This is a genomic window from Okeania hirsuta (assembly GCF_003838195.1).
In the GTDB taxonomy this organism is placed as follows: Bacteria; Cyanobacteriota; Cyanobacteriia; order Cyanobacteriales; family Microcoleaceae; genus Okeania; species Okeania hirsuta.
Genome location: NZ_RCBY01000049.1, coordinates 1 through 40,908 on the forward strand (window position 1 = coordinate 1; position 40,908 = coordinate 40,908).

At 35.3% G+C, this 40,908-nt stretch carries 30 protein-coding genes, 2 tRNA genes and 5 pseudogenes; 22 read left to right on the forward strand and 15 right to left on the reverse strand.

The annotated features are described in order from the left end of the window. Nucleotides 1-885 precede the first annotated feature (885 nt). Complete coding sequence (locus D5R40_RS10805) at nucleotides 886-1,647, reverse strand: Crp/Fnr family transcriptional regulator (protein WP_192901275.1); 762 nt, start codon at nucleotides 1,645-1,647, stop codon at nucleotides 886-888. A gap of 44 nt (nucleotides 1,648-1,691) precedes the next feature. Here D5R40_RS10805 and D5R40_RS10810 point away from each other — a divergent pair, with 44 nt between their 5' ends. The 7 genes and pseudogenes from D5R40_RS10810 to rnc (D5R40_RS10840) all read left to right on the forward strand — a co-directional run bounded on the left by D5R40_RS10810 (nucleotide 1,692) and on the right by rnc (D5R40_RS10840) (nucleotide 8,546). Further along, nucleotides 1,692-2,819, forward strand: coding sequence for a DALR anticodon-binding domain-containing protein (locus D5R40_RS10810; RefSeq protein WP_153183466.1), 1,128 nt, complete (start codon nucleotides 1,692-1,694; stop codon nucleotides 2,817-2,819). Between the two features lie 293 nt (nucleotides 2,820-3,112). Next, nucleotides 3,113-3,520, forward strand: a complete 408-nt coding sequence (locus tag D5R40_RS10815) for a thiol-disulfide oxidoreductase DCC family protein (RefSeq protein ID WP_124154636.1) — start codon at nucleotides 3,113-3,115, stop codon at nucleotides 3,518-3,520. Between the two features lie 641 nt (nucleotides 3,521-4,161). After that, entirely contained in the window at nucleotides 4,162-4,617 is a 456-nt protein-coding gene (locus D5R40_RS10820; RefSeq protein WP_124144819.1) for a Swt1 family HEPN domain-containing protein, read from the forward strand. Between the two features lie 578 nt (nucleotides 4,618-5,195). Continuing rightward, nucleotides 5,196-5,564, forward strand: a pseudogene (locus D5R40_RS42555) (NYN domain-containing protein); the annotation flags it as partial. A gap of 335 nt (nucleotides 5,565-5,899) precedes the next feature. Continuing rightward, nucleotides 5,900-7,102: a ribonuclease III gene (gene rnc, locus D5R40_RS10830; RefSeq protein ID WP_124144820.1), complete on the forward strand. Its 1,203-nt coding sequence runs from the start codon at nucleotides 5,900-5,902 to the stop codon at nucleotides 7,100-7,102. Between the two features lie 29 nt (nucleotides 7,103-7,131). Further along, on the forward strand, nucleotides 7,132-7,818 hold the full coding sequence (gene rnc / locus D5R40_RS10835) for a ribonuclease III (protein ID WP_124144821.1): 687 nt from the start codon (nucleotides 7,132-7,134) through the stop codon (nucleotides 7,816-7,818). Nucleotides 7,819-7,847: 29 nt separating this feature from the next. Beyond that, on the forward strand, nucleotides 7,848-8,546 hold the full coding sequence (gene rnc, locus D5R40_RS10840) for a ribonuclease III (RefSeq protein ID WP_124144822.1): 699 nt from the start codon (nucleotides 7,848-7,850) through the stop codon (nucleotides 8,544-8,546). A gap of 822 nt (nucleotides 8,547-9,368) precedes the next feature. Here the strand turns inward: rnc (D5R40_RS10840) and D5R40_RS10845 are convergent. The 3 genes from D5R40_RS10845 to crtH all read right to left on the reverse strand — a co-directional run bounded on the left by D5R40_RS10845 (nucleotide 9,369) and on the right by crtH (nucleotide 15,403). Then, the gene (locus D5R40_RS10845; RefSeq protein WP_124144823.1) at nucleotides 9,369-11,258 is read right to left on the reverse strand and encodes an SBBP repeat-containing protein; all 1,890 of its coding nucleotides are present in this window, start codon (nucleotides 11,256-11,258) and stop codon (nucleotides 9,369-9,371) included. 1,085 nt (nucleotides 11,259-12,343) lie between these two features. Further along, nucleotides 12,344-13,408, reverse strand: a complete 1,065-nt coding sequence (locus tag D5R40_RS10850; protein WP_205127349.1) for a sulfurtransferase — start codon at nucleotides 13,406-13,408, stop codon at nucleotides 12,344-12,346. 444 nt (nucleotides 13,409-13,852) lie between these two features. Next, complete coding sequence (crtH, locus tag D5R40_RS10855) at nucleotides 13,853-15,403, reverse strand: carotenoid isomerase (RefSeq protein ID WP_124144824.1); 1,551 nt, start codon at nucleotides 15,401-15,403, stop codon at nucleotides 13,853-13,855. Nucleotides 15,404-15,628: 225 nt separating this feature from the next. Between crtH and upp the strand changes: the two genes are divergently transcribed. The 3 genes from upp (at nucleotide 15,629) to D5R40_RS10870 (ending at nucleotide 17,618) form a co-directional block, all read left to right on the forward strand. Beyond that, complete coding sequence (gene upp / locus D5R40_RS10860) at nucleotides 15,629-16,279, forward strand: uracil phosphoribosyltransferase (protein WP_124144825.1); 651 nt, start codon at nucleotides 15,629-15,631, stop codon at nucleotides 16,277-16,279. Between the two features lie 602 nt (nucleotides 16,280-16,881). Next, complete coding sequence (locus tag D5R40_RS10865) at nucleotides 16,882-17,205, forward strand: ssl2009 family thylakoid membrane protein (RefSeq protein ID WP_124144826.1); 324 nt, start codon at nucleotides 16,882-16,884, stop codon at nucleotides 17,203-17,205. A gap of 131 nt (nucleotides 17,206-17,336) precedes the next feature. Further along, a complete protein-coding gene (locus tag D5R40_RS10870) occupies nucleotides 17,337-17,618 on the forward strand; it encodes a YggT family protein (RefSeq protein ID WP_124144827.1) in 282 nt (93 codons plus the stop codon). A 90-nt stretch (nucleotides 17,619-17,708) separates the two neighbouring features. On the opposite strand, the gene D5R40_RS10875 is transcribed toward D5R40_RS10870, so the two are convergent. The 3 genes from D5R40_RS10875 to sppA form a co-directional block, all read right to left on the reverse strand. Further along, nucleotides 17,709-18,167, reverse strand: a complete 459-nt coding sequence (locus tag D5R40_RS10875) for a hypothetical protein (protein ID WP_124144828.1) — start codon at nucleotides 18,165-18,167, stop codon at nucleotides 17,709-17,711. Between the two features lie 318 nt (nucleotides 18,168-18,485). Next, entirely contained in the window at nucleotides 18,486-18,863 is a 378-nt protein-coding gene (gene aroH / locus D5R40_RS10880) for a chorismate mutase (RefSeq protein WP_124144829.1), read from the reverse strand. A gap of 37 nt (nucleotides 18,864-18,900) precedes the next feature. After that, entirely contained in the window at nucleotides 18,901-19,719 is an 819-nt protein-coding gene (gene sppA, locus D5R40_RS10885) for a signal peptide peptidase SppA (RefSeq protein ID WP_124154637.1), read from the reverse strand. A 220-nt stretch (nucleotides 19,720-19,939) separates the two neighbouring features. Here sppA and D5R40_RS10890 point away from each other — a divergent pair, with 220 nt between their 5' ends. From D5R40_RS10890 to D5R40_RS10905, 4 genes are all read left to right on the forward strand, one after another. Beyond that, nucleotides 19,940-21,013 carry a DMT family transporter gene (locus D5R40_RS10890; RefSeq protein WP_124154638.1) on the forward strand — a complete coding sequence of 358 codons (1,074 nt, stop codon included), beginning with the start codon at nucleotides 19,940-19,942 and terminating at the stop codon, nucleotides 21,011-21,013. A 1,043-nt stretch (nucleotides 21,014-22,056) separates the two neighbouring features. Beyond that, the gene (locus D5R40_RS10895) at nucleotides 22,057-23,028 is read left to right on the forward strand and encodes a hypothetical protein (protein WP_124154639.1); all 972 of its coding nucleotides are present in this window, start codon (nucleotides 22,057-22,059) and stop codon (nucleotides 23,026-23,028) included. Continuing rightward, the gene (locus D5R40_RS10900; RefSeq protein ID WP_161564976.1) at nucleotides 23,018-24,364 is read left to right on the forward strand and encodes a zinc-dependent metalloprotease family protein; all 1,347 of its coding nucleotides are present in this window, start codon (nucleotides 23,018-23,020) and stop codon (nucleotides 24,362-24,364) included. The genes D5R40_RS10895 and D5R40_RS10900 overlap by 11 nt, the downstream gene beginning before the upstream one ends. Nucleotides 24,365-24,425: 61 nt before the next feature. Next, nucleotides 24,426-25,031, forward strand: a complete 606-nt coding sequence (locus tag D5R40_RS10905) for a hypothetical protein (protein ID WP_124154641.1) — start codon at nucleotides 24,426-24,428, stop codon at nucleotides 25,029-25,031. A gap of 98 nt (nucleotides 25,032-25,129) precedes the next feature. On the opposite strand, the gene D5R40_RS10910 is transcribed toward D5R40_RS10905, so the two are convergent. Next, complete coding sequence (locus D5R40_RS10910) at nucleotides 25,130-26,656, reverse strand: GMC family oxidoreductase N-terminal domain-containing protein (protein WP_240041577.1); 1,527 nt, start codon at nucleotides 26,654-26,656, stop codon at nucleotides 25,130-25,132. 295 nt (nucleotides 26,657-26,951) lie between these two features. Here D5R40_RS10910 and D5R40_RS40935 point away from each other — a divergent pair, with 295 nt between their 5' ends. After that, complete coding sequence (locus D5R40_RS40935; RefSeq protein WP_275670365.1) at nucleotides 26,952-27,074, forward strand: hypothetical protein; 123 nt, start codon at nucleotides 26,952-26,954, stop codon at nucleotides 27,072-27,074. Nucleotides 27,075-27,534: 460 nt separating this feature from the next. Here D5R40_RS40935 and D5R40_RS10915 read toward each other — a convergent pair whose 3' ends face one another. Then, entirely contained in the window at nucleotides 27,535-28,326 is a 792-nt protein-coding gene (locus D5R40_RS10915) for an aspartyl/asparaginyl beta-hydroxylase domain-containing protein (RefSeq protein ID WP_124144832.1), read from the reverse strand. Nucleotides 28,327-29,110: 784 nt separating this feature from the next. Between D5R40_RS10915 and D5R40_RS10920 the strand changes: the two genes are divergently transcribed. The 3 genes and pseudogenes from D5R40_RS10920 to D5R40_RS10930 all read left to right on the forward strand — a co-directional run bounded on the left by D5R40_RS10920 (nucleotide 29,111) and on the right by D5R40_RS10930 (nucleotide 31,751). Then, on the forward strand, nucleotides 29,111-30,313 hold the full coding sequence (locus D5R40_RS10920) for an NAD(P)/FAD-dependent oxidoreductase (protein WP_124144833.1): 1,203 nt from the start codon (nucleotides 29,111-29,113) through the stop codon (nucleotides 30,311-30,313). A gap of 126 nt (nucleotides 30,314-30,439) precedes the next feature. After that, nucleotides 30,440-31,519, forward strand: a pseudogene (locus D5R40_RS10925) (RNA-guided endonuclease InsQ/TnpB family protein). Next, entirely contained in the window at nucleotides 31,488-31,751 is a 264-nt protein-coding gene (locus tag D5R40_RS10930; protein ID WP_124144834.1) for a hypothetical protein, read from the forward strand. Before D5R40_RS10925 ends, D5R40_RS10930 begins: the two are co-directional and overlap by 32 nt. A gap of 213 nt (nucleotides 31,752-31,964) precedes the next feature. On the opposite strand, the gene arsJ is transcribed toward D5R40_RS10930, so the two are convergent. The 5 genes and pseudogenes from arsJ to D5R40_RS10960 form a co-directional block, all read right to left on the reverse strand. Then, nucleotides 31,965-33,221, reverse strand: coding sequence for an organoarsenical effux MFS transporter ArsJ (arsJ, locus tag D5R40_RS10935; RefSeq protein ID WP_124154642.1), 1,257 nt, complete (start codon nucleotides 33,219-33,221; stop codon nucleotides 31,965-31,967). Nucleotides 33,222-34,099: 878 nt separating this feature from the next. Beyond that, nucleotides 34,100-35,113, reverse strand: coding sequence for an ArsJ-associated glyceraldehyde-3-phosphate dehydrogenase (locus D5R40_RS10945; RefSeq protein WP_124144836.1), 1,014 nt, complete (start codon nucleotides 35,111-35,113; stop codon nucleotides 34,100-34,102). Between the two features lie 246 nt (nucleotides 35,114-35,359). Beyond that, nucleotides 35,360-35,809: a phosphatase domain-containing putative toxin gene (locus D5R40_RS10950; RefSeq protein WP_124144837.1), complete on the reverse strand. Its 450-nt coding sequence runs from the start codon at nucleotides 35,807-35,809 to the stop codon at nucleotides 35,360-35,362. A 2-nt stretch (nucleotides 35,810-35,811) separates the two neighbouring features. Further along, a pseudogene (locus D5R40_RS10955) lies at nucleotides 35,812-36,000 on the reverse strand (arsenical resistance protein ArsH); the annotation flags it as partial. Nucleotides 36,001-36,156: 156 nt separating this feature from the next. Beyond that, nucleotides 36,157-36,486 (reverse strand): annotated as a pseudogene (locus D5R40_RS10960) (arsenic resistance protein); the annotation flags it as partial. A 333-nt stretch (nucleotides 36,487-36,819) separates the two neighbouring features. Here D5R40_RS10960 and D5R40_RS10965 point away from each other — a divergent pair. Both D5R40_RS10965 and D5R40_RS10970 read left to right on the forward strand, forming a co-directional pair. Then, nucleotides 36,820-36,893, forward strand: a tRNA-Val gene (locus tag D5R40_RS10965). A 634-nt stretch (nucleotides 36,894-37,527) separates the two neighbouring features. Then, a tRNA-Ala gene (locus D5R40_RS10970) sits at nucleotides 37,528-37,600 on the forward strand. Nucleotides 37,601-38,193: 593 nt separating this feature from the next. On the opposite strand, the gene D5R40_RS10975 is transcribed toward D5R40_RS10970, so the two are convergent. After that, nucleotides 38,194-38,862: a DUF8738 domain-containing protein gene (locus D5R40_RS10975; RefSeq protein WP_124144838.1), complete on the reverse strand. Its 669-nt coding sequence runs from the start codon at nucleotides 38,860-38,862 to the stop codon at nucleotides 38,194-38,196. 672 nt (nucleotides 38,863-39,534) lie between these two features. On the opposite strand from D5R40_RS10975, the gene D5R40_RS10980 reads away from it, so the two are divergent. Beyond that, a complete protein-coding gene (locus D5R40_RS10980; RefSeq protein WP_124144842.1) occupies nucleotides 39,535-40,167 on the forward strand; it encodes a vWA domain-containing protein in 633 nt (210 codons plus the stop codon). A 399-nt stretch (nucleotides 40,168-40,566) separates the two neighbouring features. Beyond that, a pseudogene (locus D5R40_RS10985) lies at nucleotides 40,567-40,908 on the forward strand (RNA-guided endonuclease TnpB family protein); the annotation flags it as partial.

Below are 40,908 nucleotides of genomic sequence, written 5' to 3' on the forward strand. Positions count from 1 at the left end.
AATTTTGAACACCGTGTAGACGGTGGGGTATTAAACCCACAAAGAAAATGATAAATTGTTGCTTTTGAGTTTTATATAGCAGAGGGAAGAAGGAAGAACCGAAGTTGGAAAAATCTTGCTTTGTCTGAGTTTTAAGCTTTTGATATATCAAATACAGTAATAACGACTGCTATATGTATAGCAGTAAGTTTTTTGGTGGTTGACAATAAATTGTGGTTGTAAGAGAGTTGGGAGTTGGGAGTAGAGAAATTTCCTAACCTATTTATGTAGTGCTATAGCAGAGAAAAGGCAACAGCAGTTCGACTCCGCGGAGTACGACAAACGTACCTTCCATAGCATTAATTATTCTATTCTTGCGAGGACAATTAAGAGGAGTTTTTATGATGCTTAATTAAAAGGACTTAATATTTCTAATTTTGGTTTGTAGAAGTACCAAAAGTAAAATTCCATCTTCTTGAACGCGATCAATATATTGATTGGAGCTAATAATTATACTACGATAATGTGCTTAACTTTGGTGTAGTAAAGTCTTTACCCATAATGTTCAACTATTTACTTTACTTTTGCAGTTCTTAATATTTACTATCTCTATATCCACACTGTGAATACATAAATTTGGCTAAAGGCGAGCATCAAAATACTTAATTGCCGGAAGATAACGGAAGATAATAAATCAAATAAAAATTCCTTCGTTTAACATAAATTAGCATCAGAAGGATAGAGTAGTAAGCAATGACAATCAAATCATTTGATATGATAAATATAGATAAAATTATCTATTTAACGCATAATATTTTAATATGCAAAATAACAATTTATGGTTGGATATGTATTAATATCCAAGTTTGATAATCGCCCAGAACTAACTACCCAAAAATTATTTAACTATTGTGACTGTTCAGACTGTGTTGGTAAGCAAATCAGATGATCATTCTGGATAAATATTAAGCCTTGCTGACGTAATTTACCCATTAGACGAGTCACAGTTACGCGGGTTGAACCAATAGCACTGCCAATTTGAGCATGGGTCAAAGGCCAAGGCAAATAATAACCACTTATTGCTTCTGGTTTGTCTTGGGCGATCCATGGTTCTCCATATTCTTCAATTAATAGCGTCAGAAATCCGAATAATCTGTCAATGGTGCGACGTTGGCCTAGGGTACTTAGCCACAGAAGCTTCCGTTGATGTTGGTATCTAAAGGCATCTAGGACTTCTCTGCGAAAGTAAGGCCAATTATCTAGGTCATGCCAATACATCCAAAGCACAGTTGTTTGATCTGCATGAGCATAAGCTTGAAGTGTAAATGGTGACTGAGCTATTAGTTCAAATGGTTGACCAGCACCGACAAATCCGAGGAAAGCTTCGTCTGAAATATTACTTATTTTTGACTTGCTAGACTTATTGTGACTGGCACTAATGTGGGCATTACCTACTAAACGAATTGACCCTTTTTGTACTAGATACAGCAAACCTGGACGGGCAGGAATACGTTCATCTTTGCTAAAAGCTCTGCTACGGTAGTGTTCTTCTGCCCAATCTATGATTAGTTGCCAAGTCAGAAATGGTCTGCTGGTAGGTGCAGAGGTGCTGGTAGGTTGTATATTCAGTGACATTTCTGGTAGTTCTGGATGTGATGATAGTTGCATTGGTACTCTCTTGTAGTAATAGTTGGCCTTGAGTTCAAATCATTTTGGTAAAAGGAATAGAAGCAGATTTTTATCTGTCTACTTATACCAGTTTGATCCTTAGTTTAAGTGTAGCAAAAAACACATCTAATTCGGAAGATTCAAGATCAAATTTATTTGAGGTAGTAATAATATTGACAAAAGCATCATTTAAGTGTAATTTGATACAAATTTTACAAAAAGCTATAAATTTATACCAGGAGCAATTGGAATTATCTTGCAGGTATGAAAATACATTAGAAGTTTGGCAAAAGAAGGAAGAAATTCCAATTAATCAAACTATAAATAATGGAGCAATTGTATACAAGTCAGCGATCGCTATGAAGTTAGCCTCGGTTTGCCAACAACCAGCTATATATATTGCGACTGAGTTAGTTAAATATTGTAAGGAAATAGTCAATACTGATACTAAGAAAGATACAGAAATTTTTGAGTTTGAGGTAATTTCATCTGGGATAATTTACTTTTATTTAACTGATTTGAGTGTCGCTAATTGGTTAGATTATCTAACTTCTTTTCCCCTAAATTTTGAGCAACAAGAATTACAGGTTGGTGTTGACTTTAACGAAGTCAGAAGTTGTTTTTGTAACGGGGATGTGAGCAAGTATCCAAAAACATTTCGCCAATCAAGGCGGGGTTTTAGACCCAATTACTTTGATAAATCTTTAGAAACTACAAATTTGTTTCCAATTCAGTATAGTCATGCTCGTTGTTGTTCGTTATTGCGGATGGGTATACGCGATCGCTTAATTAATGTTACTCTTACAGGCCCGGATGGTAGCGGTCAATTTTGGCAGTTGCAAAGTTCTCAACCTATATCCTGGCAACAACCTAATGGGCAATTACAATTTTTACATGATACTGAATACCACTTAATTGCTCAATTTGCTTCTACTCTAGATCGTATTTATTGTGTTTCTAGCAGCAAAAAACCTATAAATTGGCAAAAAGTAGCTGATGCTATGAGTGTAGCTTTTCAAGATTTTTACAGTCATTGTCGTATTTGGGGTGAGGTGAAGGTGAAAAAACCGCAGTTAGCGCAAGCTAGATTAGGTTTGGTTTTGGTGAGTCAGTCTATACTTAGATTTTTATTAGAAGAAAGGTTAGGTGGGGAAGCACCTGTAGAGCTTTAATTTAGTCAGGACTTATATCATGTCCGGTTGAACAGTTATAAATAAATAACGACGGAGTCCTCAGGAGTCAGGAGTCAGGAGTCAGGAGGGAAGAAAGAAGAAGGAAGAAGAACAGGAGCAGAAGGAGAAGGTTTTTTGATCACTAATTATCCGGACATGATATTACGCATAACCGCCATATCTAGTAGGGGCGAATGGCATTCGCCCCCTGCTGATAGCGTATTGTCTAAGAATTTGCGTAAGTCCTGTTGATGTTACAATGTTTGATTGTATTTAAAATAAAACTAAGACGTATGAGTTATATCGTAATTTATGATGGCAACTGCAATTTATGTGTAACGTTGGTGCAGGTATTGGAAAGTATAGATAAAGGTGAGCTATTTGAGTATATTCCTATGCAAGATTTAGAAAAACTCAATCAATTTGGTATTACTGCTAAAGATTGTGAAATGGGTATGATTTTGATTGATGGTAATGCACCGGAACGTCGATGGCAAGGTAGTGATGCAGCGGAAGAAATAGGGCGACTTTTGCCTGTGGGGGATGTGTTTGTGGCAGCATATCGAGGTTTACCAGGAGCAAAATGGATGGGCGATCGCTTTTATGAGCAGATTCGGGATAATCGTTACACAATATTTGGTAAGCGTTCTACTACTTATAACTCACCTTATCCATTTGGTTGTAAAGCTTCTTTACTCTGAGTAGAAAAGAAGTGAGTTTGCTAGATGGAGTCCCTGAGTTAAAACATAAAAGTAGAACGGGAGGTTTTTTCATGCTATGAAGGTTAGTCCAAAAAATAAATCTGACAACTATTGACAAAAATTTTATTTCTTTGCTATACTCTTTTTCAAGATAGCATACAATATTAGTATCTATTGTCTGTTGTTGGCTGCTGTCTCATCGGTGGTAGATATATATACTGATTCGTATATCTTGATTTGTAATTAATCTTTAGTATAGATAGCTGTTTGTAAGTAGGTAGTTTAGGGGACTAAATGCTTACAAGCATCTAGGTTTACTAAAGATTAGCGACAAATCGAGATACACGAGTCAGTATACATATCTACCATTGATGAGACATTAGCTGAAGCTAATACCACTTAATATAGTGTTTATTTAGTTGAAGTAATACTCATTTTATGAAATTCCCTGTAGAAAAATATCCCAATGTTATATGTGAGTCAAAAGTGACATTAGTTGTCACTATTAACTCCTATTTTTTGGGAAGTTTCTATCAAGATAGGGGAGTTTTTTTGAGTAACTCACTATTTCACTATTAGTGATAGATATCTGATGTTCCGATGCTGTTGTTCGCAAACAACCCAAAGGAAATATCAGTAAAATGATTACAAAAAAGCAGCCTTCCATAGATGATTATGGTGATTTAATCTATAAATCTTTAAAGCTTTTAGCTCAAGCTTTATATCCATATATTGAAGAAAGAATGCGAGAATACTACTCGGATAATTGGTTGAAAGAAGCAAAAAATATCTTAAAAAATCAGCAAGGATTAAACAAACGCAACTTAGATGAAGCTTTGCGTAAAGATGTATCTCTGCACCTAAAGCTAATCTATAAACTGTGGGATAATATCTTTCAATATGATTTAAGTCAAGAAACAGAAAAGAGTAAATCAAAAGTAAAAAAACTTCTAGATATTCGTAATAATTTTGCCCATTTTTTGCCATTTCCCAAGAAAAAAGCAGATATAGCACTTGACAGTATTATTCAACTACTTAAAACCATCAATGCAGCAGAAGTAGAAAATGTAGAAAAAATGAAAAATAGGAAGTATTAGAACTCCTGTCATAAGCAGACAAGAGCGTGTCAAAAAAATACTATTAGACATCTCCGTAAATTAAAAAAAATCAATTATTATCCATAAATTGTCAATTATTTATCTCTGTTTCCTGTTCCCTGTTCCCTCTTTTATGGAGATTTCTATTTGTTGAGATTCACTTACTATCATGCTATTTTTTTAAATGTAAGTGTAAGTTGTAGCCTTATCTACCGTAATTTAATTATTTCGGTACAACATAATAAGATTTCAGCTTACACCTAAAATTAGTTTAGTTCGATTATTAGTCTAATTACATTGGGATTATCAAAATGTTTGTATTAATTTCAATTCTTATCTTGTGCGATATTTTCAAACTTTTGCCAATTTACCGAATAATTAAGATTTAAAGCCTCTCTTTTAAAGGAGAAAAAAGCGGTCGTTTGCGGAGCATTCCGTAGGATGGGATGGATGGGTTTCCTAACCATATCCAATCGACCAAGAGAAGAAAAAAAATTCCTTAAGAGTAAATCCTCTTCTTTTCAAGAAGAGGGAATTATTAATTATTAATTATTAATTGTTGAAATGGTAGCTTATCTAGCCAAAGAGTATATAGTTATTGGCGAGAGGAAAATCAAAGTAATGAACAACATTTATACGAACTAGGTTTTGACTGTATTGACATTCCTACAACAGAAAAACAGAGTGTCGATCGAAAATTAATAGCTGACTGTGAAAGAGAACTTAATTCTATTCCATCTACTGACATCTTAATTTTAATTACTGGAGATGGAGACTATAAAAATATTGTTCGTCAATGGCAAGCTAAAGGTAAAAAAGTCATCATTTTTGCCAATTCAAAGAATGCCAATCAAAAATTACTTAGTCTTGCTGATGAATATTATTTTGTAGACAAAAAACTACCAGAATTATTGGAAGTAAAAACTAGGCTTATACAAATGGCATGATTAGGATTTTCCATTTAATTTGGCGAAATTTGTAAATCAACTTCAGAGAGGTTATGATTCCATAAAATATAGGATTTAGTTGTTTGAAGTGCAACAATAATCTTTATCTCCCCCGTTGATAAAAGAGGAAATGTTGTTAGATAAAGTCTAAAGATAGAAACCTAGTTTGTCTCGTAATTTTACAGAGTGAAACAAACTAGGATTCAGAGAAAATTTTGCTAATTATTATTTTTTTGTATTAAGTTTATCAAAAAATATCAAGTAATACTTAGTAGCAGTATTTAATCAAAATTAGTTAATATAATACTAAACAACTATTTGACATCAAATATAATATGACTATCCGTAATAACCAAGAGATAATTTGTAAAAGTTTGAACTCTCTGAGCCAGGGTTTATACCCTTATATTGTCAAAGAAATGGAAGAAAATTATCCAAATGACTGGGTGAAAGTTGCAAGACCAATTCTAAATATTGCCAAAAAAAGTGATTTAGAAAAAACATTATCTGAAGATGTATCTTTACAACTAAAGTTAATTGTGAAAAAGTGGGATGATGTATTCAAAAAAAATAAAAATTTGAGTAAAGCAATAGTAGAAGAGCTTATAGAAGTGCGCAATAAGTGGGCACATATCACTCCATTTTCTATAGACGACACTTATCGCGCCCTTGATAGTATTGCCAGACTTATTAAAACTATTGAAGCAGAAGTAGAAGAAGTAGAAAAAGAAAAGCAAGAAGTATTACGAATTCTATCTCAACAACAATTTCGTTATGAAAATATCCATACTCCTTCTGTTTCCCCGGAAGAAGAAAAAAGAATTAAAAAAAGATTGAATGAAATATTAGAAAAAATTTCCTTTGAAAATCCTTCTATTTTAGAAATTGCTTTAACCCACCGAACTTATCTTTATGAAAACCCTACAGAAGTAAGCGAAGATAATAATCGTTTAGAATTTCTTGGCGATGCTTTACTCAACTTTCTTAGTGGAGAATATTTATATCGTAAATACCCAAAAATGAAAGAAGGTGAAATGACTCAAAAACGTTCCAGTTTAGTGGATAATCAACAATTAGCGAAGTTTGCAATATATTTAAACCTCGGACAGTTTATTCTGCTAAGTAAGGGGGAAGAATCACAGGGAGGACGTGAAAATAATTCATTATTAAGTGATGCTTTTGAAGCAGTTATTGGTGCTTATTATATTGATTCTGGTATTGAAGCAGTGCGCAATTTTTTAGAACCAATTTTTGCTGAAACTCTAAAAAATTCTCCTGATTATGTTGAGGAAACAGAATCTATTAATACTGATAACCCTATAGGTTTTCTTCAAGAGATGGCACAAAAAAAGTTTAAAATTGAACCTAAATATGAAGTTGAAAGAAATGGTGGTTCTGACAATCAACCAGAATATATAGCTATGGTTTTGATCGATGGTGAAGACTATGGGGAAGGTCTAGGTAGTAGTAAAAAAGAAGCAAAAAAACAAGCTGCGAAAAATGCCCTAGCTAAATTGAAACAAGAAGGATTAATATAGACGAATCTCAAGAAATTTAAGATTGGAAAATGACAAAGAAACTACCTGAATTTAAAAATCCTGAACTTCTAAAACAAGCTCTCACCCACCGCTCTTTTTTAAACGAAAATTCTGGAGAAGAAGATAACGAAAGTCTCGAATTTTTGGGGGATGCTGTGTTAGGTTTCCTAGTGGGAGAACTACTCTATAGACGTTATAAAGAAGAATATGATTTAAAACCTAAAGAACTTACTCGTCTCCGTTCACTTTTAGTAGATGAAAAACAATTGGCAAAATTTGCAACTCAACTAGAAATAGGTGAATTAATGCGCCTTGGTAGAGGAGCAGAAAAAGATGGAGGTCGTCAAAACCCGGCCTTACTTAGTGACACTTTTGAAGCAATAATTGGAGCCTTTTTTCTAGACTCAACTTTGACAAAAGTTCGTCCTTTTGTGAAAAAACTTTTTCAACCCGTTGCAGGTGAAAAAATTTTCCCAGACAATGATTTAGTAGATACTAAAGCTAAATTTCAACAGTGGGCATTAGAAGAAATTAAAAAAATTCCTAGATATGAATCTAATAAATGTGGTGGTTCAGATGATAAACCTATTTTTTTGTCTCAAGTATTGGTGGATAATATAAAGTATGCTCAAGGTGAAGGTCGTAGTAAAAAAGATGCAGAAAAACAAGCTGCGAAAAATGCCCTAGCTAAATTGAAACAACAAGGATTAATATAGACGAATCTCAAGAAATTTAAGATTGTAATATGACAAAGAAACTACCTGAATTTAAAAATCCTGAACTTCTAAAACAAGCTCTCACCCACCGCTCTTTTTTAAACGAAAATTCTGGAGAAGAAGATAACGAAAGTCTCGAATTTTTGGGGGATGCTGTGTTAGGTTTCCTAGTGGGAGAACTACTCTATAGACGTTATAAAGAAGAATATGATTTAAAACCTAAAGAACTTACTCGTCTCCGTTCACTTTTAGTAGATGAAAAACAATTGGCAAAATTTGCAACTCAACTAGAAATAGGTGAATTAATGCGCCTTGGTAGAGGAGCAGAAAAAGATGGAGGTCGTCAAAACCCGGCCTTACTTAGTGACACTTTTGAAGCAATAATTGGAGCCTTTTTTCTAGACTCAACTTTGACAAAAGTTCGTCCTTTTGTGAAAAAACTTTTTCAACCTGTTGCAGATGAAATAATTTTTCCAGATTCAGAAAGTGATGTACAAACAAATGATTTAGTAGATACTAAAGGTAAATTTCAACAGTGGGCATTAGCAAAATTTGGAGAAAATCCTAAATATGAATCTAATAATGGGGAAGGTCCGGATCATGCCAAAATATTCACTGCTGAAGTTAGAGTTAAGGGAAAGTTATATGGTGTTGGAAAAGGTCATCGTAAACAAGAAGCTGAAAAACGGGCGGCAGAAAAAGCTCTGAGAAAAGTAGGATTAATTTGAAGAAAAAAGTGGGGTAAACAAACAAAATTTCTGGTGGTGCATTGTAATAGACATATGGCGAAAAAAATAGACTTTTTACATAAGTAGGCAACAGGGAACAGGCAACAGGCAACAGGGAAGAAAATTTCTGAAAAAAGACACAAAAAATGATCTATATGTGTAATTTCCACTCCTATTTATAATGGTCGTCTATTAAACATCTGGTGAAAAGAATAGACTTTTTGTAGAAGTAGGAAAAAGGGAAGAAAATTTCTGAAAAAAGACACAAAAAATGATCTATGTGTGTAATTTCCACTCCTATGTCTAATGGTGGTCTATTAAATATCTGGTGAAAAAAATAGATTTTTTGTAGAAGTAGGAAAAAGGGAAGAAAATTTCTGAAAAAAGACACAAAAAATGATCTATGTGTGTAATTTCCACTCCTATGTCTAATGGTGGTCTATTAAATATCTGGTGAAAAAAATAGATTTTTTGTAGAAGTAGGAAAAAGGGAAGAAAATTTCTGAAAAAAGACACAAAAAATGATCTATGTGTGTAATTTCCACTCCTATGTCTATTGTAATTATTTTCTCAAGGGAAATGGCAGTGGGAGTATCTTGCTACCTTGCACTTACGTTATTCTTCCCCATCTACCATTACTATGCACGACTATCAAAAAATTTACCCCTATCTATAATTAGATATCTCCAGAAAAGAGGGAACAGAGAACACCGGAACACCGGAACAGGGAACCCACCCATAACCCCTCCCAGGAGGGGAATAATTAATAATTTATGGATAAGAATTGATTTTATTTTTGATTTTCACTCCTATGTCAACAAATTAAGCAACTGCTTGACGCCCTTCAGTTTGACCAAACCGAATATAATGTTCTAACCCATTGATAAATAAACCATTTGCCACTGCATCAGCAATTACTGGGTAAGTGGCCAGATAAAATTCTTCATCAAAAGCAAACTGAGGCGATCGCCCTTCTAAAAAACCAAATTCTAACCAATGTTCAAACCCGTTATTAAATAAACCATTTGTCACAGCATCTGCTACACCGGAATTTTCTAGCAAGTAAAGATTTTCGTTGAAACTGCTAGGAATATTGGGAAAGGGAATATTTGGAGGTTGACTACTAGAGTTTAGTTTCGCAACAAAAATATCGTTCGCTGTACTACTACCACCTGGAATAAATTCAGGAAAAGCAGTGGAGTTGCTGGAACCAACAATATAAGCATTACCAACTTCATCTACTGCAATGTCATTGCCAAATATACCCAAATTATTGTTGGTCTCAAAGGAAATTGAATATTCTACAGTTCCACCATCGTTAGATATTTTTCTGACAAAAGCATCGGCAAAATTATCGTTACCAATAATATAAGTATTACCGACCCCATCAATATCAAGACCCTCAATAGACTCAAAATTTGCTCCACCTAAATAAGTCGCATATCCAACAGAGCGATCGCTATTAATTTTCATTAAAATTCCATCACTTTCACCCCCAGCAAAATTATCTTGCAAAGCATTAACAGTGGGAAATTCTCCAACTGGGGGTACTACTGCATCACCTCCGATAATTTGACTACCGGAAGATCCTCCTACATAAATGTTGCCCACTTCATCTACGGCAATGCTATTACCAGTATCTCCATCTACCGCACCATAGTAAGTGGAAAAAATTAGGTCGCTACCGTCACTATTAAGTTGGGTAATGAATATATCTCGGTCCCCACCTAAAGAATTTTGTACTGCATTTTCAGTGGGAAAGTCAACGGAGCGAGTATCACCAGTTATATAAGTATTGCCACTACTATCTATAGTAATATCGTTACTTACCTCCGTATCATTTCCACCAAATAAAGTTGAGTAGATTAATTCACTACCGTCGGTAGATATTTTACTGACAAAAGCATCACGATTAAATTCACTGATTAAAGTATTTTGTAGGGCATTTTCTGTAGTAGGAAAGTCGCCAATACCAGTAAGAGGGACGATGGGAAAACGGAGTAAAGCACCCGTATCTCCGGTTATATAAACATTGCCATTATCATCTAAAGCAATACCACTACTAAAATCGTTATCTTGCCCACCTAAATAAGTAGAATACTCAATATTAGTACCATCATCAGATAGTTTAACCACAAAAGCATCCCCTGAAAATTCACCCCCACCATAGGTATTTTGTAAAGCATTTACTGTCGGGAAGTCAACAGAATTAGTATTACCTGTGACGTAGATATCTCCACTTTCATCTACTTCAATATCTGTACCAAAATCATCACCACTTCCACCTATATATGTAGAATAAATCAGAGTTCCATCAGGAGAATATTTAGCAACAAAAGCATCGCCAGAACCAAATTCATTACCTCCAGCAAAACTATTTTGTACAGCATTTGCAGTTACTGTAAAATCTATAGAGTTGGTACTACCTGTAATGTAAATATTGCCTTCTTCGTCCGTAGTTATGCCTCGTCCATCTTCAAAATTACTGCCTCCTAAAAGGTCAGAATATTCTATATTTACGTTATTATTTGAAGGAATTTGGGAACCGAAATTTAACCCTGGGTTACTAATCAAAACTATATCATTAGTTTCTGGGAAATTTTCCACTGGAGTAATTACATCTGGAGAAACTTCTATTGGTGGTGGCGGTGGAAAATCTGGAGGTGTTAATGTTATCTGTGACTGTTCAATTAGAGAGTTTAATTCATCCATAATTAGTACTAAATTAAATTCAAAATTTACTGAGAAATTATTTTGGTTATTATACAATAATTATTTCTTAATACATGGCTAATTAGTCAGTATTATTACCGATTATTTTATCTAAATATTAGATATAGCAATTCCCATATTGTTGAGGTACAAAATTCCTTTGTTGCGCGGGAGTAGGAAATAACAAAGAAGAAAAACAACTATACCTCATACCAATTTGAAAAAAGAATGTTACTAATAATAAGTGCAATAAAAAGATTTTGTAGAAAATGTCCCTTTGACAAAAAAGAGAATTTCCAACCTAAAAACTGGTACTAAATATATTCATTCTGACTCCTGAATTCTGAATTCTGTTTGCGGAGCATTCCGTAGGAAATTCTCAGAAATACCCTAGCTATTTGTAGGAAACATTTATAAAATTGGTATCAGTAACTTGAAAAACATTATATTATTCAATTTCATCTCTAAAAACTTAACCATTAATCATTGATTTTTTTTATTTTGAACCTATCCCACTATTTTTACAGCATATTTCGGGCAAATGAGGTATAGGGTAAATGATGAAAAAATTGTAGTGCGGGCATCTTGCCCACTCCGGGGTGTACCTCATAACAACGGCAAGCGCTTTAACAAGTTTATTTGTTTAAGTAATACCAATTTGAAAAAAGAATGTTACTAATAATAAGTGCAATAAAAAGATTTTGTAGGAAATGTCCCTTTGACAAAAAAGAGAATTTCCGACCTAAAAATTGGTATTAAATCTATTCCCATACGGCTTCTGAATTCTGTTTGCGGAGCATGACAAACGGAAATTCTAAAAAATACCCTAGCTATTTGTAGCAAACATTTATCAAATTGGTATAAAATGTGTTTGAAAAGCTTAATTTTTCGTTTTTAACTCTCAAAATATTTAGGGTTTTTAGCAAAAATTTTATTACTGAAATAGTTTTTTTTGATTTTGAATTTAATACAAATTCTCAAAAGTAATACTATACTTATGTGACACTTCAGTTATTAAATAATTAATACAGAAAAAGTCCCTTTTTGTTAATTAGCAGCTCAGTTAATGTTAATTATTCTTCTGTTTATTTCTCCCTCTCCGCGTCTCCGTGTCTCCCCTTCTCCCTGTCCTCAATAACCCCTACTCCCTCTTTTCTGGATTTTTCCAAAGGATAAATATCTGCACTACTCGCCGACCATTCCCACATAGAACCAGAGTAATTTTTCACCTTAAATCCCAAATCTTTCAATACAGAAGTAGACCAAGCAGAACGTACACCACCCGTACAATAAGTAACAATAATTTTATCTTTTGTAATTCCCTTTTCTGCCAACATTTCTAAAATTTTATCCCGCGATAATAACATCCCATTATTATCTAACCAATACTTAAAATAGATATGAATTGCCCCTGGAATATGACCCCCACGTTGTTCTCCATAAGGTGTTTTTCCAGCATATTCTTGTGGCTCCCTAGTGTCAATAATTACCAGATTATCTTTTCCTAAACTTGTTTTTAATTCATTCTGACTAATATGCCAATTTTCATTCTGATTAACCACAAAATCTCCTCTAGGTGGAGAATTATTTTTCGTAAACTTAACTGTAGGAAAACCCCCTTTAACTAAAGCAGTAAAACCTCCATCTACTAAAAAGGATTTTTGATGACCTAAAGTGCGTAACATCCAAACTATTCTGCCATCCTCTCCCCAACCATTTATGGTATTACCAAACACTATTACTGGTTTGTGATTAAAAATGCCTATAGCTTGTAATTTTTCTGTCAAAACTTTGTCATCTGTAAGTAATTTTCCTTTAAATGGAGATTGAGACTGAGAAAATTCTTGCCAACTTATACAAGTTGCGTTTAACAAACTTTGAGGATTCAATATTTTACAAGAACGAGCATCTAAAATTGTTGCTCCTTGTGCAACTAATTCCTGAGCTTGAGCAGAGCTAATTATCCATTGATTTTTGATTATTTGTTGGGGAAATTTATTAATGACAAACTGAGAATCAATAGATTGATTTTTGATTATATTGGTAGTTTGAATAAAACTGGATATCGCCAATGTAGAAATTAATCCCAATATCATTAATCCTATCAGTGCAATAATTTTAACTGTATTTAAATTGAGGGGATTAAACATACAGCAATTTCCTCATTAATAAATTATGTAGTGGCGTAACACGCCTAAAATATTGCAATACTAGGGGGGGTTCTGCGCTATTCTTAATTGCTCAACATTAAATTTAGATGAACGCACCCCACACCTTTTAATCTTTTGTATACAAACAATCTCTTAAAAAATTATGTATATCATATTTTATGAGAAAGGAAGAAAGAAAAAACATTAAAGTAAAAAACTTTATTTTCAATCTTCCCTTTATCTTTAATTACTGAATTATGAAGATTTAAAGCCTCTATTTTTAAGGATGAAAAAGAAAAAAATTATTTTAGTAAACTCTCTTCTTTTAAGGAGAATTAATTATCTTTTCTGTAGTGGGTTTAATACCCAACCGTCTACAAAGTGCTTAAAATTGTTTGGGGTTTAATCCATAAGCAATTTTTCCTTCTGCCTTCTGCCTTAAAATCATCTTTTTTTTAATCCTAAATCAACAGCAACTTTATGAGCGCAGGCAAAACCAGAAAATGCCACAGCATTTAAACCTTGACCAGGAAATGTACTATCTCCAACACAATATAAACCAGGTATTGCAGTACCATTAAATGGCATTGCTAATAGACCTTGTAATTTACGACTAGGAATAGGTCCATAAGTACCATCTTCACGATTTAAAAATCTTTGATGGGAACGAGCTGTTCCTACTTCCATATAATCTAAACCAGCATCTAAACCAGGAAAAATATTTTCTAATCTATCAATAACTCGCCCCCCAGCTTCTTCTTTTTTTGCTTCATATTCTTTGATTGTTAATCCTTGCCAATCTTCTATATAACAAGGTGTAAAACTATGAACAATATGATAACCTTTTGGCGCTAAATCTCGGTCTAAAAGTGTAGGAATAGAGACAAAAATAGTACCTTCTGCATCCTCCATTTTCTCCCAATTTTCTAAGAGAATATGATGACATTCTGTACCTTCTGGAAATACGGAAGCTTCTACTCCTAAATGTAAACTTAAAAAACTTGGTGACTTTTGATAATTACTGCGCCATTTTTTCTCACTTGACGGTATCTTTTCTGTTGGAATTAACTTGCCAAAAGTATCCCATCTCGTCGCATTAGAAATAACTCGCTTACCTCGATAAACCTTTCCATTAGTTAACTTAACTCCTACAGCTTTTCCCTTTTCAATAATAATTTCTTGAACGCGAGATTTATATCTAATTTCTCCCCCTGTTTTCTCCAAACCTTCTACCAATTTTTGAGAAATTTTACCCACACCGCCTTTAGGATAATTAATACCACCATAATGGCGATCGGAAAACACCATTCCAGCATTAATCATTGGTGTTAAATATGCTGGCACTACTGACCAACAATAACATTCCATATCAATAAATTTTAATAATTGTTTATCGCTAATATATCGACGTGCAACATCACCTACATTTTGAGGTAAATACTTCAATAAACCCAGACAAGAACCAGGATTTTGAAAAAATGATTTGGAGAGATATTTTAACTCTTCTAGAGATAATAACTCCATAGAATTGAGATAATTAAATACTTTCCAACATTCATCATAAAATTGACGAATTCCTTTTTTTTCATGGGGAAATATTTCAGTTAATTCTTGGATAAACTTTTCATATTTTTGGTGAACTTTTAACTCTAAATTATCTGGTAAATGATAATGTATTTGTACGGGGTCGGGGATTGTTTCTATGCTAACATTTACCGCATCTAAAGCACGAGTCAGTAAATTTGTTGTACCTTTTTTACCAAAACCAAATATCATTGATGCACCAACATCAAATGTGTATCCCTCCCTCTCAAAATAACCAGAGCTACCACCAGGAATAGTATAACTTTCTAATACTATAACCTTGCCTCCTTTAGCTGCAAGTTGAGTAGCTGTAACTAAACCACCAATACCAGAACCGATAACTATTGCATCATATTCAAGTATTGGAGGAAATTTATCAGTTAATGACTGAGATGCAGGAGAAATTGCCATAGTAACACCTTTGAAAATTTGCTAGATTTCAGTGTAGCGCTTATGATGTTAATAGTGTTTGACTTGAGTCAATCAAAGTTTAGTAGTGGCGTGACAAAGCGGTCGAGGGATGGCGAGGAAACCTGCGCCATATCCAATCAACCAAGAGAAATAAAGTTCAATATTTCAAACCTCTGACTTTAACTAGAGGTACTGATAACTGATAACTGATAGCTGATAACTGAAATGACTATGCAACTTCGTGTTTATGTCCCACCTCATCCTTTAGTAAAACATTGGTTAGGCGTAGCTCGTGACATAAATACACCCTCTGCTCTATTTCGTTCTGCAATGACAGAATTAGGCCGATGGTTAACCTATGAAGCAATTCGAGATTGGTTACCAATAATAGAAACAACAGTACAAACTCCTTTAGCTGAATGTCCTGCTACTTTTGTTAATCCTCAAGTCCCTGTCGTAGTAATACCAATTCTCCGAGCTGGTCTAGGATTATTAGAAGGGGCGCAAACTGTTTTACCTTTGGCATCCATCTATCATCTGGGAATAGTTAGAAATGAAGAAACTCTCGAACCTAGCTGTTATTTGAATAAACTGCCTCCCCAGTTGGCCCCTAATGCTCGGGTTTTGATTTGCGACCCAATGTTAGCTACTGGTGGAACAATTATGCAGGCCATGACTGAATTAACTGAGCGTGGGGTTGATGTTGCTTCAATCAGAATTATTTCTGTAGTAGCTGCTCCTCCTGCTCTACAAAAGTTGAGTGTTAGTTATCCTGACTTGGTTGTTTACACAGCAACTATTGATGAGGTTGTTAATGATGTTGGCTATATTATACCAGGTCTTGGCGATGCTGGCGATCGAACTTTTGGTACTTAAGTTATATCAAATCCGGTGGGGTTGCACATAGAATCTGGTTATAATATATATATCCAATATTAACGAAGTCAGAAATCAGAAGTCAAAAGTTATTTTTGTCACGGGGATTTGAGCAACTCTCCAAAAAGATTTTCCCTTAAAAGGCGGGGTTTTAAACCCAATTATTTTGATAAAAAATCAGATCAATTATCGCACTATTATTTATCAATTCTTTCCCTCTACTCCCTACTCCCTTTTTTGGAGGATATGTTTAATATCTGTTGATAATTCTATAATTACTTCAATATTTCATCTTCCCTACTCCCCCACTCCCCCAAGGCTAATTCTTTGTCGTCAGAGAATATTTACAACCCTATATTTTTTTGAGATCCTGTGCTTCCCACAGTCCCCGCACTCCCCACCCCCCTCCTTTTTTCTCTGGTGACAATAAATTGACCCTGCCCCACTCCCCTACTCCCAACTATATAATAAGTATTCAACGGGATTTTATATTACTGGCCACTTGAAGCAAATCAAAATTAATTTATTTTTGACATTCTATTAAGAATATGCTAGATTGTAATGATTAAAGATTAACATAAACGATTAGCTATTTGCTAAATATGAGTAATAGAGATGGTTTTGCAAGTGGTTTGATTGCAGGAGCAGCAGTAGGCGGCTTAGTTGGTGGGTTATTGGGAATTTTAGTAGGAGCAAGGGTATCTAATGATGCAGATGAGGCAGAAAATTTATTAGAGACTCAAGATACTGAAAAACAAAAAGCCATAAAAGAATCAGAAATTATAGAAGAGACTCGTCAAACCTTGGAAGGTAAAATAGCCCAATTGAATCAAGCAATTGATGAAGTGCGCCAACAAATAAATGGTGTTAATGGAAGCTTGACAAATTCTGGGCGATCGCTCTCTGAAGAATCCTCAAATTATTAAGAATAAATCTAGATTTTATGAAATAGATTTTATATATAGCCCAGAATGAAAGATGAATAAGGCAAAGCTGTGTTAAAATAGACTTTAATATCTATGAATGAATTGTTTGTAGTTTCAGAATAATAACACTTATGAATGCCTCCATAGGACTACTAGCACAAACTTTAGGAACATTTGTACAAATATATTTAATTTTAATGTTCATTAGGATCTTATTAAGTTGGTTCCCTAATATTAACTGGTACGATCCACCATTTTCTGTATTGAGTCAATTGACTGATCCTTATCTAAATATATTTCGTTCTATTATTCCACCCTTGGGAGGTATAGACTTTTCTCCTATAATTGCTATATTTGCTCTCCAGTTTGTTGCTCAAGTTTTGACTGGGTTACTAAATGGCTTGGCTTATTAGTATCTATCAATATAGTTTTCTTTTAAAAAAAAACTTTGAGGCAGATTGAAAAAAGATATTAATTCTTAGAACTCAACCTGCCTTCAAGAATTAAAAGCCATCAAATTCTTCTATAGTTTGCCACCGAACTTTATGAGAAAAGCCAGATGATTTAAACTGTTTAAGTCTCAATGGAGTAGGTAGGTTTGCTGGTACGGAAACTCTAATTTCAAAATCAGTTACACCTGGGGGGACTTTTTCAATTGACCCAAGTCTTGTACGATTTTGCATAACATTATTATTATCAGCGTCATAGATACGCCCATATACATCAGCATCATACAAAGTTTTATCAGTAGAATTTTTAGCTTTACCACCGATAATAAAACAGTTAGCTGCCATACTAGAACCACTGGAAATCATTCCTTTTTCTAAACTAGAGGGACATTCTTTGTATTCTAGGTCGTATAGTTGAACTGGAATTGCAGCCAAGGCAGTGCTAGTCCAGAGCCAAGTGACTATGGCAACAAGGGTAGATATCACAATATTGGAAAAAAATGGCGCTCTCATGTAATAAAAATTTAGAGTGAGAATTATAAGTAACTCTAGCTTATTTTCTGAAAAGGTTATCAAAAAAAAATGAGTATAGTGAAACTAAGCAGCTAAAATAACCCTTGAATATATTGGTTATAGTCTGTCTTAATAGTTTGCATTAACGTAACGTTGGGTAGAAAAAAATCCGTAGCAGACTATTGCTATTTCTTTTCTTTTGCAGGTTTAATACCCCACAGTCACTTGCAATACTTAAAATTGCTTGGTGTTATCAGATACGGAGTGGCTGATCGTTGACTATCCATAAGCAACTCTGACTTCTGCCTTATGCCTTATTCAAGCTTTTTGCCAGTCAGGCCTCAAATTTTTTGCCCCTCGCAAATAGGTATGAACAATTTTTTTGGCCTGAGTTTCTGGCATATTCACATGAATCAAAAATCTAATACAACGTTCTAAACTACCTTCAACGTGCATCTGCTGCACATCTAATAAAGGTACATTATTCCAGTTGGGACGTTGGCGGGCGATCGCAGCAGGAAAAATAGCATCTAAGTCACGAGTCACAGAGAAAGTCGTACTAATAATTTGGCCTGGTTCGATTTGATTATGGTTCTCTAGCTCATCTAGTAGTTCCGTTACTGCCTCTTGAATAGCTTCTTTTGAGTTTTCTGAGACAGTAGTTGCCCCACGAATTGCTTGAACTCGCCACACCACACCAAAATCCTCCCAATCAACAACTTTTTATTTTAACTTAAGGTCGATACAGCCACAAAGGTAAACCATTGGTAGAAACTTCAAATTCTACCCAACTTTGAGCTGCCGACAGTTTTGATGATACCTGATTATTACCCAAAACTCGATTTACTAGAGATTTTGGTTTTTCGAGAGTACAACTCTCCGTCTTCTCTGGGTCTAATTTTATCAGTTCACAAAGCCATTTACGGGCATCTTCTTCAGTACCTAAACGGTCAACCACACCTAATTCTAATGCCTGTTCTCCTGTAAAAATTCGGCCATCTGCAAAACTTCTGACAGTTTCTACAGCTAAATTTCGCGCCTCAGCCACTATTTTGACAAACTGTTGATAACTATTATCAATCAAGTCTTGGAGAATTTGCTTTTCTGTATCTGTCATTTCTCGGTCGAAAGCTAATATATCTTTGTATGGGCCAGATTTTACTACTTTAAAAGAAACCCCTACTCTTTCCAAAAGACGTTCTATATTGTTGCCCCGCAAAATCACCCCAATACTACCTGTAATTGTCCCAGGGTTAGACACAATATGTTGAGAACCCATGCCGATATACACGCCCCCAGAGGCTGAAATATTGCCGAAGCTAGATACAATTTTGACTTTATCTTGCAAATTTTTCAGGGCATTGTAAATTTCGTGAGAGTCAGCAACAGTACCTCCGGGACTATCAATTCTCAGTAACAGACCTGGAAACTTTCTTTCTTCTACCGTTTTCAGTGCTTCTAAAACTCGTTTTCTGGTGTCGCTCGCGATGACACCATTAATTTCAATTCGGGCAATTTGTTTACGATACCGAGGCTTAAATGGCCAAATCATACTTTGTATTCAGTCAAAAGTCAAATTTAATCATAGCACAAATTATTTAAGTTAATTTAATAACATATTTAACTTAAATTGTCAATTAAGATGATATTTAATGAATATTTTGAAATTTTGCTTTATTATTAGTTAAACAAATTTCATGATACATAATATTTATGAAAAATTGTAACAATTTGTAAATAAGATTTTAATATTAATACTTAAAATAGTAGCTATGCAGCTAAAACTGACTAACTCAAAATTTCCCTTTACTCCACTGTTACTAATTGCTCCCTTTTTCTTCTGGGGAACAGCAATGGTAGCAATGAAAGGTGTTATTCCTCAGACAACACCATTTTTTATGGCAGCAATGCGTATATTGCCAGCAGGTATATTACTGTTACTGGTAGGAATGATTCAGGGAAGACCTCAACCACAAGGAAAAATAGCTTGGTTGTGGATTTTATTATTTGCCTTAGTAGATGGTGCTTTGTTTCAGGGGTTTTTGGCTCAAGGGTTAGTCAGAACAGGTGCTGGTTTGGGTTCGGTGATGATTGACTCCCAACCTTTGGCAGTAGCTATTTTATCATTATGGCTATTTCAAGAGAGAATTAGATTTTGGGGTTGGTTAGGGTTAGGTATTGGTGTTTTTGGTATTAGTTTAATTGGTTTACCTGATGAATGGATCGGGAGTTTGCTGCATCCAGAAACAATAGAAGCATCTCTGGGAATAGATGCACTGTTTCAAAGTGGAGAATGGTTGATGTTATTAGCATCTCTATCTATGGCAGTAGGAACAGTATTAGTGCGTTGGGTTTGTAAATATAATGACCCAGTTATGGCAACTGGTTGGCATTTAATTTTAGGTGGTGTTCCATTACTTGCTCTTTCCGCAGGGTTTGAGTCTGGACAGTGGGTAAATATTGATGGGTATGCTTGGATAGCTATGGGTTATGCAACTATTTTCGGCAGCGCGATCGCCTATGGTTTATTCTTTTATTTTGCTTCTTCTGGAAATCTTACAAGTTTAAGTGCTTTAACTTTTCTAACTCCAATTTTTGCTTTATTGTTTGGCAATTTGTTTTTAGGAGAAGTTTTGAGTTCGTTACAGTCAGTGGGAGTGGGTTTGACTTTAGTTAGTATTTATTTGATTAATCAACGGGATGTATTAGCTGAGAAGTTGAAATTGAAGAGTTCAAAACAAGAAGATATTTCAAGTACTAATTCTGGCAAATTATTGAAACAGTCTCAACAGCAACCAGTTGAAGTGAATGTACAAGTTGGTGTTGAAATATCAGAGAAAATTTAACCAAAGGAAAATTAGGCGTTGGTGATGCGTGGCTATGATTGTGCTTTAATGGCTATTGCTTAACTATTAACTGAAAAGCATTTTATATTTTGCCAAATTTAGGTTTCATAGCTTGATTCACCAACGCCGAAAATTAAATTGAGAAGTTATATCAAGTCCGGTTGAATGCTTATAATAAAAAATGGATGCTTTGTAGGTTGGGTAGAACGAAGTGAAACCCAACAACAAGCTTGTGTCTATTGGGTTCTGGTGGTGAGGGTATTTCTCTGCTTACTTACTGGATAGAGATTTCTAGGAGTTTTTTCTTCTCTAGTAGCGATCGCCTCTCCTCAACTCTATCGCTTAAGATTTCTCCAGCTTGAACAGTTTGCCCCGACTTTATCTTCAAGTTATAGGGGTTGCTGAGAGTAAGGTTAATTTTCAAGCTCCTAGGAATGTCACTGCTTTTTTTCTCTACAGGTTGATTCTCTGCTCTTAGTATTGGTACAGCAGAAGGAACTGGGGCTGGAATTGGTTTGCAGGGTGGACATCTAATGTTTGTGAGCCAAAATTAGCATCATTAGTATTAATATCGGCCTATTTTTTAATTAGTGCTTAAGTTTTGTGAAGACACGCCTTCGTGTCTCTGGAAACCTACTATAAATTTTACTTATGAGTGCAACATTTCTCCCTTGTTATACGGGTTTTACTTATTAAACACTTCATAAATTTCAACATTATCTTGTAAATAAATTTGCAGCCATTGACAATCTAAATATTATTTTTAATATAATTTTATAAATATTTACTACAAATATTGTTCCCAAAAACGACTGTTTTGTAGTCTTTCAAATCCAATTAGTATTGTTTAGTTAAGTTATGGAAACTTTTATGGTTTTATCTATAATTTAGAAGTATTTTAAAAACTAATATATTTACAGATTTTTACTTGATAAAGATTTGTTTAAAGATGCTAGTTTGCTATTGCTTTATTTTTGTTGTTAGCAATATTATTAGGGAGTCAATAAATTTGGCAGAGTAACTCCAAAATTATTTATAGGTATATGATTAAACATAATTATAAACTTACTAAGTTCTTGGCCTCTGGTACAGCAGCACTTAGTGTCCTTGCTGGTTTTGATATTTTCACTTCTCCAGTGCTAGCTGCTACTTTTTTTCATCTGAATGCTGATTATGCCAATATATCCGATGTTACTGCACAAGGTTTCGAGGTAGTCCTCCTTAATGAATCAGCTACGATAAGCATTGATGAAAGTACAATACGAACTGTGCCTGGGTTAAATAGACCTGATGCATTTCCGCCTGGTATTTCACAACCTTCACTTAATTTGTCTAATTCAACTCCCCGTAATAACAATACAAATCGAGTAATTCTTGATTATGAAGGTACAACAGGGGAGACAGTTGCTCCGAATCAATATATACACATTTTGGCAGACGGTTGTTATGAAAGTGGTAGAGTAAAGGTTGAAAGAACAAACTTTACTCTCGGTACAAGTACTCCAATCTCTCCTGAATTAGCAATGCCAGGTTGGTTTTATTTTGGTGAGACTCCAGGAGTGAGTTGTAGTTCCGAGGACACTACATTTTTAGTAGCTCAGGATACCGCACCTTTAGCAACTGAGGATACACCTGACCTTTTTAGCATTTTTAGATTAAATCTTCTTGATGATAGCGACCAAGTATTTTCACACATTTTTCTCGAATTTGAAGGCACTGGTGAAGTAGCTTTTTTCAATGACTTGCAACAAGAAGATTTAAGGTTTACTGTTCAATCACAATTAGTAAGTGAGTTTATTCCCACCGAAGAGTTAACTGTTGAACTCGATGGTTTTAGCCTTCCATCTTCTCTGATTGAATTAAATCCGGGTGAAGAAATACGGGTGGATGCTAATGAAAAAGTTCCTGAAAATTCTTTTCTTTTTGGACTATTATTGCTGGGATCATTAGGTTCAATTTCAATTTTGAAGCAAAAACTAAATTTTCCAAATCAAGTAAATGTTAATGAACACTAAAGAAATAATAAATGTGGGAATCTCCAAGTGGTGGAGAACTCCTACAGTTACTCTATCCTATATAGTCTGGGCTACAATCAGCAGCACAACCGCCCAAGCTCAGGTAATAGATCGGTACTTTACGATTCAGCCGATCCAAGTATGCAATAATGCAGGTGTTAACTGTGCCCCTACACCGCTTTTTGAAGCAGAAGTGGAGAAGATTTATAGGCAGGCTGGTATAGCTCCTCTATTTTTGCCAACGACTCAACTAGACAATACCGCTCTTCTCCAGACGCCGGGGATAGCTACTCTCGATCAGCCTGGAAATGGTCAACATCCTAACCCCACTACCATCAATGCTTGGTTTGTAGAAGAGTTAGAAACAGATCCCGGATTTGTCCTCTATGGTCAAGCCTGGCTAAATGCAAACGGAGTAGCAATTAACGGAACCGCCGTCGAAAACTTTAATGGAGGTAATGGACGTAGAGATACCCTAGCACATGAAATAGGACATAACTTTGGCCTTGAACACAATAATTTTGGAGCAGGGGGAGCTAATAATCTGATGACCAGAGGTGCAGATCGAACAGTGCCGGATGGTCTAGCTAACATCTTTCCTGAAGGCGCTGACCTCAGCCAACTAACACCAGAACAAATCACCCAGATTCGTAGCAGCCCTCTACTCAATCAAGCATCTCAAGTAATTGTAGATACAAATGGTTCGACACCAATTGACTCCGATGATTTTTTCCTTGTTGAGTTTCAGGATGGGCCTGCGGGGGTTTTTCTGGAAAGCCTAACCCTTGACCTTGCACCCACTAACACATTTTTTGATACGATTGATAATGCTCCATTTTCTGTCTTCCCAGGTGGCGATGGCTCACCATTTATGGTTTCAAATTTAAACGGTATTAACAGCGCCGAGATTATGCTTATGGGAGGCAATGATTCTCTTGATGGAACGCAGGAGCTAACTCTAAACTTTACTCCAAATTCTTTTACTGTGGGCGATTCGTTCAGATTTGGGGTCGATATCGATCTTTTCAGTAGTATAGATCAGTTTGGTGCAACGCCGGAGGACTTGATAGGTTCTCTTTTCTCGTTTACCTTTAGCGACGGCTTTGGCTCTCAAGCGGAAATAGAAAACGATCTAATAGCAAACTCCATCGTGCCAATGAATATTCTGACCTTCAACGGCCAGCCTATGGGAGGACCTCAAATCCCACCGGGAACTATCACCGACCCCGATCCGGAGCCAGAACAAGTATCCGAGCCAAAGAATACGATTGCTATATTACTTATCGGACTAGGAGGCTTATACCTTCATATGAAAAGGCGTTATAGCAGAGCATGAAATACCTATGTTAAGCAACAACTTTCTATCAATTTTCCAGGTTGTTGCTCTCGTAATATTGATGATAGCAGTTCCCGGAGGGTCATATACCGATCGACCTCAGATGAGTCAGAAACAGAATACTACACCAAAAGAGCTTATAAGGAGCGTGGAAAATGCTTCCGATGTTGATCGAATTCGTTTACCACCTTTAAAAGCTGAGTTTTTTTCACCAAAAAGAGACTTTCGCTTCATCGTGTCAACGAGGGATAACTGGAAGTCTATGCGAGCATATGGTAAATTGGTACAATTGAGAGACAAAGTTTCAGAGTTGGTTTGGGAAAAAGAGTTACCTCAAGAATACGGACCTCGCTATGTGGTTGTAGGACAGCGAGGAGAAGTACTGATGCTCGATGAGTGGATTAATGTTAAAAGTAAGTATGCCATTGTAGTTGTAAATTTGCAAAATGACTTGATTATCCAATATACTTTTGACAAAGTTCAGGAAGTATTGAATGTTCCAGCCTCAGTAATTATACAAAAGGCTGTTCAAGGAAGTTGGTGGATATCCGGATCGCCTAGTTTAGATAAATTGGGTTTAGGAGTCTACGTCCCAACTGCAGATAAAATCCTCAGAGTTGATCTTAATACAGGTGAATTATTAGTTATAAAAAGTATACCTACGTAACATGCACTAAAAGGTGAAAAGAAAGACCCTAAAACACTCTGAGTAGTGGACTTCAGAATATTGGTGCAACAAAGCCATTCAAAATTCAATTCTAAATTCTAAATTATCGCTTTTTGCAACATAATATCCCCTACTCTCAGAGCATTAGCTGCGATAGTCAGAGCGGGACTAACACCCAAAGCATTCGGCATAAAACCACCATCTACAACAAAAACATTTTCATGGTCATGTAAACGACAGTCTTGGTCAAGTACAGATGTATTTGGATCTTTGCCAAAGCGAGTTGTACCTACTTGGTGGGATGTATGAATATCATCTTTATGACCCATTGCGCCAAAGCATAATACCGCTCCTGCAGACCGAAATACCCGTTTTAACTTAGTCATGTAATACCGAGAACGGAAAACATCATAGGAATGAAATTTGTGGAACAGACGAATTTTCCCATCCTGACCAATTTCTATCCGATTTTCCTCTTGGGGTAAATCTTCAACAATACCAGTTATTGCCAACATCCGCTTCAACAGAAATTTAGCGATGGGTTGAGGTATTGGTACAGGAAAATTTTCTTGTAGAGAAAGAAGTCCGGGAATAGGTACAGTTTGAGCTAACCCTAATTTATGTGGAAATTCTTTGGAACCAAGATAGAGGTCTGTAAACCCTAATTGTTTAATAAATTTATCCGCCCCACCAGTAGATTGTTTGAATAATCCCGCCGCTAAAGCACCACAATGATACATATAATTCCGTCCTAGTTGTCCGCTACGCCCTGTTAAACCAGACTTCATCAGAATAACTGGACTACCCAATGCTCCAGCAGACAGAATATAAGTTTTAGCTGTAAGTTCCTCAACTGTGCCAGTTTTGCGACAACGAAGGCGAATAGCAGTAACTTTTTTACTGGTATTAGTAACTAAATTTTCTGCCTCTGTTAGGGTTTGAACTTTGAGATTATAATCAAGAATTGCCTGATCAATAGCACGCATCACTGTAGAAGCACGAGATTCATTGGGACAGTAGAAACCAGGACATTTAGAACAACGTAGACAAGTATCGAAGTTTATACCGAAGGCAAGATGAAATGGAGTTAGTCCCGCAGCTTTAATACCTTTTTCTAATTGTTGGTTAATTGGTTCGAGAGGTGGAACTGTGGCCGGATAACCATGACTTGGCGTACCAATATTCAGCATTTTGTGTGGTTTATCCCCGGCGACACCGAATAAAATTTCTGCCTGGTCGAAGTAAGGAGCCATATCATCATAGGCGATCGGCCAATCCCATAGATGACGGGGTAACCATTGGTCATAAAATTTACCTGGATGGAAATCGTATGGACTTGGGCGCATGAGTACCCCACCATATAGGGATGTACCACCACCTAATATTCCTGCGATGTGAAGTTGGGCGCTACGTCCATTTACTTGAATTTGGCGATCATCAAAAGCTTCTTTATCAATCAGCATTCGTTGCTCATCTTGAAAGGCTTCAACATCACTAAATCTAGGACCACGTTCCACAAGGAGAACTCGTTTACCAGCTTTTGCTAGAGTATGGGCAATTGTTCCTCCCCCTGCACCACTGCCAATAATTATTGCGTCAAAATCGTAACCCACTACTCTCTCCAAATATATTTTTTGAGTTTTGTTTTTGATTAAATAAACTTAAGTATAAGTTACCTAAAATATATGAATAATTTATCATTAATTTTTTGTTATTTGAGATACAAAACACTTTATATGTAGAACAAAAAGGGGAGTAAATATTATCAATATAAAAAAGCTAAAAATTTCAAGTTTACCTCTAGCAAAAAAAATAGCGATTGCCTTACTTAACCTCTAAATTTTAAAAAATACCATCAAGTTTAGAATCTAACTAAGGGAATTAATCAATAATGATTATAGAGGAAAAATTATAGCTATTATGGCTATTATTGATTTGGGAGACAAGAAAAATTCTTACCATCGTAACAGAATAGTTGGGCAAATTTATCCTGGTCAGTTTGACTGGTTTAGTTTAACCGATGGTAATACCATTTCTCTGTAACAATGTGCTTAATAATTGTTGCTCAGACCTAATTAAGCTGACTATTCTAATCTTGATATTAAGTGCAACTTCATGGAGAAATGGTATAAGTATGTCTCCCTCAAACAAAATGCAGCAAGGATAGTTTATTCTCAAGTTTTTTCTGGTTTTTATTTGGCTTTATCAGAATTACTGAGAGATAATTTCAATGAATTTATGACTGTATTTATAGTTTAGCCACTAGATTTTTACCAAATAGATATAAAGGATAATTGGCAACTATTTTTGTCACCATTTTTGCTCACTGGATTTCTGAACAAAACTCCATAATTATCTTTTCTTTTGCGGGTTTAATACCCCACCGTCAACGGGGGTGCTTAAAATTGTTTAGGGTTTGTAGACACGGAGTGCCCTGTGGAAGACTATCCATAAGCAATTTTTCCTTATGCCTTCTGCCTTTTGCCTTCTGCCTTCTTCAACTTTAAACTTTCTCTTTTTCACGTTCCTGTGCAAACAATTTTTCTAAACGGTCTGCCCAATGTTTCTGATTAATATTAGCATCTTGAATATAGGGAGAAATTGCAATTAGCTTCATAAATAATTCATTAAAAACTGAAAGAGGAAAACGCATTGGTCTCATTATGTCTAAGAATAAAACTACACGGACACCATCAGTTTCATTCCAAGCTTCATGGGGAAAAGAATCATCAAACATCATACTTTTTCCTTCTTCCCAATGACGGGTTTCATTACCAACTCGAATGCGACATTTTTCTTTTGGTTCAGGTACTTTTAATGCCAATAAATAACGAATAACTCCTTTGTAGGGACCTCGATGTTCGGGAATATGTTTACCAGGTAATAAAATTGAAAAGAATGCTGTTTTCATCCCCGGAATTTTTTCGATTAAACGAGTTGTTTCTGGGCATCTTTGACAATTTTTTTCTGATTTAATACCATACCCATACATAAAATATGTTTTCCACAAATCATCAGGGCTAGTATAATCAGCTTGGTCTGGAGAAATGTCTTGGAAATTTGGTAAATTATCTCTGTATTTTAGGAGTTCATCTAATTCTTTGCGAATCAATACCCAATTTGCTTCTACCTCAGTGGTCCAGTCAAATTGTTTAGAGTCAAAAAATGCTGTATCGCCAATCAAGGAATATTTAGGAATTAACTTTTCATAATATCCAAGAAGTTTAACTCCAATACCATATATTAATATTCTCCTAAATTTTGCCCTGATTGTTTCTAAAGAGAGATTCACCATAGATTTTTTTGGCTTGATTTTAAGCTGTTTGGATAATTTTTATTTAACCAGTCCAAGTTAATATAGTACACAAACTAATATTTTGGAAGTCGAGAATAATTAAAACATTTTAAAACAATTGTCTATGGCACTACGTCTTTTGGTATCCATTCTTAGAAACCTACGATTATCTACATAAATCTATGATTTTCTCTAAATAATCATAGTTCTTGTCAAGCTGTTATTTACCCCCAATTTACTGAGCGGATACAAAATCACCTAAATAACACGGGAGCATGAAAGCCATAGTCTTTTAAGCGATGGATCAAAGGTGAGGAGTCGGATTTTAATCCGAATATTTTATTTTACCTCAAAGCAACGTTGAAGCTCCCCGTGTTTGAACCGGGACATGAAAACAAGGGAGTTGTTTGGACTAGACAACTTTAGTTGTCCTTTGTTACTATGATCAATAATAAGTTTTCGCACCGCCGGTTTCCAATTTACTCTTGTCCGCAAGTTTTAGTAAGTAAAAATCCCGAATTAATTGCTATCTTAAAATTCTTATGTGAACAGTCTCACAAGCTCACTAACATGGGAATATATTATGGCAGACAATTATATTTTAAGTCTCACAAAACTCCAGGTAAGTATGACGCAGGAAAAAGTCTACAAAAATTCCAAAAATCCAAAATAAAATCAATTCTTATCCATAAATAATCAATTACTCCCCTCCTGGGAGGGGCGAGGGGTGGGTTCCCTGTTCCCTGTTCCCTGTTCCCTGTTCCCTCTTTTCTGGAGATGTCTAATGAAAAATCCCAATACAAAATATGATTTTCTAATTGTAGGTAGCGGCATCTTTGGTATTACTGCTGTTGTAGAATTAGCCAAAAGAAAATATAAAGTGGCAGTTATTAACCCAGATACCATTCCCCATCATCTAGCAGCTTCTACTGATATTACTAAAGTTGTTCGTATGGAATATGGTACTGATAAAGAATATTTCCGCATGGCAGAAATATGTATTGACCGCTGGAAAGAATGGAATGATTTTTTTGCGGAAGAATTATATCACGAAGTAGGTTTTTTAATGCTGTGTAAAGATAAAATAGAAAGCGATCGCCACAGCTTTGAAAAATTTAGTTACCAAAATCTCATCGAAAGTGGTTATTCTCCAGACAGAATGAATGCTGAAAGTATTAAAGAACGTTTTCCAGTTGTGAATACCTCGGTCTACATAGATGCTAATTTTAATCCCAAAGGAGGTTATGTAGAATCTTCACTGGTAGTAGAAAAACTAACTGAGTATGCTTGTTCTTTAGGTGTTGAAATTTACCAAGGGCAAACCGCAGAAAGTTTGATTGTAGAAAACGGGAAGCTACAAGGAGTCAAAACTAGAGAGGGAAATACTTTTCAATGTGGTCATGCGCTAGTAGCAGCAGGTGCGAATACTCCCTATCTTTTGCCAGAACTACAACCTTACATGAAAACGACTGGCCATCCTGTTTTTTGGTTAAAACCTCAAAATCCTAAATACTTTTCGTCGCCATATTTGAGCGTTTTTGCAGCCGATATTTCTAATTCTGGTTGGTATGGTTTTCCTTTTTTGCCTAGATATGGTGTTGTCAAAATAGCTAAACATTCTAGTGGTGTACCTCTTCATCCCGAAAATAGCGATCGCCGAATAAAGGATGATGAGGTAGAGAAGATGCGGTCTTTTCTGAAAATGACTTTCCCCGAATTGGTAGATGCACCTTTGGTGTATACTCGTAGATGTTTATATACTGATACCCTTGACGGACACTTCTGGATAGATAACCATCCAGAAATTAAAGGTCTTTCTGTGAGTAGTGGTGGCAGTGGGCATGGATTTAAAATGGCACCTTTATTAGGAGAAATTACAGCGGATGTTATGGAAGGGAAATCAAATCAATTTTCCCAAAGGTTTAGATGGCGACATTTAACACCTGATACCGTTCAAGTTGAAGAAGCGAGAGGTTCTGAAATTTAGGCGTTGCATAGAGTGCGGGATGAATTTGTGGTTGTGGGGAGTGTGGGAGGAGCATTGACTTAATCAAAGAATAACGATACAATACGTTAAAAAGCATACTTTTAGATAGGCTGCGCTAACTCGTACATGAAATCCATTAGAACCAAACTCAAATTAAATAATAAGCAGAAAACTCTGATGGCTCAACACGCGGGCTACTCTCGATGGTGCTATAACTGGGGTTTAAGTTTGTGGAATGCTGCATACATTGATGGTTACAAGCCTAATACTCGTAAACTCAGAGAAGTGTTTACCAATCACACAAAACCTCTTTATCCTTGGATGAAAGACTTATCATCTAAAGTTTATCAATATGCTTTTATTAACTTGGGTGAAGCATTTAAGAGGTTTTTTCAAGGGTTAGGTAAATATCCAAGATTTAAGAAGAAAGGTAAGTCTGATTCATTTCCTACGGAATGCTACGCAAACACAATAGATAATTGTGGAAAACCAATAGAACTAAACGGATGGAGTCACAAATTACCTTTTATTGGTATAGTTAAAACTTATGAACCTATTGAGGCAACAGTTAAAAAAATAACTATTAGCAGGCAAGCAGGAGATTGGTATATTAGCTTTAGCTTTGAATTTCATCCTCACACCATACCCAAAAAAACTGATGTTATCGGTGTAGATTTAGGTGTAAAAACCTTAGCTACTTTAAGCGATGGCAAGGTGTTTCCTAGTATCAAACCTTATGGAAAAGCTGAGAAAAAACTGACTAAGCTGCAACGTCAAGTTAGTAGAAAAGTCAAGTATTCAAATAATTGGTACAAAGCTGTAATCAAGTTAGCCAAGCAGCATAGACGAGTAGCTAATATCCGCAAAGATGCACTTCATAAACTGACAACTTACTTAACTAAGAACCACGGCTGTGTTGTCATTGAAGATTTGAATGTGTCTGGTATGTTAGCCAACCATAAACTAGCTAAATCAATTAGCAGATAGTGATTTTATGAGTTTAGAAGACAGCTTGAATACAAGTGTCAATGGTACGACTGTGAATTAGTAGTAGTAGACAGATTTTTTCCATCATCTAAAACTTGCTCTAGTTGTGGTCATGTACAGGATATGCCTTTGAATATCAGAACTTATGACTGCCCAGAATGCGGTCTATCAATAGACCGAGACTTAAATGCCTCAATTAATTTTAGAAGAATGCGCTGACAAATACAAAGGTTTCTGTCGCCGTTACACACCCAGGAAAAAAACAACCAAGAAAAATGATTGGGGCAAGAGAATATTGAGCAAAGTTCCCAAAAGCAAGGTATCTCCCGGACAAATACCCTTACCATTTTTGATAGAAAAGATTGTCTTGATAGAAATTCCAGAAATTGCACAGACAGCGATACATTTTATTAAAGCGAACCGTTTTCCCAATTATTCTGTGGAGTGGTAGGGGCGGTTTTTTTCAGTTATCAGTTATCAGTGGGGTTTGTAGGGGCGGGTTTCACCAAAAATATTGTTATAACTGATTGATTTCTCTAAACCCGCCCTGCTTTCAACCAGATTTTGGGTGTATGTTGATATTGATTGAACGCGGAATGGGGGCGGGTTTATTTAATTTAATGTTAATGCCGATGAATTTGGTGTGGAACCCGCCCCTACGTTCTTAATCGCCTCCACCAGCTTTCCAAGCAATAGCTTGACTCGGTTGAGGATCGGGTAACTTCAGGGAAATTAAACCTGCTGCTAATACAAACGACATTGATACCCACAGACAACCAACTAAACCAAATATCTGATAAACCAACCCAGATAAAACTGTACCTGCAAGACGACCACCAGAATTAGCCATATAATAGAAGCCAACATTTAAAGCTACTTTGTCATCATCTGTAAATGCCAATACCAGGTAGGAATGAACCGCAGAGTTAAAAGCAAACACTACACCAAACAGCATCAGTCCACTAACAATAACCCAATTAGCAGGTAAACCTGATTGTAACGCAATAGCGATCGCGCCGGGAATACCAGTTAATGTAAACGTCCAAAATTGAATAGTTTTTGATTGTGGTGGCTCACCAGAACCAAATTTTTGTATAAGTGTCGGTGCTAAAGATTGAATAATACCATAACCAATAACCCAAGAAGCCATAAATCCACCAACTTCATAAAACGACCAACCCAAAGTACCTTGCAGAAAAACAGGTAATCCTACTACAAACCAAACATCTCGCGAACCAAATAAAAAGAAACGGGCAGCAGAAAGAATATTAATTTCCTGACTTTTAGAAAAAAGTTCTTTAAAGTTCACTTTCTGCTTAATTTTGCCCATGTCTTCTGGCAACATTATGCTGGTGAACAGAATTAAAAATAATCCGCCTGCCATTATCCACAGAGCATTGACAAATCCAAATAATGTCAGTAGCGCACTACCGACAAAAAAACCAACTCCTTTCAGAGCATTCTTGGAACCAGTTAATACTGCCACCCACTTAAATAGAGATGATTCAGCATCTTCAGGCACAACTAACTTAATCGCACTTTTAGAACTCATTTTCGTTAAGTCTTTAGCTATTCCCGAAAATGCTTGTGCTACCATCACATAAGATACAGCCAACCATTGTGCCCAACTTGGGTTTACCCATGAAAGCATAATTAGGGCGAAAACCTGCAGAGCAAGACCGCTGTAAAGAGTTACTCTTAATCCAAACTGTGAACCGATCCAACCACCAAAAAAATTAGTAAAGATGCCAAAAACTTCATAAAATAAGAACAAAAAGGCTATTTCTAGGGGAGAGTAACCAATTTTGTAGAAGTAGAGTAGCACTAACATTCGTAAAGCACCATCAGTAATGGTGAAACCCCAGTAAGCAAGAGTGACTAGGGCATAATTTTTTATACTAGAACTTGTGGTAGAAGCCATGATTTTAATTAATTTAAACTATTGTAACCAATTTGCTAAAATTAAACCTTCAATTCTTAACATATCAGAATCATTAGAAACTAACACTAGATTATGATAAATTGCTGTAGTAGCAATCAAAATATCGGGAAATTGTATGGGTGTTCATTTTTTCCTTAAATTTGCATAAATGCCAGAGGTGATATTAATTATCTCTATCTTGTCTAAAAACAAAATATTGATATCACTATTACACAAATCCTCCAAAATAGCTAACTTTTTTGGGGATTAACTGCTAATAAAACTCCCTTACTTTCAAAATAGGTAATACAACTGATAAAAAGTTTTTCTTTTCTATAATTAAAATTATTCAGCCGAATATCAAGTCTAGAATCTTTTTTAAGAATAGCAGTTAAAATATTTGTATCTAATAAATATTCAATTCACATTTTCCTTATATCTCGCATTGCTGCATCAAACTCTTCTATTTATTATTCAGGAGTTAAATCACTTATTAATTCATATAATACTTGTCCCCCAATATACGTCTGATTTTAGAACTAATTATTTCCTCAGTCATTTATTGTAATTCTTCTAGAGAACAATTTCTCATAAAAGTATCGAATATAACTTCAACCATTTCATCTCTTTCTAAATTTTCAAACAAATTATCAGTAGCAAGGAAATTATCTATAATTGGAATTTATCTCTGCTTAAAAATATCTTTCATTGTAATAGAAACATCAGTCATATTTTTCTCATTTTTATTTGATTTATTTTCCCATTTATTAAGTTTAGGAAATCTTTTTTCTAGTTGTAGCAGCTTTCCAAGAAGAACAATAGTGGGAGCATCTTGCTCCCTTCCCTACTATTGCCTATTTACTGTAATATTACAATAACTATTTCAAACTCAGAGCAACTTTTCGAGCTAACTCTGCCATACGGTTAGCATAACCCCATTCATTGTCATACCAAGCCAAAATTTTCACTTGAGTTTCATCTACTACCATTGTTGAAAGAGCATCAATAATAGAAGAGCGGGGGTCATCTTTATAGTCAACGGAAACTAAAGGACGTTCTTCATAACCTAAAATTCCTTTCAGCGGTGGTTGTTCAGATGCAGCTTTCAATAAACTGTTAATTTCTGCTACCGAAGTAGGACGAACTACTTCAAACACACAATCTGTCAAAGAAGCATTCAACAAAGGAACCCGCACCGCTAAACCATTCAACTTACCCTTAAGTTCTGGGTAAATTAATGCGATCGCTGTTGCCGAACCAGTTGTAGTCGGAATCAGTGAAAGACTTGTAGCTCTGGCACGACGCAAATCTTTATGAGGTGCATCAACAATAACTTGAGTATTAGTATTATCATGGATAGTAGTAATAACTCCATGTTTAATTCCCAATCCTTCGTGAATCACCTTTACCACTGGAGCTAAACAGTTGGTAGTACAAGAAGCTGCCGTGAGTAAGTGATGTTTTTCAGGTTCATACAGATTATCGTTAACACCCATGACTACATTTAAAGCTTCTTCTTTAACTGGTGCTGCCACAATTACCTTTTTGACACCATTCTGAAAGTAAGGTTCGAGAGTGCTTGGAGTCCTAAACTTGCCAGAACATTCCAACACAATATCAACACCAAATTTGTCCCAAGGTACTTCACCTGGTTGGGAATATTCACTGAAACTGAGAGGTTTACCATCAATTATTACCTGTTCGTCTGCTGCTTCTACTTCCGGCGACCACCTGCCATGTACAGAATCAAACTTAAGTAAATGCGCTGCTGCTGCCGTACCTCCTTTGATTTCATTAATGTGAACAAACTCTAGTTCTGGCCATTCCCAAGCTGCACGCAGTGCCAACCTTCCCATGCGACCAAATCCATTTATTCCTATGCGCATTGCCATATTTTTCCTCCTTTAAATTTTCGATAGTTTTACATAGCAATGGTGAATAGCATAGTACGGGAGGAAGATGCTCCCACTGTAGTGTCTCATAATAAAAATAACTACAAAGCACTACCATTACAATGCACCAACACCAAATTTTCTTTTTTCTTAACTAGCTCAGGACTTAGGCAAATTATTAGATAATACACTATCTGTAGAAGCAAATGGCATGATAGTATCCAGCTTTTTAATCTCTTAAACAAGTTAATTTTTTGCCAAAGTCTGTAAAAAGCTACTTTGAGATTCCCGTAAATCAATTTCTGGGTTTGCAGTTGAAATAATTTCCATTGCCTCATCATAAGATGAACCAGAAATAATCAAATACCCCGCAAGAGCAGTAGCTGTTCGTCTTTTGCCATTGCTGCAATGAATTACAACACCATTGTTTTGACTATCAATAAAATCCTGTAGTTGTTTAATTTGTTCCCGACTTGGTGCAGTTCCTCCTTTGGTAGGCAACCACAAGTAAGGTAAGTTTGCTTGTTTGTAAAGCTCTAAGTTAGAGGGATCATCCATCAAAGAGACTATTGCACCGATACCTAGTTTCTGTAATTCTGGCAACTCTTCTGGCAATGGTTTGCGAACTCCTGCCAGTTTCTGTGGAATCACCCACCACAAATTTTCTGCTATCGGTTGAGTTGTTTTTTCTTCCATAGTTAATTTCTTTCCTTTTCTTTACGCTCACTATAGCGGTCTGTCAAATAATCAACCTTATCTCGCAACAATAATGTAAACTTGCATAATTCCTCCATAACATCAACAACGCGATCGCGATAAGCTGAATCTTTCATTGTCCCATCTTCATTAAATTCCTGATAAGCTTTCGCTACAGAAGACTGATAGGGATGTTATAAATAGTTTCGCTCCTTTAAATGTCAAATAATTGCCCCAAACTATGGTCTTATCAAAGTTTTTAGTAGATCAAATCTAACTTCTGACTTCTGACTTCTGACTTCTAACTTCAGTGAAATTTTCTACCCTACTCCCCCACTCCCCTTCCCCTAATCTCCAACAAATGGAGTCGCACAACAAGGAGAATCTAATAAAGTTGCCTTCTCTGGTTCGTGAGGAAACCAAAAAGCTGTGCGTTTGCAAAACTATACCAACATCAACATTACTGGTACTTCTATTAATACTCCCACTACTGTTGCTAAAGCTGCCCCAGAATTCAAACCAAATAGAGTAACTGAAGTGGCGATCGCTACTTCAAAATGATTACTAGCTCCAATTAAAGCAGCGGGAGTAGCATCTTCATAATGTAATTTCATTTTCAAAGCTGCTACATAAGTAATCAAGAAAATAAAATTAGTCTGGAGAAATAGTGGTACGGCCTTCTTGAAATCTCTCAGCAGTATTTTTACAGTTTTGTTCATATTTTTTATATCTGTGATATTTCAAAAAAAATTGATATTTTAGGTAAGGCTAGTATAGCGAAAAAAGTGGAGGTAAGAACAAACTTACGCAGTCCCCTCTGAAGTCAGAAAATTTCCCCACAGCGTAGGTTACAGTGGGGTAGTTCAGTATCTATGACAATACCCCTGCTGGGGTAAAAGGTATCTTTATAAGATATACTTATTTTTTATATATAAAAAATAGTTATTATTTATATATTTCTCATAAAATTTAGACTTTTGCTCTAGAATTGGTATACTAAAGCATAGTTTGGACGTATAGCTCAGTTGGTTAGAGCACTACCTTGACATGGTAGGGGTCACAGGTTCGAGTCCTGTTACGTCCATTTTTCTGCGAACCTTGTTGAGTAGAAGTTTATCCTGAAAAGATTATAGTGTTAGCGGAGCTTTGTGTCAGCAATCGCCTAAATTGGTATGGGCTATATATAGTGTCTTTGGGTAAGTCATGTTAATAATATACCCATTGTTTCGTTAATCTATTCGATACTAAAGAAGTAAAAATGATCAAGATAACTCATGCTTAACACATACAGAGAGAATATTTTACCTCTTTAGTCACAATCTAAAGAAGTGTAAAAATTAATTCCTTTTCTTGTTAAATATAGCGAAACTATTAGAGGTGGCCATCTATAGGTACAACCAAGATATGTAAATAGACATCTGGTAAAAATCCAAAATCAAATCAATTATCACACATAAATTATCAATTCTTTCTCCCTACTGCCTACTGCCTACTGCCTCTTTTCTGGAGATGTCTAAATGCCATACAAATACCACTAGACATTATTTATTGGCCAACTGCTTATTTTTATACGACAATATAAAAGATTATTATATACAAATTAATTTAAAAGAAGTATTTTTGATAAAGTGTCTGTAAAATCTAGAAGTCATGGTATAATCAGATTACTAAATTGGAAAAAGTAGTTAGTCTAGAAAAGGCTAAAATATTAGTGATTAGGGGTTATAGCTCAGTTGGTAGAGCACCTCAATGGCATTGAGGGGGCCAGCGGTTCGAGTCCGCTTAACTCCATGTTAATATTCAATAACTACTTAGCTTAAGTAGAGCAGGCTAAAAAAAAGACGTTGCATTTTTAATCAAAAAAAACCCTAAAGAAAATGAATATAAACTTTTGAGCTAATTTACAATTTGATACATAGCGCCCAAAATTTACCATGTTCTACTTAGCTGTGAAATTCAACTTTAAATAATAGCAGTTTTGAGTTTACTTTTTTACCGTTATCAATGCTTTTAACAATTCTTATTTGTATGGACTGAAACTAGATAAATTAATCATAAACTACTCCTGATAGAGTAAGTCTGTTGAAACAAGAATATCTAAATACTCCAAATATTTCCTTTTTGTTCAAATTAAAACTTCAGTTCTTAAAACCATATCATTTTTAAGATAGACTAAAGTCTGTTTGAAGGTTTTCCTTCACCTACTAAACCTAGCTATAGTTGTCGATAGATTTTCATAATACCAAACTTAGCTATTGCTCCACAATTGTCAAATATTTCATTTGATGTATCAAAACGTAGTGTAATACAATACATTTATGGAATCTTCATTTATCCTTTTTAAAGTATTTGGTAATTATATAGGGGATTTATGATAACTATATTTAATTTTTTGCTTCTACTCTGATTGATTTACCCTTATTATCTGTACGATAAGACCAGGTCTCATTACCATCAGACAAGATAATATACCAACCTTCTACTAATCTTTGCCCACAAAGTTCATCACTATTTGCAAGTCCCAAGCAAGTATTAGGCCAAATTTCTTGACTGACTTGAGTAACTTTGATATTTTTAGGCAAAATACCCGTTTGATTACTTAAATCTTCGCGAACAGCATCAACTATATTATTAGGTATTATTTCGTCACGATCGGCAATTTTTTCCACTTTATCTAGGGTGGGTTTACTGATTTTTTTTAGATCATCAAAATTTTGATTAATGGAAGGTTCGCTAACAGCAAGTATCTGATTGATAGATTTATTTTTTAGAGAAAATGGTTGAGATATTTCTGTCTGGTTGTCGATTTTAATCTCTGTTGCAGACTTGATAAGGTTAGCAAATTTATTAGCTGTAGAATTAGTTTTGGTATTTGTTTCTAATTGTTGAGATTGAAGCTCTTTTACAGCAGCAATTGCTGTTTCAGTAAGATTGGGATATGCTTCAGCAGCTAATATTCCAGTCAAAATTAATGCTAGTAAAAAAGGATGAGGTGATTTATGATCAACTCGTTCATTTGGATTTTGTTTATGATTTTTAGAGTTTAATTTCATGGTTAATACGCATTTATTATTGCTAGATTTACTTGTGATTATTAGTTGGGAAACCAGTCACTTGAGAACTATGACTAGAACTACAGGATCAAATAAAAGTTTAAGTTTTAATTTTATTCTGCTACTTGGCTACATATAACAGTAGAATTGCAAAATTTAGTATTAGTTGAACTTAATCTGTCTATCTCTAATTAATCTATCATCACTAAAATGGACTTGATTTGTACCATTTTGTCTGATTAGTCACAGATAATACAAATTTACAGTATTTAACTAAAATCAATAGACTTACTAAAAAGTCAGTTAGTTCCATAATAATTTGTCATAAAAGCTCTAAAAACAAACAACTATTACTTGATTTCAACTTAATTGGGTGTTTTTCCGGAGAAGAGACTTTTTCCCAAAGCTTATGTAAATGAAAGTTTGCTTCTATCTAAAATTTCTGCTTAATTGAAAAGATCTGCAGCTATCAACAAGACGATACAATATTTAGCTAGTGAATTTCTAAATTTTTACTGACAAATCAAAATTATAATTATAATCTCATCACAACTTAGAAGTTTCTACAGATGGATAAAAATATTTTCCGCAGGCAGTAGAAAATTAAGTCAGCACAAACAAATTTTGGTGCTATTAACAATTTAGTAAGAGAAGATAATGGAGACCAATATTATGGACCCGTTACTTGAAGGTGGTGCTGCTATACAACAGCGTGATTACACCTTAATCATCGATAAAAGCAAAGATATGTATCTATCTGACTCTGCCATAGACAAAAGTCCTTGGGAACTAATGCAAGAGTCGGTAATCAAATTAGCAAGTGAATGTGAGAAGCTAGATTTAGATGGACTAACAGTTTACCTATTTTCAGACTATTTTAAACGATATGACCAGGTGACATCCACGGACTTAGCTCATATCTTCCTGGAAAATCAACCTTCGGGCAAAACTAATTTAGCAGATGCTCTTAAGGATGCTATTGATAATTATTTTGAGCGACGTGCTTTAAATACAGCAAAGCCAAATGGGGAAACTATCTTAGTTGTTACGGTAGGTGAGATAGAAGACCCTGAGCGAGTCAAGGATATTATAATTTTTGCGGCTAATAATTTGCAACAAGATGAAGAATTGGGTATTTCACTTATTCAGGTAGGAAATAAGCCTGAAGTAACAAAGTTTTTTCAATTATTAGATAATGAATTACAAACAATAGGTGCCAGGTTTGATATTTGTAATACTGTGACTATTGACGATTTGAAAAAGATGAATTTAACTGATGTTTTAATTAATGCTATCTTTAGCTAAGATAATTTTGTAGCAATTAAAATTTAGAGAACGGCTTTTTGAATTTTCCCTCTGAAGATTTAAAAGCTGGTTAATATAATGCAGGTCATTTCAGGTTGATGAGGTACAGTAACAACAATTTGTCAACCAATTTTAAAATTCTGGGGGTTGATCAAATTTAAGAAGTGTACCTCATTTACCTAAATAACACGGGAGCATGAAAGCCATCGTCTTTTAAGCGATGGATGAAAGGCGAGGAGTCGGATTTTAATCCGATGTATTTTATTTGACCGAAAAGCCACGTTGAAGGCCCCGTGTTTGAACCGTGGGGATGAAAACAAGGGAGTTATTTAGACTAGACAACTAAAGTAGCCCTCTGTTACTATGATCAACAATAAGTTTTCGGTCCGCCTGTTTCAAATGTACTCTTGTCAGCAAGTTTTAGCAGGTAAAAATCCTGAATTAATTGCTATCTTAAAATTCTTGTGCGAACAGTCTCACAAGCTAACTAACATGGGAATATATTATGCCAGGCAACTATATTTTAAGTCTCAAAAAGGCATTGGCAAGTATGACTTAGAAAAGGTATACAAAAAGAACAATCACTATAAAGTTTTACATTCTCAAGCAGCACAACAAATATTGAGAACTGTAGCGGAATCATTTCGCTCTTATTATGGTCTAATAAAAGCCTATAATGAAGGTACAATCGAACACAGACCAAGGATTCCTAACTATAGAAAAAAAGGGGGAATGGCTACA

Coding starts and splice junctions, on each gene's coding strand:
- D5R40_RS10875 (WP_124144828.1), bottom strand. CDS start 18,167: ATGAGAGCGCCATTTTTTTCCAATATTGTGATATCTACCCTTGTTGCC.
- D5R40_RS10815 (WP_124154636.1), top strand. CDS start 3,113: ATGAGTTATATCGTAATTTATGATGGCAACTGCAATTTATGTGTAACG.
- D5R40_RS10870 (WP_124144827.1), top strand. CDS start 17,337: ATGAATGCCTCCATAGGACTACTAGCACAAACTTTAGGAACATTTGTA.
- D5R40_RS40935 (WP_275670365.1), top strand. CDS start 26,952: ATGGCTATTATTGATTTGGGAGACAAGAAAAATTCTTACCATCGTAAC.
- D5R40_RS10900 (WP_161564976.1), top strand. CDS start 23,018: ATGAACACTAAAGAAATAATAAATGTGGGAATCTCCAAGTGGTGGAGA.
- D5R40_RS10920 (WP_124144833.1), top strand. CDS start 29,111: ATGAAAAATCCCAATACAAAATATGATTTTCTAATTGTAGGTAGCGGC.
- rnc (WP_124144822.1), top strand. CDS start 7,848: ATGACAAAGAAACTACCTGAATTTAAAAATCCTGAACTTCTAAAACAA.
- D5R40_RS10845 (WP_124144823.1), bottom strand. CDS start 11,258: ATGGATGAATTAAACTCTCTAATTGAACAGTCACAGATAACATTAACA.
- sppA (WP_124154637.1), bottom strand. CDS start 19,719: ATGATTTGGCCATTTAAGCCTCGGTATCGTAAACAAATTGCCCGAATT.
- D5R40_RS10895 (WP_124154639.1), top strand. CDS start 22,057: ATGATTAAACATAATTATAAACTTACTAAGTTCTTGGCCTCTGGTACA.
- D5R40_RS10865 (WP_124144826.1), top strand. CDS start 16,882: ATGAGTAATAGAGATGGTTTTGCAAGTGGTTTGATTGCAGGAGCAGCA.
- D5R40_RS10915 (WP_124144832.1), bottom strand. CDS start 28,326: ATGGTGAATCTCTCTTTAGAAACAATCAGGGCAAAATTTAGGAGAATA.
- upp (WP_124144825.1), top strand. CDS start 15,629: ATGACTATGCAACTTCGTGTTTATGTCCCACCTCATCCTTTAGTAAAA.
- rnc (WP_124144820.1), top strand. CDS start 5,900: ATGACTATCCGTAATAACCAAGAGATAATTTGTAAAAGTTTGAACTCT.
- D5R40_RS10805 (WP_192901275.1), bottom strand. CDS start 1,647: ATGCAACTATCATCACATCCAGAACTACCAGAAATGTCACTGAATATA.
- crtH (WP_124144824.1), bottom strand. CDS start 15,403: ATGGCAATTTCTCCTGCATCTCAGTCATTAACTGATAAATTTCCTCCA.
- D5R40_RS10905 (WP_124154641.1), top strand. CDS start 24,426: ATGATAGCAGTTCCCGGAGGGTCATATACCGATCGACCTCAGATGAGT.
- D5R40_RS10820 (WP_124144819.1), top strand. CDS start 4,162: ATGATTACAAAAAAGCAGCCTTCCATAGATGATTATGGTGATTTAATC.
- D5R40_RS10890 (WP_124154638.1), top strand. CDS start 19,940: ATGCAGCTAAAACTGACTAACTCAAAATTTCCCTTTACTCCACTGTTA.
- rnc (WP_124144821.1), top strand. CDS start 7,132: ATGACAAAGAAACTACCTGAATTTAAAAATCCTGAACTTCTAAAACAA.
- D5R40_RS10950 (WP_124144837.1), bottom strand. CDS start 35,809: ATGGAAGAAAAAACAACTCAACCGATAGCAGAAAATTTGTGGTGGGTG.
- D5R40_RS10945 (WP_124144836.1), bottom strand. CDS start 35,113: ATGGCAATGCGCATAGGAATAAATGGATTTGGTCGCATGGGAAGGTTG.
- D5R40_RS10930 (WP_124144834.1), top strand. CDS start 31,488: ATGCCTCAATTAATTTTAGAAGAATGCGCTGACAAATACAAAGGTTTC.
- D5R40_RS10980 (WP_124144842.1), top strand. CDS start 39,535: ATGGACCCGTTACTTGAAGGTGGTGCTGCTATACAACAGCGTGATTAC.
- arsJ (WP_124154642.1), bottom strand. CDS start 33,221: ATGGCTTCTACCACAAGTTCTAGTATAAAAAATTATGCCCTAGTCACT.
- D5R40_RS10975 (WP_124144838.1), bottom strand. CDS start 38,862: ATGAAATTAAACTCTAAAAATCATAAACAAAATCCAAATGAACGAGTT.
- D5R40_RS10850 (WP_205127349.1), bottom strand. CDS start 13,408: ATGTTTAATCCCCTCAATTTAAATACAGTTAAAATTATTGCACTGATA.